This is a genomic window from Streptomyces sp. NBC_00425 (assembly GCF_036030735.1).
Lineage (GTDB): Bacteria > Actinomycetota > Actinomycetes > Streptomycetales > Streptomycetaceae > Streptomyces.
The window spans coordinates 918108-974594 of sequence record NZ_CP107928.1 but is presented as its reverse complement, the minus strand read 5'-3'; the positions used below and the strand labels follow the sequence as shown (position 1 = coordinate 974594).

General features: G+C 72.0%; 52 protein-coding genes and 2 pseudogenes (2 of these 54 running past the window's edge). 28 read left to right on the top strand and 26 right to left on the bottom strand.

The features are described from left to right. Positions 1-255, top strand: a pseudogene (locus OHS82_RS04250) (arabinofuranosidase catalytic domain-containing protein) (its annotated part extends 783 nt beyond the left edge of the window); the annotation flags it as partial. Between the two features lie 123 nt (positions 256-378). On the opposite strand, the gene OHS82_RS04245 reads toward OHS82_RS04250, so the two are convergent. After that, the gene (locus OHS82_RS04245) at positions 379-1140 is read right to left on the bottom strand and encodes an alpha/beta fold hydrolase (protein ID WP_328433304.1); all 762 of its coding nucleotides are present in this window, start codon (positions 1138-1140) and stop codon (positions 379-381) included. Between the two features lie 64 nt (positions 1141-1204). Here OHS82_RS04245 and OHS82_RS04240 point away from each other — a divergent pair, with 64 nt between their 5' ends. Continuing rightward, complete coding sequence (locus tag OHS82_RS04240) at positions 1205-1654, top strand: MarR family winged helix-turn-helix transcriptional regulator (RefSeq protein WP_057582043.1); 450 nt, start codon at positions 1205-1207, stop codon at positions 1652-1654. 343 nt (positions 1655-1997) lie between these two features. Here the strand turns inward: OHS82_RS04240 and OHS82_RS04235 are convergent. The 4 genes and pseudogenes from OHS82_RS04235 to OHS82_RS04220 all read right to left on the bottom strand — a co-directional run. Next, positions 1998-2666, bottom strand: a pseudogene (locus OHS82_RS04235) (FadR/GntR family transcriptional regulator); the annotation flags it as partial. Between the two features lie 89 nt (positions 2667-2755). After that, a complete protein-coding gene (locus OHS82_RS04230; protein WP_057582042.1) occupies positions 2756-3799 on the bottom strand; it encodes an ABC transporter permease in 1044 nt (347 codons plus the stop codon). 2 nt (positions 3800-3801) lie between these two features. Next, on the bottom strand, positions 3802-5403 hold the full coding sequence (locus OHS82_RS04225) for a sugar ABC transporter ATP-binding protein (RefSeq protein ID WP_057582041.1): 1602 nt from the start codon (positions 5401-5403) through the stop codon (positions 3802-3804). Between the two features lie 124 nt (positions 5404-5527). Further along, positions 5528-6577, bottom strand: coding sequence for a sugar ABC transporter substrate-binding protein (locus OHS82_RS04220; protein ID WP_057582040.1), 1050 nt, complete (start codon positions 6575-6577; stop codon positions 5528-5530). 883 nt (positions 6578-7460) lie between these two features. On the opposite strand from OHS82_RS04220, the gene OHS82_RS04215 reads away from it, so the two are divergent. The 5 genes from OHS82_RS04215 to OHS82_RS04195 are packed head-to-tail and all read left to right on the top strand — an operon-like array spanning position 7461 to position 11785. Next, complete coding sequence (locus OHS82_RS04215) at positions 7461-8312, top strand: fumarylacetoacetate hydrolase family protein (protein WP_057582039.1); 852 nt, start codon at positions 7461-7463, stop codon at positions 8310-8312. 11 nt (positions 8313-8323) lie between these two features. Continuing rightward, positions 8324-9661: an L-fuconate dehydratase gene (locus OHS82_RS04210; protein ID WP_057582038.1), complete on the top strand. Its 1338-nt coding sequence runs from the start codon at positions 8324-8326 to the stop codon at positions 9659-9661. Then, a complete protein-coding gene (locus OHS82_RS04205; protein ID WP_057582037.1) occupies positions 9658-10416 on the top strand; it encodes an SDR family NAD(P)-dependent oxidoreductase in 759 nt (252 codons plus the stop codon). The genes OHS82_RS04210 and OHS82_RS04205 overlap by 4 nt, the downstream gene beginning before the upstream one ends. Next, on the top strand, positions 10413-11477 hold the full coding sequence (locus OHS82_RS04200; protein WP_328433303.1) for an aldo/keto reductase: 1065 nt from the start codon (positions 10413-10415) through the stop codon (positions 11475-11477). The genes OHS82_RS04205 and OHS82_RS04200 overlap by 4 nt, the downstream gene beginning before the upstream one ends. Continuing rightward, entirely contained in the window at positions 11474-11785 is a 312-nt protein-coding gene (locus OHS82_RS04195) for an L-rhamnose mutarotase (RefSeq protein WP_057582036.1), read from the top strand. Before OHS82_RS04200 ends, OHS82_RS04195 begins: the two co-directional genes overlap by 4 nt. A gap of 18 nt (positions 11786-11803) precedes the next feature. On the opposite strand, the gene OHS82_RS04190 is transcribed toward OHS82_RS04195, so the two are convergent. After that, positions 11804-12523: a glycoside hydrolase family 75 protein gene (locus OHS82_RS04190; RefSeq protein WP_328433302.1), complete on the bottom strand. Its 720-nt coding sequence runs from the start codon at positions 12521-12523 to the stop codon at positions 11804-11806. A gap of 241 nt (positions 12524-12764) precedes the next feature. Between OHS82_RS04190 and OHS82_RS04185 the strand changes: the two genes are divergently transcribed. Beyond that, positions 12765-13553 (top strand): heparin lyase I family protein, encoded by a 789-nt coding sequence (locus OHS82_RS04185; RefSeq protein ID WP_057582034.1) that lies wholly within the window; start codon positions 12765-12767, stop codon positions 13551-13553. A 145-nt stretch (positions 13554-13698) separates the two neighbouring features. Further along, entirely contained in the window at positions 13699-14202 is a 504-nt protein-coding gene (locus OHS82_RS04180; protein WP_057582033.1) for a hypothetical protein, read from the top strand. A 42-nt stretch (positions 14203-14244) separates the two neighbouring features. Here the strand turns inward: OHS82_RS04180 and OHS82_RS04175 are convergent, their stop codons facing one another. Then, the gene (locus OHS82_RS04175) at positions 14245-15834 is read right to left on the bottom strand and encodes a DUF4139 domain-containing protein (protein ID WP_328433301.1); all 1590 of its coding nucleotides are present in this window, start codon (positions 15832-15834) and stop codon (positions 14245-14247) included. A gap of 7 nt (positions 15835-15841) precedes the next feature. Next, positions 15842-17965 (bottom strand): DUF4139 domain-containing protein, encoded by a 2124-nt coding sequence (locus OHS82_RS04170; protein WP_328433300.1) that lies wholly within the window; start codon positions 17963-17965, stop codon positions 15842-15844. Positions 17966-18155: 190 nt separating this feature from the next. On the opposite strand from OHS82_RS04170, the gene OHS82_RS04165 reads away from it, so the two are divergent. After that, positions 18156-18605: a hypothetical protein gene (locus OHS82_RS04165; protein ID WP_057582030.1), complete on the top strand. Its 450-nt coding sequence runs from the start codon at positions 18156-18158 to the stop codon at positions 18603-18605. A 1-nt stretch (position 18606) separates the two neighbouring features. Here OHS82_RS04165 and OHS82_RS04160 read toward each other — a convergent pair whose 3' ends face one another. Together OHS82_RS04160 and OHS82_RS04155 are read right to left on the bottom strand one after the other, a co-directional pair. Further along, positions 18607-19716: a VanZ family protein gene (locus tag OHS82_RS04160; protein WP_328433299.1), complete on the bottom strand. Its 1110-nt coding sequence runs from the start codon at positions 19714-19716 to the stop codon at positions 18607-18609. Between the two features lie 72 nt (positions 19717-19788). After that, on the bottom strand, positions 19789-20139 hold the full coding sequence (locus OHS82_RS04155) for a hypothetical protein (protein ID WP_057582028.1): 351 nt from the start codon (positions 20137-20139) through the stop codon (positions 19789-19791). Between the two features lie 231 nt (positions 20140-20370). Between OHS82_RS04155 and OHS82_RS04150 the strand changes: the two genes are divergently transcribed. Together OHS82_RS04150 and OHS82_RS04145 are read left to right on the top strand one after the other, a co-directional pair. Then, positions 20371-21255, top strand: coding sequence for a restriction endonuclease (locus OHS82_RS04150; protein ID WP_328433298.1), 885 nt, complete (start codon positions 20371-20373; stop codon positions 21253-21255). A 152-nt stretch (positions 21256-21407) separates the two neighbouring features. Next, positions 21408-22343: a hypothetical protein gene (locus OHS82_RS04145; RefSeq protein ID WP_079041483.1), complete on the top strand. Its 936-nt coding sequence runs from the start codon at positions 21408-21410 to the stop codon at positions 22341-22343. Positions 22344-22396: 53 nt separating this feature from the next. On the opposite strand, the gene OHS82_RS04140 is transcribed toward OHS82_RS04145, so the two are convergent. Both OHS82_RS04140 and OHS82_RS04135 read right to left on the bottom strand, forming a co-directional pair. Beyond that, positions 22397-23245, bottom strand: coding sequence for an ABC transporter permease (locus OHS82_RS04140; protein WP_328433297.1), 849 nt, complete (start codon positions 23243-23245; stop codon positions 22397-22399). Next, positions 23242-24162 (bottom strand): ATP-binding cassette domain-containing protein, encoded by a 921-nt coding sequence (locus OHS82_RS04135; RefSeq protein ID WP_328433296.1) that lies wholly within the window; start codon positions 24160-24162, stop codon positions 23242-23244. The genes OHS82_RS04140 and OHS82_RS04135 overlap by 4 nt, the downstream gene beginning before the upstream one ends. Before the next feature lie 209 nt (positions 24163-24371). Here OHS82_RS04135 and OHS82_RS04130 point away from each other — a divergent pair, with 209 nt between their 5' ends. From OHS82_RS04130 to OHS82_RS04120, 3 genes are all read left to right on the top strand, one after another. Beyond that, positions 24372-25550, top strand: a complete 1179-nt coding sequence (locus OHS82_RS04130; RefSeq protein ID WP_328433295.1) for a sensor histidine kinase — start codon at positions 24372-24374, stop codon at positions 25548-25550. Next, positions 25547-26209 (top strand): response regulator transcription factor, encoded by a 663-nt coding sequence (locus OHS82_RS04125; RefSeq protein WP_328433294.1) that lies wholly within the window; start codon positions 25547-25549, stop codon positions 26207-26209. The genes OHS82_RS04130 and OHS82_RS04125 overlap by 4 nt, the downstream gene beginning before the upstream one ends. Before the next feature lie 195 nt (positions 26210-26404). Further along, complete coding sequence (locus OHS82_RS04120; protein WP_057582022.1) at positions 26405-26884, top strand: ATP-binding protein; 480 nt, start codon at positions 26405-26407, stop codon at positions 26882-26884. Between the two features lie 99 nt (positions 26885-26983). On the opposite strand, the gene OHS82_RS04115 is transcribed toward OHS82_RS04120, so the two are convergent. Then, on the bottom strand, positions 26984-27697 hold the full coding sequence (locus tag OHS82_RS04115) for a hypothetical protein (protein WP_057582021.1): 714 nt from the start codon (positions 27695-27697) through the stop codon (positions 26984-26986). A 382-nt stretch (positions 27698-28079) separates the two neighbouring features. Here OHS82_RS04115 and msrA point away from each other — a divergent pair, with 382 nt between their 5' ends. Further along, the gene (gene msrA, locus OHS82_RS04110; protein WP_057582020.1) at positions 28080-28592 is read left to right on the top strand and encodes a peptide-methionine (S)-S-oxide reductase MsrA; all 513 of its coding nucleotides are present in this window, start codon (positions 28080-28082) and stop codon (positions 28590-28592) included. A gap of 64 nt (positions 28593-28656) precedes the next feature. Here the strand turns inward: msrA and OHS82_RS04105 are convergent, their stop codons facing one another. The 4 genes from OHS82_RS04105 to OHS82_RS04090 all read right to left on the bottom strand — a co-directional run bounded on the left by OHS82_RS04105 (position 28657) and on the right by OHS82_RS04090 (position 33894). Further along, positions 28657-29334: a response regulator gene (locus OHS82_RS04105; protein ID WP_057582019.1), complete on the bottom strand. Its 678-nt coding sequence runs from the start codon at positions 29332-29334 to the stop codon at positions 28657-28659. Between the two features lie 25 nt (positions 29335-29359). Next, entirely contained in the window at positions 29360-30541 is a 1182-nt protein-coding gene (locus tag OHS82_RS04100) for a sensor histidine kinase (protein ID WP_057582018.1), read from the bottom strand. Between the two features lie 111 nt (positions 30542-30652). Beyond that, entirely contained in the window at positions 30653-32851 is a 2199-nt protein-coding gene (locus OHS82_RS04095; protein ID WP_328433293.1) for an MMPL family transporter, read from the bottom strand. Between the two features lie 278 nt (positions 32852-33129). Continuing rightward, positions 33130-33894, bottom strand: coding sequence for an IclR family transcriptional regulator (locus tag OHS82_RS04090; RefSeq protein ID WP_328433292.1), 765 nt, complete (start codon positions 33892-33894; stop codon positions 33130-33132). A 321-nt stretch (positions 33895-34215) separates the two neighbouring features. On the opposite strand from OHS82_RS04090, the gene OHS82_RS04085 reads away from it, so the two are divergent. The 5 genes from OHS82_RS04085 to OHS82_RS04065 all read left to right on the top strand — a co-directional run bounded on the left by OHS82_RS04085 (position 34216) and on the right by OHS82_RS04065 (position 39506). Beyond that, positions 34216-34419 carry a cold-shock protein gene (locus tag OHS82_RS04085; RefSeq protein ID WP_037751662.1) on the top strand — a complete coding sequence of 68 codons (204 nt, stop codon included), beginning with the start codon at positions 34216-34218 and terminating at the stop codon, positions 34417-34419. 169 nt (positions 34420-34588) lie between these two features. Next, positions 34589-36172, top strand: a complete 1584-nt coding sequence (locus tag OHS82_RS04080) for an FMN-binding glutamate synthase family protein (protein ID WP_057582015.1) — start codon at positions 34589-34591, stop codon at positions 36170-36172. A gap of 14 nt (positions 36173-36186) precedes the next feature. Continuing rightward, positions 36187-37950: a thiamine pyrophosphate-dependent enzyme gene (locus OHS82_RS04075; protein WP_057582014.1), complete on the top strand. Its 1764-nt coding sequence runs from the start codon at positions 36187-36189 to the stop codon at positions 37948-37950. A gap of 94 nt (positions 37951-38044) precedes the next feature. Beyond that, a complete protein-coding gene (locus OHS82_RS04070) occupies positions 38045-38890 on the top strand; it encodes an RNA polymerase sigma factor SigF (protein WP_328433291.1) in 846 nt (281 codons plus the stop codon). A 94-nt stretch (positions 38891-38984) separates the two neighbouring features. Beyond that, complete coding sequence (locus OHS82_RS04065) at positions 38985-39506, top strand: hypothetical protein (protein ID WP_057582013.1); 522 nt, start codon at positions 38985-38987, stop codon at positions 39504-39506. 74 nt (positions 39507-39580) lie between these two features. Here OHS82_RS04065 and OHS82_RS04060 read toward each other — a convergent pair whose 3' ends face one another. Beyond that, positions 39581-40957 (bottom strand): penicillin-binding transpeptidase domain-containing protein, encoded by a 1377-nt coding sequence (locus tag OHS82_RS04060; RefSeq protein WP_328433290.1) that lies wholly within the window; start codon positions 40955-40957, stop codon positions 39581-39583. Positions 40958-41087: 130 nt separating this feature from the next. On the opposite strand from OHS82_RS04060, the gene OHS82_RS04055 reads away from it, so the two are divergent. Beyond that, positions 41088-41801: a hypothetical protein gene (locus OHS82_RS04055; protein WP_328433289.1), complete on the top strand. Its 714-nt coding sequence runs from the start codon at positions 41088-41090 to the stop codon at positions 41799-41801. A gap of 91 nt (positions 41802-41892) precedes the next feature. Here OHS82_RS04055 and OHS82_RS04050 read toward each other — a convergent pair whose 3' ends face one another. After that, positions 41893-42246 (bottom strand): VOC family protein, encoded by a 354-nt coding sequence (locus tag OHS82_RS04050; protein WP_057582010.1) that lies wholly within the window; start codon positions 42244-42246, stop codon positions 41893-41895. A gap of 139 nt (positions 42247-42385) precedes the next feature. Here OHS82_RS04050 and OHS82_RS04045 point away from each other — a divergent pair, with 139 nt between their 5' ends. Then, positions 42386-43576 (top strand): PP2C family protein-serine/threonine phosphatase, encoded by a 1191-nt coding sequence (locus OHS82_RS04045; RefSeq protein WP_328433288.1) that lies wholly within the window; start codon positions 42386-42388, stop codon positions 43574-43576. Between the two features lie 75 nt (positions 43577-43651). Here the strand turns inward: OHS82_RS04045 and OHS82_RS04040 are convergent, their stop codons facing one another. After that, positions 43652-43807: a DUF6131 family protein gene (locus tag OHS82_RS04040; protein WP_173985739.1), complete on the bottom strand. Its 156-nt coding sequence runs from the start codon at positions 43805-43807 to the stop codon at positions 43652-43654. 393 nt (positions 43808-44200) lie between these two features. Between OHS82_RS04040 and OHS82_RS04035 the strand changes: the two genes are divergently transcribed. Beyond that, positions 44201-44497: a hypothetical protein gene (locus OHS82_RS04035; RefSeq protein ID WP_057582009.1), complete on the top strand. Its 297-nt coding sequence runs from the start codon at positions 44201-44203 to the stop codon at positions 44495-44497. A gap of 187 nt (positions 44498-44684) precedes the next feature. Beyond that, a complete protein-coding gene (locus OHS82_RS04030) occupies positions 44685-45320 on the top strand; it encodes an RraA family protein (protein ID WP_057582008.1) in 636 nt (211 codons plus the stop codon). Between the two features lie 100 nt (positions 45321-45420). Here the strand turns inward: OHS82_RS04030 and OHS82_RS04025 are convergent, their stop codons facing one another. Continuing rightward, positions 45421-45855: a VOC family protein gene (locus OHS82_RS04025; protein ID WP_057582007.1), complete on the bottom strand. Its 435-nt coding sequence runs from the start codon at positions 45853-45855 to the stop codon at positions 45421-45423. A 143-nt stretch (positions 45856-45998) separates the two neighbouring features. On the opposite strand from OHS82_RS04025, the gene OHS82_RS04020 reads away from it, so the two are divergent. Further along, positions 45999-47276 (top strand): MFS transporter, encoded by a 1278-nt coding sequence (locus OHS82_RS04020; RefSeq protein ID WP_057582006.1) that lies wholly within the window; start codon positions 45999-46001, stop codon positions 47274-47276. 170 nt (positions 47277-47446) lie between these two features. Here OHS82_RS04020 and OHS82_RS04015 read toward each other — a convergent pair whose 3' ends face one another. After that, positions 47447-48025 (bottom strand): GNAT family N-acetyltransferase, encoded by a 579-nt coding sequence (locus tag OHS82_RS04015; protein ID WP_057582064.1) that lies wholly within the window; start codon positions 48023-48025, stop codon positions 47447-47449. A 36-nt stretch (positions 48026-48061) separates the two neighbouring features. Then, on the bottom strand, positions 48062-49036 hold the full coding sequence (locus tag OHS82_RS04010) for a GNAT family N-acetyltransferase (protein ID WP_057582005.1): 975 nt from the start codon (positions 49034-49036) through the stop codon (positions 48062-48064). 126 nt (positions 49037-49162) lie between these two features. Here OHS82_RS04010 and OHS82_RS04005 point away from each other — a divergent pair, with 126 nt between their 5' ends. Continuing rightward, complete coding sequence (locus tag OHS82_RS04005; RefSeq protein WP_057582004.1) at positions 49163-49474, top strand: NIPSNAP family protein; 312 nt, start codon at positions 49163-49165, stop codon at positions 49472-49474. 68 nt (positions 49475-49542) lie between these two features. Here the strand turns inward: OHS82_RS04005 and rph are convergent, their stop codons facing one another. Next, on the bottom strand, positions 49543-52146 hold the full coding sequence (rph, locus tag OHS82_RS04000; protein ID WP_328433287.1) for a rifamycin-inactivating phosphotransferase: 2604 nt from the start codon (positions 52144-52146) through the stop codon (positions 49543-49545). 476 nt (positions 52147-52622) lie between these two features. On the opposite strand from rph, the gene OHS82_RS03995 reads away from it, so the two are divergent. After that, positions 52623-54461, top strand: coding sequence for a glycoside hydrolase family 15 protein (locus OHS82_RS03995; protein ID WP_328433286.1), 1839 nt, complete (start codon positions 52623-52625; stop codon positions 54459-54461). A 140-nt stretch (positions 54462-54601) separates the two neighbouring features. Here OHS82_RS03995 and OHS82_RS03990 read toward each other — a convergent pair whose 3' ends face one another. Both OHS82_RS03990 and OHS82_RS03985 read right to left on the bottom strand, forming a co-directional pair. Beyond that, complete coding sequence (locus OHS82_RS03990) at positions 54602-55645, bottom strand: cytochrome d ubiquinol oxidase subunit II (RefSeq protein ID WP_328433285.1); 1044 nt, start codon at positions 55643-55645, stop codon at positions 54602-54604. Further along, on the bottom strand, positions 55642-56487 hold the 3' portion of the coding sequence (locus OHS82_RS03985; RefSeq protein WP_328433284.1) for a cytochrome ubiquinol oxidase subunit I. It continues 648 nt past the right edge of the window; 846 of the gene's 1494 nt are visible here — the last part of the coding sequence; its start codon lies off the right edge, out of view; it ends in the stop codon at positions 55642-55644. The genes OHS82_RS03990 and OHS82_RS03985 overlap by 4 nt, the downstream gene beginning before the upstream one ends.

Sequence of the window (56487 nt, the reverse complement as noted above, 5' to 3'; positions counted from 1 at the left end):
AAGGGCGAGCCGAACCACTGGTCGATCCGCGGCGGCAACGCCCAGTCGGGCGGACTGTCGACGTTCTACAACGGGCCGCGGCCCAACGTGTCGGGCTACAACCCGATGAAGAAGGAGGGCGCCATCGTCCTCGGCATCGGCGGCGACAACAGCCACGGAGCCGCCGGTACCTTCTACGAAGGCGTCATGACCTCCGGCTACCCGTCGGACGCCACCGAGAACGCCGTACAGGCCAACATCAACACGGCCGGCTACGGCAGGTCCTGACCGGCGCCGGCTTCGGCGACGCCGCCGGGTGACCCGCCGTCAGGAGGCAGGTCCGCGCCTTGCCCTCGGCGCCGCCCGGGCTGTTGCGGCGGCGTGTCCCGCCGGAGTTCCTCAGCGGCGTGCGGTCTGTGCGGCGAAGGCGTCGAGCAGGGCGAAGGTGCGTGCGGGCTGTTCGAGGTGGGGCAGGTGGCCCGCTTCGGCGACCGCTGCGAAGCGGGCGTTCCCGAACGACGCGGCGTACTCCTTGCCGTAGGCCGGCGTCGCGATGCGGTCGCTCTCGCCCCACAGGACGAGGGTCGGGACGTCGACGGCCGCGAGGCGGGGCCGCAGGCCGGGGTCGCTCATGCCGGGGCCGCCGGAGAACACCCGCAGGGCGGCCATGTTGGCCTGAGCGACGGCGAGGCGCTCGGCCGGCACGGTCGCGGGATCGACGTAGAAGCGCTCGGAGTCGTGGAACGCGTGCTCGGCCACGCCTCGCGCGTCGAGGGCGAAGAAGTCCTGGACGGGTTCGCCGGCGACCTCGATGCCGACCGCGTTCAGCATGATCAGTCCGCTGATCAGGCCTTCCGTGTCGGCCGCGGCCAGCTCGGCGCCGATCCAGCCGCCCAGCGAGGAGCCGACGACCAGGACGTCGGACAGACGTCGGTCGCGCAGCAGGCGGAGGTAGTCGGCGGCGAGGTCGGCGACGTTGCTCAGGTCGTCGGGTAGAGGGGTGCCGTTCCAGCCCGGGTGGGTGGGCAGCAGGGTGGAGGCGGTCGCGGCGAAGTGCTCGGCGATCGGGGCGACCGTGACGGGGCCTCCGCCACCGTGCAGAACGAGGACGGGGCGGCCGTCGGCGGGGCCGGATTCGATGAGTGTCAGTGGCGAAGTCATGACGGGGACTCTAAATAAAGATGTTTATATAAGCAAGTTGAGTCAGGCTGCTAGCCTGGTGTGCATGGCCGTTGAACTACAGATCCTCGGAAGGGCCGTGAAGGCCGTTCAGTACCGCCAGCACCGGGCGCTCGACAGCCGCCTCGCGTCGATCGGCAGCACCCTCGCGCAGTGGGACGCGCTGCGGGCGGTCGGTCGCCGGCCGGGCGCCAGCGCTCGGGAGCTGGCGGCCGCAACGTTCCAGAGCGAGCAGGCGTTCGGCACACTCGCCGGACGGCTGGCGGCGCAGGGGCTGGTGGACCGGCGCTCCGGGCACGGCCGGCGCATCGAGCATCACCTCACCGCCGAGGGGCGGCGACTGCTGAAGGAGGGTCACCTGGTGGCCGACGCGGTGCTCGCCGAATGCTTCGAGGGGCTGGCGGAGGCCGAGCGGGAGGCGTTGCTGGGGCTGCTGCTGAAGATCGAGGGGCGGGGCAAGGGAGAAGACGCACCCGAGGGCGTGGCCGCCGAGTAGCGGCTCGCCCGCAGAGAAAGGGCGAGCCGGCAGGGGAGGGCTCGCAGCGCCGACGGCCCTGGCTGAGCGGCCGGCGCGTGCAGGGTGCGCCGCCCGAGGCCGCGTCTCAACGGGTCGGCGTGACCCCCGTGCGCTCGTGGTGCGGGCCGGAACCCGATCGGGCGGCCGGTGCCGCCGGACCTGAGACGGCGCCCGGGACGCGGGCCGGGCCGCCGTCCGCACAGGGAGGGGCAGGGTCCGCACGGGGTGCGGCAGGGGTCGGGGGGGAGGCGAAGGGGACGGCCTCGGCGACGGGGGAAGGGCCGACGGGGTCGGGGGCCTCCGATTCGTCCGAGACGTCGGTCAGGCTGGCGGCCAGCCACTGTTCGACGGCGGTGATGTGGACGGTCGCGGCGGACGCGGCGAGCAGGGCATCGCGTGAGATGAGCGCGGCGAGGATCTGCTCGTGGTCCCGATGGGCGTGGTCCAGGGCGTGACGGGTCCGGCTGCCGCGGACGATGCGGACGCGCTGTGTGCGGGTGGAGACCACCTGCAGCAGCATCGACAGCACGGGGTTGCCGACGGCTTCGACGATCCTGAGGTGGAAGGCCGTGTCGTGGGCGACGAACTCCTCCACCGTGGCCACGGTCCGGGACCGGTCGAGGATGTCACGCAGTTCCCGGAGGTCCTTCGGCGTCAGCAGCGCCGCGGCCAGTCCGGTCGCCTGCGGTTCGAGCAGCCGGCGCACCTGCAGCAACTGCAGAGCCGCGTGGCCCTGGGAGACGTCGGCGGCGAAGGAGAGGGTCTCCAGCAGGAGATGGGGTTCCAGGCTGGAGACGTAGGTGCCGTCGCCCTGGCGGGTGATCAGGATCCGCATGGCGGCCAGCGCACGGACGGCCTCACGCAGCGAGCTCCGGGACAGCCCGAGCTGTTCGGCGAGTACCTCCTCCTTCGGCAGCCGGGAACCGGGCGCGAGCTCGCCGGCGACGATCATCGCCTTGATCTTGTCGATCGCGTCGTCCGTCAGTGCCACGCGCGTGCCTCTCGGTGCTGGGGGGGTGGGTGGTGCGGGGGCTCTGCCGGGCCCGGCGTGGCGCCGGCGGAGCCGCAGGTGGGAGGCGGTTACTCCTGCTTCTCGCCGGAGGCGAAGCGGGAGATGATCAGGGCGACGATGATGATGGCGCCGTTGAGGAACTGGTTCCACAGCGGAGGCACGCCCGCCAGCGTCATGACGTTCACGACCAGCTGCAGGGTGAGGACGCCGGTGAGGGCGCCGAACACCGAGCCCTTGCCGCCGTTGAGGCTGACCCCGCCGATGACGGTCGCCGCGAAGACCTGGAAGATCCAGCCGCTGCCCTGGGTGGCGGAGATGGAGCCGTAGTGGCCGCTGTAGAGGATGCCGGCGAACGCGGCGAGGACGCTGCCGAGGATGAGGACGACCCACACGATGCGGTCGACGCGGATGCCCGCGGTACGGGCCGCCTCCGCGTTGCCGCCGATCGCGTAGAGCGCCCGGCCGTGACGGAGCCAGGCCAGTGCACTGCCCCCGATGGCGAAGAGCAGTGCGCACACCCAGATGGCGGCGGGCATGCCCAGCCAGGACGCCTTGCCCAGGTAGGTGAAGGACGACGGCAGCTCGACGATGGACTGACCTTCGGAGAGGGCGACCTGCAGACCGCGGAGCATGGTCAGGGCGCCGAGCGTGACGATGAAGCCGTTGAGGCGCAGCTTGAGGATGAGGAAGCCGTTGACGGCGCCGATCAGCGCGCCGACCAGCAGGCAGAGCGGGACGGCCGTCCACTCGGGGAGGAGGCCGAGCCCGTTGAACCGGCCGCCGCTGGAGGGCAGTACGAGCCAGACGGCGATGACGGGAGCCACGCCGATGGTGGACTCCAGAGACAGGTCCATCCGTCCGGCGATCAGGATGAACGTGGTGGCGAGCACCAGCAGACTCAGCTCGGTGGACTGCTGGGCCACACCGATCAGGTTGTCGGCGGTGAGGAAGGCCGGCGAGACGATGAACCCGATCAGGCCGAGGACGAGGATGGCCGGGACCAGGGACAGCTCACGGAAGCGTCCGAGGTCGACCCGGCGCCGGACGGCGTCGCCGCCGGCCGGCCCGGCCTTGCTCGCGGTGGGCTCGGTGAGATCTGTGGTGGCGGACATGACTACCTTCCGTGCTCGTCTGCGCCGGATGAGGCGGACAGAGGTGACGCGATGACGTGGGTGGTGCCGTCGGAGACGCCCTCGATGGCGGCGACGACGTCCTCGTCCTTCCAACCGCGGGCGAACTCGGCGACGACCCGCCCGTGGAACATGACGACGACCCGGTCGCAGGCCTTGAGGTCGTCCAGCTCGTCGGAGACGATCAGCGCGGCCTTGTCGTCGTCCGCGACCTGCCGGATCCTGGCGAGCAGGAACTCCTTGGACTTGACGTCCACGCCGTTGGTGGGCCGGATGGCCACCAGCACGTCGGGGACGGTGGCCAGGGCGCGCGCGACGACGACCTTCTGCTGGTTGCCGCCGGAGAGGGCGGAGACCGGGGTGCCGGCTCCGGGCGTCTTGATGTCGAGGTCGCGGATCATGTTCCGGGCGAACGCCCTGGTCCGGGCGGGGAGCACGGTGCCGAACGGGCCGAGCTGGTCGGTGACGGTCAGGGTGGCGTTCTCCGCCACGCTGCGGTTGCCGACCAGTCCCTGGAGGTGGCGGTCCTCGGGGACGAATCCGACCCCGGCGGCGAGCGCGGACGGCACGCTGCCGGTGCGCACGGTCCTGCCGCGGACCGAGATCCGGCCCGTCCTGGCCCGGTGCAGCCCGGCGATCGCCTCACCCACCTGCACGTTGCCGCTGGCCGTCGCCCCGGCGAGCCCGACGACCTCGCCCGAGCGGACCGCCAGGGAGATGTCCTCGCAGGCGCCGGGCAGCGTCAGCGCCTCCAGCGTCAGCAGTTCCGCGGCGTCCGTCCGGTCGGCCCGGGGGCGGCCGGCGCCGGCGACCACGCCGGCCGACTCGCCGGTCATGGCCTCCACCAGGGCCTGGTGTCCGAGCTCCGCGACGGGCGCGGTGAGGATGTGGGCCGCGTCGCGGTAGACGGTGACCGTGGTGCAGAGGTCGTACACCTCTTGCAGATGGTGCGAGATGAAGAGGAACGCGACGCCCTGGCGCTGGAGGTCGCGGAGCTTGTCGAACAGCCGCTCGATGCCACGGGCGTCGAGTTTGGCCGTCGGCTCGTCGAGGATGATGAAGCGCGCGCCGAAGGACAGGGCCCGCGCGATCTCGACGAACTGACGCTGCTCGACGGTGAGGTCCCTGGCTCGCGCGGCGGGGTCGACGGCCACGCCGTACTCGCCGAGCAGCTCCTCGGCGCGCCGGCGCAGCTGCTTCCAGCGGATGGGCCGGACGGCGCCGCCGCTCTGCCGGTTGAGGAAGAGGTTCTCCGCGACGGTCAGCTCACCGATGATCGTGGAACGCTGGTAGACGCAGGCGACGCGGGAGCGCCAGGCGTCGATGTCGCCGACGGCGGGGGCGGCCTCGCCGGAGAATCGCAGGCTTCCGGTATCGGGCTGCTGGAGACCGGTGAGGATGGACACGAGTGTCGACTTGCCGGCGCCGTTGCGTCCGACCAGGGCGTGCGATTCGCCGGGGGCGACGGCGATACGGGCGTCGCGCAGTGCCACGGTCGCGCCGAATCGTTTGCTGATGCCGGTCGCCTCGGCCACCGGGGCCGGGGTGCCGGGGCCGGCCGCAGGGGCGGTCGCGGTGTCCGCCATGGTGGATACCGTCCTTCGTGTACGGGGGCTGGGACCGGGGGGCGGGGTGTGCACCCGTGCCGACCGGGGGCGGGCGTCGGGCGTGGTCCGTCCCCCCGGCACGGCGTGCTGGGACTGCCGGACGTCAGCCGACGTTGTTGCCCCACAGGGTCTTGTCGTCCACGTTGTCCTTGGTGACCAGCGGCGCCGGCAGCTGGTCCTCGAGGCCGTTGGGGATCTTGATGATGGTGGAGTCGTGGTCGGTGGCACCCGGCTTGAAGGTCTTCCCCTCGGCGGCGGCCTCCGCGTAGTACAGCGCGTACTTGGCGTAGAGGTCCGCGGGCTGGGAGACGGTGGCGTCGATCTGGCCCTTGCGGATCGCGTCGAACTCCTGCGGGATGCCGTCGTTGGAGACGATGGAGATGTGGCCCTTCTGGCCGACGGGCTTGAGCAGGCCCTTCTGCTCCAGCAGGGCCAGGGTCGGTTGCAGGAAGACACCGCCGGCCTGCATGTAGACGCCGTTCAGGTCGGGGTGCTGGGCGAGCAGGCTCTGCAGTTTGGCGGAGGCCACGTCGCCCTTCCAGTCGGTCGGCAGCTCGAACACCTTGATCTTCGGGAACTTCGTCTTCATGCACTCCGCGAACGCCTCGGAGCGGTCGCGCCCGTTGATCGAGTCCAGCGCCCCCTGGAATTCGGCGACCTTGCCCGTGCCGCCCAGCTGCTTGCCGAGGAACTCGCAGGCCTTGGTGCCGTACGCGCGGTTGTCCGCGCGGACGACCATGTAGACGTCGCCCTTGTCGGGTCTGGTGTCCACGCTGACCACCGGGATCTTCTTCGACGCGAGGGTGTCGAGGGTCGACGCGATCGCGCCGGTGTCCTGGGGAGCCATGACGACGGCCTTGGCTCCGGTGTTCTGGAACACCTGGACGTTGGCGACCAGCTTGGTGACGTCGTTCTGCGAATTGCTCAGGGGCAGGGCGTTGACGCCGTCCGTCTTGATGTCGCCCTTGAGGTACTGCGCGTAGGAGTTCCAGAAGTCGGAGTCGGAACGCGGCAGGTCGATGCCGAGGGCGGGCTTGTCGCCGCCCGCCGACGTCGAGCCGGTGCTCTCGCGGTTGCACGCGGTGGTTAGGGCCAGGACCGCGACGACGGCGCTGACGGCTGCGGCGGTGGAGCGGGTGTGAGCGAGCTTCATGGCCGTGTTCTCTCCTAAGCCAGGGGCGCGGGGCCGCAGGGCGACGGTGGGAGGGGAGGCGTACCCGCCTGTCGGGAGGGGGCGGAGGCGCCGGCCGGGCAGGTGCCGATCCTGGTGTCGAATGCGCGGATCGTGCCCGAGGAGGAGGGGAATGAGGGTCAGCCGGTGACCGAGACGGCGGCAGCGGGCGGCCGCACGGGTGCGGCCCGAACGGCGCACCGGACGATGCGAACCATTCCTCCGATGTATCTCGGACGACCAGGACGTTACGACGACGTTGCCGAGATTGACAAGACTCCGCGGGCCGACGATTTGCGGCACATCGTGCCGGGAGCCGCCCAGGCGTGGCTCCGGCTCCCGGCATTGCCGGTCGCCATACCGTCCGACCTGGGATTTCAAGGCTGCGCAGGGATCGGGCGACGAGTTGCGACGGGCTCACGATTCGGCAACGGCACCGTCGGTCGGGCGGCGGCGGGCCGGAGACGCCCGCGGTGAGGCCGGTGTCCTTCTTCGGGACAATCATGGGCGTGTCCGCATATCCCGCCCTCGCTGAGGCGGATCATCGAGAGCACGGCAGGGGATTCATCGGATGGTGACTCGTGTGGCGCCTCTCACTCCTGGGCATGGCCATGGCGGACAGGGACCGGAAGGTGCTGGGCCGGCAAGGGTCCGGAAATACATCCGAGGAATCCATTGTCAGCTCCGGATTCCGCATCTATGGTCGCTCTGCCGCCATACATCCGATGACTGGGTGCGCGGGCGCATGAGCACCGCGGAACGGTCCAAGCCTGGACGACCCGACCGGCCCCGCCCCACGGCCGGCCGGCCGACCCTCAGACGGAACACGCACGGCGGAAACCCGCACGGCAGAGGAGTTGCCCCAGTGAAACTGCTTCGAGTCGGCGCCCCCGGACAGGAGCGCCCCGCCGTCCGCACCGACGACGGCCGGCTGCTCGACCTGTCGTCCGTGACGCCGGACATCGACGGCGCCTTCCTGGCCTCGGGCGGAGTCGACCGGGCCCGCGTGGCCGTCACGGCGGGAGAACTGCCCGAGCTCGACCCGGCCGGCCTGCGCGTCGGCGCTCCGGTCGCCCGTCCCGGCAAGATCGTCTGTGTCGGTCTGAACTACCGCGACCACGCCGCCGAGACCGGCGCGGCGATCCCGCCGCGTCCGGTGGTGTTCATGAAGGACCCGGGCACGGTCGTCGGCCCGTACGACGAGGTGCTGATTCCGCGCGGCTCGGTGAAGACCGACTGGGAGGTCGAGCTCGCCGTCGTCATCGGTCGTCGGGCCCGCTACCTCGACGGACCGCGGGCCGCCCGGGACGTGATCGCGGGATACGCGGTCAGCCACGACGTCTCCGAGCGCGAGTTCCAGCTCGAGTACTCGTCCCAGTGGGACCTCGGCAAGTCCTGCGAGACCTTCAATCCGCTCGGGCCGTGGCTCGTCACCGCCGACGAGGTGGGCGACCCGCAGAACCTCGCCCTGCATCTGAGCGTCAACGGCGAGAAGCGACAGGACGGCCACACCGGGGACATGATCTTCGCGGTCGACCACCTCGTGTCCTACCTGAGCCGGTACCTGGTCCTGGAGCCCGGTGACGTGATCAACACCGGAACGCCCGCGGGCGTGGCCCTCGGCCTGCCCGGCACTCCCTACCTCCGCCCCGGCGACACCGTCGAGCTCTCCGTCGACGGCCTCGGCGCCCAGCGTCAGACCTTCGCCCAAGCGTGAAAGGCAGCACCTTGACTGCAACCTCCGCCCGGATCACCGCGGTCGACACCTACGACGTCCGCTTCCCCACCTCGCGGGAACTGGACGGCTCCGACGCGATGAACCCGGACCCCGACTACTCCGCCGCCTACGTCGTCCTGCGCACCGACGCCGGTGACGGACACGAGGGCCATGGCTTCACCTTCACCATCGGACGTGGCAACGACGTCCAGGTCGCGGCGATCGGCGCGCTGAGACCCCACATCGTCGGGCGGAGCGTCCAGGACCTGTGCGCCGACCCCGGTTCGCTCAGCCGTGACCTGATCGGCGACAGCCAACTGCGCTGGCTCGGCCCCGAGAAGGGCGTGATGCACATGGCGATCGGCGCCGTGCTCAACGCCGTGTGGGACCTCGCCGCCAAGCGCGAGGACAAGCCGCTGTGGCAGTTGCTCGCCCACGCCGAACCCGAGTGGCTCGTCTCCCAGGTCGACTTCCGCTACATCGCCGACGCCCTCACCCCCGAGGACGCCCTGAGGCTGCTGCGCGAGGGCCGCACCGGCATCGCGGAGCGGGAGACGTCTCTGCTGCAGGACGGCTACCCGGGCTACACCACCTCCCCGGGCTGGCTCGGCTACTCCGACGACAAGCTCACCCGGCTGGCCAAGCAGGCCGTCGCCGACGGCTTCACCCAGATCAAGCTGAAGGTCGGCGCGGACCTGGACGACGACATCCGCCGCCTGCGCACCGCCCGCGCCGCCGTCGGCAGCGGAATCCGCATCGCCATCGACGCCAACCAGCGATGGAACGTGGACGAGGCGATCGAGTGGACCAACGCGCTCGCCGAGTTCGACCCGTACTGGATCGAGGAGCCCACCAGCCCGGACGACGTTCTCGGCCACGCCGCCGTACGCCGCGCCGTGGCGCCCGTGAAGGTCGCCACCGGCGAGCACGTGCAGAACCGCATCGTCTTCAAACAGCTCCTCCAGGCCGGCGCCATCGACGTCCTGCAGATCGACGCGGCCCGGGTCGGCGGCGTCAACGAGAACCTCGCGATCCTGCTGCTCGCCGCCAAGTTCGGGGTGCCGGTCTGCCCGCACGCCGGCGGGGTGGGTCTGTGCGAGCTGGTGCAGCACCTGTCGATGTTCGACTACCTGGCGCTCTCCGGCACGACCGAGAACCGCGTCATCGAGTTCGTCGACCACCTCCACGAGCACTTCACCGCGCCCGTCGTCATGCGCGACGGCCGCTACTCCGCGCCGCTCGCGCCCGGGTTCTCCGCCACCATGCGCGAGGAGTCGATCGCCGCGTACCACTACCCGGACGGCGCGTTCTGGGCCGCCGACCGCGCAGCTCAGGGAGGGACCGCATGACCGATCTGTCAGGGCTCAGGGCGATCGTCACCGGGGGCGCGTCCGGCATCGGCCTCGCGACCGCCCGCACACTGGCGGCGCGGGGCGCGTCGGTCGCCGTCCTCGACCTCGACCCGGACGGCGTCGGCGAGCCGCTGCTCGGCTTCCGGGCCGACGTCACGCACGACGCCTCGGTGCGTACGGCCGTGCAACAGGCCGCCGAGCGGCTCGGCGGCCTGGACATCCTGGTGAACAACGCGGGCATCGGCGCGGTGGGCACCGTCGAGGACAACACGGACGACGACTGGCACCGGGTCCTGGACGTCAACGTCGTCGGCATCGTGCGCGTCACCCGCGCCGCCCTGCCGCATCTGCGTCGCTCCGCGCATGCGGCGGTCGTCAACACCTGCTCGATCGGGGCCACGGCGGGCCTTCCCCAGCGCGCCCTGTACTGCGCCAGCAAGGGGGCGGTCCTCTCGCTCACTCTCGCCATGGCCGCCGACCACGTCCGCGAGGGCATCCGGGTCAACTGCGTGAACCCGGGCACCGCCGACACACCCTGGGTCTCCCGGCTTCTCGACGCGGCGGACGACCCCGAGCGCGAGCGCGCCGCGCTCAACGCCCGACAGCCCATGGGACGCCTGGTCACCGCGGACGAAGTCGCCGCGGCCATCGTCTACCTGGCGAGTCCCGCCGCGGCCTCCGTCACCGGCACCTCGCTCGCGGTGGACGGCGGCATGCAGGGGCTGCGGCTGCGGCCCGCGGACCGGTCGTGAGGACCACCGGGCCGGGCGCGGGCGAGGTAGCGGCCCCGGAGCTGGCGCTGGGCTGCGCGGCTCTCGGCAACCTCTACCGACCGGTCTGCGACGCCGACGCCCGTGCCACCGTGGACGCCGCCTGGGACGCCGGCATCCGCACGTTCGACACCGCGCCCCACTACGGGCTCGGTCTGTCGGAACGTCGGCTGGGCGCCGCGCTGCGCGACCGCCCCCGTGACGCCTACACCCTCTCCACCAAGGTGGGCCGGCTGCTCGTCCCGCATCCGCAGGGGGGCGCCGGCGACGACCTGGCGCACGGTTTCGCCGTCCCGGCCACCCACCGCAGAGTGTGGGACTTCAGCGCGGACGGGGTGCTGCGCTCCCTGGAGGCGAGCCTCGAACGGCTCGGCGTCGACCGCGTCGACGTGGCCCTGCTGCACGACCCCGACGCCCACGCCGAGCAGGCGTTGCGGGAGGCGTACCCGGCGCTGGAGCGGCTGCGCGCCGAGGGCGTGATCGGCGCGATCGGGATCGGGACGAACCAGTCGGCGCTGCCCGCCCGGTTCGTGCGCGAGACCGACATCGACGTGGTCCTGCTGGCCGGCCGCTACACGCTCCTGGACCAGGACGGGCTCGCCGAACTGCTGCCGGAGGCAGCAGCCCGCGGCCGAGGCGTCGTCATCGGCGGGGTGTTCAACTCCGGTCTGCTCACCGCGCCCCGGCACGGCGCCACCTACGACTACGTACCGGCTCCCCGGCCGGTGCTCGACCGGGCGCTGCGGCTGCAGGCGGTCACCGAGCGCCACGGCGTGCCGCTGCGGGCCGCCGCGCTGCGCTTCCCGTTCGGCCATCCCGCGGTGACGAGCGTCCTGACCGGGGCGCGGTCGCCGCAGGAGGTGCACGACACCGTGCACCAGCTGCGACGCCCGATCCCGGACGCCCTGTGGGACGAGCTGCGCGCCGAGGGACTGCTCGACCCCCGCACCCCCGTCCCCTCGGCCACGCCGGGTGGGCGGACCGCTCCGGCCGGGCACGCCGCCCGGGCCGGGAGAGCCACGTCGTCCGAGGAGCCGTCATGAGGGTCGCCCTGCACACCAAGGTCCGCGCCGACCGTGTCGCGGAGTACGAGGCCGCGCACCGCGAGGTGCCCGAGGAGCTGACCGCCGCCATCCGCGCCGCGGGGGTGACCGAGTGGACCATCTGGCGCAGCGGCACGGACCTGTTCCACCTGCTGGACGTCGCGGACTACCCGGCGATGATCGCCGAACTCGAGAAGCTGCCCGTCAACACCGCGTGGCAGGCGCGGATGGCCGGCCTGCTCGACGTCGCCCACGACTACTCCGCGGACGGCGCGGACGCCTCGCTGCCGGTGGTGTGGGAGCTGTGACCACGCCGCAGGGGTGCGTCAGTTGTCACGGAGGAAGGCCTGGGCGAGCCGGTCTCCGAGGCTGACGGCCGCGCTGTGGCTCTCGATGGGGGACACCTTCGAGTTCTTGAACAGGATGTAGGTGACGCCGGAGTCGGTGCCGCCGTTCTCCGGGTCCGGATCGATGCCGAGCGCCTTGGCCGTCGCGTACGAGGCCTCGCCGATGATCTTCGTGGGGCCGGTGTCGCCGACGACCGCGTACTCCAACTTGTTCTGGTAGATCACCGCGACCACCCCGCCGCCCTTGATGCCGGCCGAGCCGTAGTTCCACAGCGAGCTGGAGCTGGGCACGACGACGTAGGGCAGGGTGTCGGCGCGCAGCGGCCTGCCGTCCGACTGGTGGAAGGCCGTGTCGTCCTGGTACCAGGGGTCGGTGGCCTCACTGCACTTGGAGGTCCGCTGCCCGTCGCAGTCGACGTCCATGTCGGCCTTCCAGAAGACCGCGCCGTTCTTGCCGCACACCGGGACGGTGGCCGACGTCTCCTCGTCGGTCCGGTACTTGCCGCTCGATATCTGCGAGCACGACGTCACCTTGGCCAGCAGGGCGGCGGCGCTGACCGATCCCTCCTGCGCCGCGGCGGGGCGGTCGGCGTCCGCGCCGGAACCCCGGGCGAGACCGGAGGCGTTCGAGGGCAGGAAGGCGGTGGCCAGGAGAGCGGCGCCGGCGGCCGCCGTGAGGGTCAGTGATCGAGGGCGCACGGTGGGGGACCCTTCTGTTAGGAAAGTTTCCTTACTGGGTGCCGTACAACGTGGACCCTCGCCCTCGACGCCGTCAACCCTCCTGCGGGAACCGGATATTGGCCGGAATCGAACCGGACCTCATCGGTCCGGACCATTGACCGCGCCTGATCCGACCGGGACTCTGTTGCACACCCCAGGAACTGCTGTGTGAATCTGGGTCATGTATGTGAACTTCGGACGTGAACGAGGTGAGCCAGTCTTGAGCACATCCCGCAGGACCCTGCTCGGCGCGGCGCTCGGCGGTGCGGCGACGGCCTCGGTCGTCGGCCTGCCCGGCGCCGCACACGCCGCCTCCTGGCAGCAGAAGTGGGCCCCGACGGCGCGCCGTGACGGCCTCGGCGCCTTCGAGACCGTCGAGGACGACCGCGCCGACTCCCACCCCGCCGGACAGCCGCACATCCGGACCGAGGGCGACAACTGGCGTTTCACCATGCACAGGGCCGACCGGGACACCTCGACCGACCGTCAGCGCCAGGAGGTCACGGGCCTGCGCAACGGCAGCGGCGCCGACTACCTCACCTGGGGCTCGGGTCAGACCTGGCGGGTCACCTACTCGATGTACATCCCCAGCTCGCTGAAGGCGACCACCACCTTCACGCACATCATGCAGATGAAACAGCCCGGCAACGGCACCTCCCCGATCGTCGTGCAGTCACTGCGCAGGGTGAACGGCCGGCAGACCATCGAGCTGAGACTCCCCGTCGACGACATCCTCGTCGGCCGCACCGACCTGGACCCGCTGCACGACAGGTGGACCGACGTCGACTTCCAGATCAAGGTCGGCAACGGCTCGGCGGGCTCGGTCCGATGGATCCTCAAGAGCGGCGGCGCGACCGTCGTCGACGCCTCGAAGACCGGCGTCGACACCTTCCTGGCCGACCGGGTACGCCCGAAGTGGGGCGTCTACCGCTCGCTCGGCGACACCTCCGGGTCCCTGCAGGACACGTACCTTCTGCTCACGGGCCTGCGCGGCTACCAGCTCGTGTGAGGAGCCGTCCGACTCCACCGCCTCCGCCATCGCCGCCTCCCGGCACGAGCCTGCGTAAATGCGGTCACCGTCCGACGTGATGAGCAGGCAGGATGATCCCCGTGGCCGCCGCGCCACGACACCGGAGCACCACGGGAGATCCCGCATGGCCGACTGCCATCCGTACCGCATCGCCACCACGAGAGGGGAGTCGACCCTGATCTGGCGGCCCGGCGAGGGCGACGACCCCGACGCGCTCGCTGTCGACGACCTGGGAAGGCTCCTCACGTTCCGCGACCTGGCCACCCTCGAGGACCACTGCGACCGCAACGGCTGGGAGCTGGTCCGGGAGGGCGAGGCCACTCTCGATCTCGCAGCCGTACGCCGGTGGGTGGAAACCCCCGACGACGGCCCGGTCTCGGCGGGACAGCTGCTGGAAGCCTGGAACTTCTTCGACGACCTTTCCCACAGCCTGGACGACCACCCGGCCCTGCCCTCCCGGGGGCCGCTCCAGGACCGCGCCTACGAGAAGATCTTCGGCGGCGAAGCCCTCGAGCCGACCGCCGCAGACGGAGCCTGGACGGACGAGGAGACCGCAGCGGTGCGTGAACTGCTCCGCTCGGGACTGGAGTTCTGGGAGCGGGCCGTGAACGCATCCGTCACCGCCTGACCGGTCTCGGGCCTTTCCGGAGCCCGGCTCCCGGACCGTCCGTCACAGGCCGCTGACCTTGCTGCTCGCCGTCATCTCGTAGACGAGGGTGACCGTGCGGTGGCCGCCGGGTGCGAGAGTGAGGTCCCACCGGACGATGCCGTCGGCGTCGACCGCGTCGGGCGCGGGGGAGCAGGCGTCTTCGCGCAGGCGCGTCTGCACGGCCGAGATCTCGGAGACAGGCATCCGTTCACGCACGACGATCACTCCGTCGTCGGGTGCGTCGGGTGCGTCGGATGCCTCCGGGGTGTCGTCCGGGGCGGAGAAGCGGGACAGATGCAGTCGGACCGTACGGGTCAGGACGGTTCGCTGGGTGAGGGCGGAGGTGTCGCGAACCTCCTCGGTGTCCCGGACGACGCGGTGGTCGTCGAGGCTGCCGAAGGCGAGTTCGACGCGGGCTCCTGGAGCGGTGAAGTCCAGGGTGCCGCGGCCGCTGTACCCGCTGCGGCGCACCAGGTCGACCGGGCCGGCCAGCAGGGCGTGGCCGGACCGGTTGTCGAACCGGGCCACCTGGGTGACCAGCGGGGACAACTCGGGCGCGCAGGCGTGCTCCACACTCGCGGTCGTGGTGAACGCGGAGAGCGGTACGCGGTGGCCGCGCCCGTCCCCGGGGACCCGTACCGGCGCGGGGGCGTGCAGCACCCGCGTCTCGCCGCCGTCGTCCACGCCCGGAAGGCCGACCACCGGCGCGGGGCCGAGGTCCGCGATCTCCTCCTCGCGCAGTTCTACGTCGACGCTGCGGCGCTCCGCGGGGGAGCGGTCCTGGAGGGTGAGCCGGTCCTCCCGCAGCCGCGGCGGAACGGCGGCCTGCGCCGAACGGGCCGTGGACAGGGTCAACGTCACATCGGACCAGTCCTCGCCGGTGCGCTGCCAGACCATCGCGTCGGTCTCCAGCGAAAGGGAGTCTCCCTCGAGCACGGCCCGGTAGACCGGCCGCCACAGCGCACAGGCGGTGAGGTGGCTCAGCCGCAGACCGGCCCGCCCCGCGGCCGCCGCCTCCACGGTCAGTTCGATGTGGCCGGTCAGTTCGGCCGGTTCTTCCTCGGCCACCTCCATGGCCCCGCGAGCCGACGCGAGTTCGGCGGCTCGGGCGGCGAACCGAGCCTCCACGATGCGTAGTTGCTCTCCGTGGGAATCCCGCTCGCCGTCCAGACGGTCCAGTTCGCGGTCCCAGCGGGGCCCTTCGACCTCTCCGTGACCGGTGCCCTCAGCGATCTCGCGCAACAGATCGGCGGCGAGACGGCCGAGTGCGTCGAGGCGGGTCTGCAGCCGGTCGCGCTGCCGGCCCAGGACGAGCAGCTCCTCTTCGAGGGCGTGCACGCGGTGCCGCAGGGCGCTGTCGTCGTCGGTGGGCCGGGGCCCGCGCGGGCTCCAGCCACGGACGATCCGCGCGTCGAGCACGGTCGCCGGGGCGTCGGCGGTGATCTCCGCGTGCAGTGTGCGATCGACGGCCAGCGCGCTCACCGGCCCCAGACGCAGCCGCTGGACACCGGCTTCGAGGTCGAGGACGGCGGTGCGCTCGACGTGGGCGCGGTCCTCCAGACAGGTGACGGCCGTGACGGGCAGGGGGATCGGCTCGGGTGCCGTGGACATGGGTGCGTCAGCTCCTGCGGTTGCCGCCGGCCAAGGTCTTGGCGGAGGGGATGCGGATCTCGTAGCCGCCGTCGAGGGCGGTGGTGGCGCCGGCGGGCAGCTCCACCCGCCAGACGCGGGTGCCGGGCGCGTGGTGTTCGGCGCCGGTGTCCGTGGGCGGCGCGGTCCAGTCGGCCCGTTCGTCGATCCGGACGTCCGGGTCGGAGGAGACCGGCACCCGTTCGCGGACCTCGACGGTGACGGGCTCGGCGAGCCGGTTGGCCAGCTCCACGTGGACGCGGTGGTCGAGCACGGTGGTGGAGTTGCGCAGCCCCGAGGTCGACTCGTGCAGATTCGTGCGGCGGGTCACCCGGACGCCCTCGGCCTGACCCAGCCCCACCCGGCACACACCGCCCGGCGCGAGGGTGGGCAAGGCCGCGGTCAGCAGGAAGTCGTCGCCGGCGGTGATCTCCACGGGGCCCGCCGGCAGAGCCTGGTCGGTGGCGTTGGAGAGCGCCAGCGTCGCGTACACGGTCTGCTCCACGGACGGCACACAGAGGTACTCGGTGCGCAGACCGACCGAGATCTCACCGACGGTGACGGTGTGCCAGGTGCCGTCGGACGGGATGTCGGCGCGGGCGACGGCGTCGTACCGGTGGTCGAATGAGCCCGCCGACTCGCGGGGCCGCACGGCGTGGGCGGGCAGCGGCAGCGCGGCCACGCTCTCGGCGCGGCGGCGGTACTCGGCCGCCGTCGGGTCGAAGGGGACGTCGGGGAACAGCCGGCCGCGACGAGCGTGCTGTTCGTCCGGTCCGCACAGGACGAGAGCCGTGTAGTCGAGTTCGGATCCGCTCGGCCGCGGCGGACCGGGGACCGCGGGTGCGGGTGCGGAAGACCGAGGCGGCGCGGCCCGGCCGGGGGCCGTGGGCATGGCGGCCGGCGGCATGGCGGCGGGCGCAGCGGGAGAGCGGCGTCCGTCGCCCGGGCGGGAGAACGCCGGCTGTGCGTGGCCTTCCCCTCCGCCGCCGAAAGCCTGCGGGTGGGTACCGCCGGGCGCCGGGGGCGGTGCGCCGTGACCAGGGGCCGCGGCGAGCGGCCGGCCGTAACCCTGCGGCGCCATCGGCATCATCGGCGGGGGCGGCGGAGGCGGCGGGGGGACGGGGACGGGGGTGCCGGCCGCAGCCACGGGCACGGGACGGCCCCCGACGCCGCCTGCCTTCCGTGCCACGGCGGGGCGGCGACCGGCCGCGTCGTAGCCGGCGAACAGATCGGCCAGACCCAACGGCGGCTCGCGCCACCCGGACGGCGTGGGGTCCGGCTGGCGGCGTCCGATGCGCAGCGAGCGGAGTCGGGGCAGGTCGGTACGGCGCCCGAGATCGGCGGTGGCCAGGGCGAGCCGGACGCCGGTCCAGTCCTCGCCGGTGCGCTGAGCGACGGAGGCGCGCAGCACCAGACGGCCGCTGCCCTCGCCCTGACGGTGCGTGAGCCGGTAGGCGGGAGCCCAGACCGCGCCCGGCACCGCGTACTCCAGCTCCACTTCCGCGTCCCCGGCACGGTCGAAGGTCACCAGCGCGGAGACCGTGGTCCGCACGTGGGCGGCCGGCACGTCGGTGGAGGCGCGTGCCAGCCGGTCGGCGGCGACCGCGAGGGCGTGCTCGGCCCGGCCCAGCGCCTTCTCGAGCTCCGCGAGACGGGAGTGCAGCCCGGTGAGCCGTTCGTCGACGAAGTCCGCGAGTTCCAGCCAGGCGTCCACCGGGGTGCGGCGGTGCGGGTCGTCCCGCCTGCGGGCGGGCGGCACCGGACGCAGCGCCCTGACCTCGTCGATCAGTCGCACCTGCCGGTCGTGGCGGGCCTGCGCCGCCGCGCATTCCTCGCGCAGCGCCTCCACCTCGCTGCGCAACGCGTCGGGCGCCGTGGCGCCGAGCGGCTCCGCCTCGACGTCCACGCGTGCCTCGATGACGCGCGAACCCTCGCCGCCGGTGACACGGACGCGCAGGGATCCCGCGTCCAGCGCGCGCGGGAGACCCGTCACACGGACCCGGCCGCCCGGCGGCACGCTGCCGCGGGCCAGGCGGCGGCAGACGGCGCCCTGCGCGTACACCACGACCGAATCGAGGGCCGAGCCCCACCTCGGTGCTGTCCCAGCCGTCATGCGCTCCGCCCCCGTCATGTCAGTGCTGGACGAAGCCTACGTCCGGGGCGGCCGCCCCCGTCGTGCGCCCGACTGTCACATCTGGGCAGCAGCCTGGTCACAGGCCCCCGCGAAATCCTCCCGGCGGGGCCTTCCCCCGCGTCCGCCATGGCACCATTCCTGCGCAAGCTTCACGTCCAGGGGGGACACCATGCGCATCCGCGCCACCATCGTCACCGCGGCCCTGCTTCTCGCCGCGCTCACCGCCTGCTCCTCGTCCGGCGACGACGCCCCGGCCGCGAGCGACTCGGGCACGCCCGTCGCCGAGCCCACCATCAGCGTTCCCGCGGAACACGAGGGCGACGACCTCAAGGCGGCCGTCGCCGTCTACACCGCCTCCTACTTCGCGGGCGACGCGGACACCGCGTACGGCATGTTGTCCGCGCGCTGCGCGAAGAAGATCACCAAGACCGCGTACTCCGAAGTGGTGAAGAAGGCGTCGGCCGACTACGGCGCGGACCACGCGGTGAGCGACGTGCAGGCCGAGGTGTCCGGCAAGACGGGGCGCGCCGGATACAAGGTCACCGGGCTGCCGAAGTTCGACCAGCAGGCGCAGCCGTGGGTGTTGGAGGGCGACGCCTGGAAGTACGACGCCTGCTGACTCAGGGCCGGCGCGACGCGGCGGGGTCCTCGGCCCCGCCGACGGAGAACCCGGTGACCCGGGCGTCGGCGCCGTCACGGGTGCCGTCACCGGCGGTGATGTCGACGGTGAGGGCGAGGCGCACGGGAGTGGGCCCAGCCTCCGGACGACTCCGGTAGGTCACCCGGTAGGTCCGGGCAGGGCCGTCCCCGACGGAACGGATCGTCCGCTCGCGTCCTGCGGCGTACTGCGGAACCCACCGACGCGCGAACTCGTCGGCAGCGTCCGCGACCTGCTTGTGGCTGAGGGACCCTGCGCCACCACGCCGGTTCGACGACGAGGCGCTGAGCAGTTCCTTGTCGGGCCACCAGCCCGAGACGCTGCCGCGGTTCGTGTCCACGGTGATCTTCAGCCGGCCACCGCTCTCCTCCGTGGCGGACCCGGTGACCTCGGTGCCGCTGCCGTAGATGCCCTCGGCCACGGCAGTGAGCCACTCGCCTGCCTGCACGGAGGACTCGACGAGGTCGCGTTTCTGCTCGTCAAGAGCCACGATGTTCACCCCGGTGACCCGGCTGTCGAAGACCGCCGCCACCGCCATCGCGCCGGCCGCGGCGAGGGTGACGCCTCCCAGGAGATCGCGCAGCGGCCGGCGCGGGGGAGTGTGTCGCAGCCAGAGCCACAGCGCCCCGGCCAGGGAACCGGCCACGGCCCCCGTCGCGTTCGCCGCGAGATCGGTCACGCTGCACGAGCGGCCCAACGGCACGGCCGACTGCGTCAGTTCGACCGCCGCACTCAGGGCCGCGCCCGCGACAGCCACCGTGACGGGCCGCCGGAACACCAGAACGGCCAGAAACCCGGCCGGTGCGAAAAGGGCCGTGTTCAGCAGGGAACCCTCCGACGTGAACAGGTGCGAGGGCGCTCCCGTGTCGCACTGCCACCCCTGGAGGCCGGCGTCGCCGGGGAACAGTGTCACCGCCAGGACGCCGGCCAGCTCGACGGCCAGGGCCGTGCGCACCGGCCAGGGCCTGCCGAGGGCTCTCGCCACCAGTGCGGTGGGAACCGCCACGACGACGGCGAGGACCAGGAAGGAGACGAGCAGCCCGGGCACGGCCGCGATGGACGCTTCGATCACTGGGGGACTCTCAGGACGGGATGCCCGGGGCGCCGGACATGGGCCCCGGGTACGGCCGGCACGGCGTCGGGTTCAGGCGTCGTCCCGCCGCGCGAACTGGAGGGACAGGGACCGCAGGACGTCGGCGGTCGAGGTGTCGGTGTTCCCCTCGTCGTGGACCTCGGCCAGGTGCACGAAGGCGTAGGAGAAGCAGGTGGAGAGAGTGAGGATGGCCGGTCCCAGCGCCTCCGTGATGATGGCCGTGGTCTCCTGGGCGGTGGCGTCGGCGGGCAGCTTGATCTCGGGCAGCGTCTCCGCGAGGAGCGCGGAGACGGAGCCCGTCAGCGCCGCCTTGGCGTCCGGGTTCTCGCGGACCTGTCGCCGCATCTCGATCGCCTCGGTGAGGATGCCGACGACTCGCTGCATGATCTCGGATTGCTGCATGGTCGCAGCCTACGAGCGGGCGCGGTTCGGCGAGGCGGATTGGCGCCCGGCCGCCGCGACGGCGTGTGCACGGCATCGGATTCACCGCTCCGCACAGCACCGCACGTCACGCCACCGCGGCACTGCGGGCAGGCGTGATCGCGGACGCCCGTCAGAAGCATCCGTAAACCATCCGTACCTGGGAAGACGGCTTTTGATCTTCATTGACGTCCTCGGGGAGGAAGCATCACCATGGCCGTACCCGTACGTGCTCCGCGTCCCGTGCGCCGACCCCGCCGGTTCGAACTCCGGGCGACGGCCGTGTACTTCGTCCTGCTGGCCGTGCTGCTGACCCTGGTGGGAACGGTCGCCCGAACGGCTGCGGCCGCCGCCGAACGCCGTCCCGCCTGGGCCGTCGCGCTCGCCCTCGTGGCAGCGGGCGCCGTCGTGGCGGGTCGCCGCGGCGGGCGCAGGATATCGGCGGCGAGGCTCGCGCGCCGCGCCGCGGCGGCCCTGGACGAGGCCACGATGACCGCGGTCGAAGTCCTCGACGCCCCGTCACCCGCCCCGTCCCCCGCCTCCGCACCCGCGCCCGACCCTGCGGCCGAACCCCCCGCCGGGCGCGACGGCACGGAACGGACACTTCTCCTCGTCGACCCCCGCGACCCATTCGACTCCGTGGCCCCCGTGGAGCAGGCCGTCGTCGACACCGAGGAGATCGCCTACGAGGCCCTGGACCCCGACGAGTTCGAGCAGGCGATAGCGGACCTGTGCCGACGCGACGGCTGCCGGGACGTCGACGTCGTGGGCGGGGCCGGTGACCTGGGCGCGGACGTCGTGGCGCGGACGCCGGACGGACGCCTGGTCGTCATCCAGTGCAAGCGCTACTGCGACGCCAACCGAGTCGGTTCCCAGGACATGCAGCGGTTCGGCGGCACGTGTTACACCGTTCACGGCGCCGATGTCGCCGTCGTCGTCACCACCAGCGACTTCACCGGTCCCGCGCTCGAGTACGCCGGGCAGTGCGGCATCGTCTGCATCGACGGGCGAGACCTCCTGCGCTGGCAGGAGGGCGGGGGACCCCGACCGTGGGAGCACGAGTTCCCGGCCGGCCAGGAGACCCTGAGCGAGGGGTAGAGGTCGGCCGCCGAGGGCACGGGCCTGCCCGCCGGCATCCGCTCACCGGGGCGTCGTGCCGCCGTGACACATGCCTCCTCGCCGGGTGAGAAGGAGCTCTTACCAGCCGCGATTATGATCCGCGTCCTCGATACGGAGGGGGCCTTGTGGGCATGTTCGGGCGGCGCGGACAGCGTCGTGACGGCGTGGAGCAGCCGCGCGACCGGGAGTTCACGTATCTGTCGGAGGCGGAGGCCGCGCGGTTGCGGGTCCTGGTCCGTGACGCCTTCGCGGGGCGCGGCATCGAGGTGACCGTCGAGTCGGGGCGCGTGACCACGGGCTCGGGCTGGCGGTTCGGACTCACGAACCTCGCGGCCGTCTGCCACAACGACAGACGGGGACCTCGAGGCTGGCCCGCGCTCGTGGACCAGCACGTCGACCGCGCCGTGCGTTCGATGGACGGACCGCAGGCCCTCAAGGCGCTGCCGCACGAACAGGTGCTGACCCGGCTGCACCCCCGGTTCATTCCCGGCGAACCCCGGCTCCTCAAGGCGTTCGGATACGGCCCTGTGTCCGTTCCGGGCCTGCTGGAGGTGCTCGCGCTCGACCTCCCCGAGACCGTCGACATGCTGACCGCGGACCACCTCGCCGACCTGGGTGACCTCACGGCCCTGCGCGAGCGGGCGTTGCAGAACCTGCGGGCCGTCCGCGTCGACAGGCACGAGAGGGTCAAGGACAGGAGCGGCGCCCGTTTCGACGTGCTGATGGGCGACTCGTACTTCGTCGCGAGCCTCGCCCTGGTCCTGGACGAGGTCGTACGCCGGTACGGCAAGGACGCACCGACGCCGGACGGGATCCTCGTCGCGTTGCCGCACCGCCACCAACTCGCTTTCCACGTCATCCGCGACAGCGACCTGGTCCCTTCACTCAACCTCATGGCCCGGTTCGCCGCCGCGGGTCACGAGGAGTCGCCGGGCGCGCTGAGCCCCGCGGTGTTCTGGTGGCACGACGGTGACTTCGCCCAGGTCGCCACGGCGGACGGAGCGAGTGAGTACCTCAAGCTCACCGAGGAGGGGGTCGCGCTGATGGCACGAGTCGTGGGCGGATAGTCAGGCCCTGCGCAGGAGGCTCCGCGGGCGCGGTGTGCGACTGGCGGCCGCGTTCACACGTCACGACGCCTGACGACGAGCACCGCGAGCGCGACGGTGACCAGCGGCCAGAGCATGTAGACGATCCAGGAGCCGGTGACCGTGGCGGTGTAGTCCAGCGAACCGGGACCCGGCCCCCAGTTCTGGACCAGGCGTTTCCAGGCGGACGCCACGAGCGCGTGTTTGACGTCCGCCGACCAACGACTGCTCTCCGAGAACATGATGGGCAGCATCAGCAGCACGAAGACACAGGTGACCATGGTCCCCGCGGCGTGGCGGAGCAGGACGCCGAGGCCCAGACCGACCAGGGCGCTGACCGGAGCCAGCAGCGCGGACGCCGCCAGCGCCCGGAACACCCCGGGGTGGGTGATCGGAACGCCGGCGTGGTGCCCGTCCAGAATGGCCTGTGAGACCAGGAAGGAACCGGTGGAGGCGGCCGTGCCGACCGCCGTCCACAGCGCGGCGGTGACGGCCGCCTTCGCCAGCACGACCGAGCCGCGGGCCGGGACGGCCACGGTGGTGGTGCGGATCAGCCCGCTGCTGTACTCGCTCACGACGGTGAGGGCCCCCATGCTGCCGGCGACCAGGATCAGCGTCCAGTAACCGGCCGGTGGGTAGGCGTCGAAGGGTCGGAAGGCGGCGGGTCCAAAGAGCGCGGCCGAGTCCGACCAGGTCGCCACGGCGGCGGACCCGAGGACGAACACGACGGTGAGGACGAGCGTCCACGGGGTGGAGCGCAGGGACCGCGTCTTGATCCACTCGGCGGCGACGAGGTCGTGGAAGCGGGCGGGCGGCACGTAGGGCCGCGTGGCCGAGGCCGTCGGCGGCTCGGAGGCGGGTGTGGTCATGGGGGTTGTCGTCATCGGGGTTGTCCTGCCGGGTATTCGACGCTGTCGGCGGTCAGTTCCATGAAAGCCGCCTCGAGTGAGGCGGTGCGGGTGGTCAGTTCGTCGACGCGGACCCGGTTCTCGAAGGCGAGCGCTCCGACGCGGTCGGCGGCGAGCCCCCGCACGGAGAGCCTCCCGGCGTCCGCCGGGCCTTCCGGCTCGACCGAAGCGCCCGCCGCGATGAGCACGGCCGTGAGCTCGACCGCCTGCGGGGTGACGACCACGACGCCGCGACGGGCGCCGCGAGCCGCGAAGTCCCGTAGCGGCTCGGCCGCGAGGAGGCGCCCCCGGCCGATGACGACCAGGTGGTCGGCGGTGTTCTCCATCTCGGACATCAGATGGCTGGACAGGAAGACCGTGCGGCCCTCGGCGGCCAGGCGACGGAAGAGCCGGCGCACCCAGAGCACACCTTCCGGATCCATGCCGTTGATCGGCTCGTCGAACATGAGTACGGGCGGGTCGCCGAGCAGGGCGGTCGCGATGCCCAGCCGCTGCTTCATGCCGAGGGAGAACCCGCCGATGCGGCGGTGCGCCGCCTCGGCCAGCCCCGCCTCCCGCAGCACCTCCTCGACCCGACGGCGCGGGATGCCGTTGCTGCGGGCCAGAGCGGACAGATGGGCGGCCGCGCTGCGTCCGCCGTGGACCTGCCCGGCGTCGAGTAGGGCCCCGACGTGCCGCAGTCCGCGCGGGTGACGGTGGAACGGGACGCCGTCGACCGTGGTGGCCCCGGCGGTGGGTGCGTCCAGACCCAGGATCATCCGCAGGGTCGTGGACTTGCCGGCTCCGTTGGGGCCGAGGAATCCGGTGACCCGGCCCGGACGCACGGTGAAGGAGAGCCGGTCGACAGCGGTCCTGTCGCCGTAGCGCTTGGTGAGTTCACTGACTTCGATCACGACGGCCACACTGCCGGGCCGACTCCCCTCCGGGCATGGGGCCTTGGTCGGCAATCACGAGGTCGGGGTCCGCCCCTGGGCGTACGCCCACGGGCCGATGCCCGGCGGACGGCGGCCGGTTAGTCTCGCGGCGTGAAACCCGAGACGATCACTTCGCTGCCCGTGCGCGCCGCACCCCGCGGTGCCGTCCCCGGGAGGGAGGGCCGCCGATGACGAGAACGACGGGCGCGGCCGCCTGGGCGGGCGGCGCCCTGTACCTCCTCACGGTGGCTCTGCTGGTGGGGGCCGCGCCGCAGGCGTCGGGCACGGTCCACGGCGTGGGGGCTCTGCTGGCCGCGAGCCTGCTCGTCGGCACGGTCCGCCGTGTGCCGCTGTCGGCTCTGACCATGGCGCTCATCGGATCCACCGCGGTGGTGGTGGGTCCTCCGAGCCCCGTCGACGACGACCTGTCGGCGGCGTACCAGGGGCAGTTCCTCGCGTTCGTGGCGGTCGACCTCGTGCTGGGCTTCATCGTCGCCACCCGATCACGGCGCCGCGCGACGGTCGCCGTGATCGCGTCCCTCACCGTGCAGCTCCTGGTGATCGGCGGCTTCACGCACGGGGACGGACTGGTCGGCAACCTGGTGATCGCGCTCCTGTCGACGGTCGCGTGCTGCACGGTCGGCCTGCTCGGCCGCGAGCGCCGCGAGCACGCGGCAGCGTTGCGCTCACAGGAGGTGGCCGAGGCGGTGACCACCGAACGTCTGCGGATCGCACGGGAGTTGCACGACATGGTGGCGCACAGCATCGGCATCATCGCCATTCAGGCGGGCGTCGGCAGCAGGGTCATCGAGACCCAGCCGGCACAGGCGCGCGAGGCCCTGAGCGTGATCGAGGCCACCAGCAGGGAGACGCTGTCGGGCCTTCGGCGCACCCTGGTGTCGCTGCGTCAGGCGGACCGGAGCGGACCCGCCCCGCAGCGGTCGCCGCTCTCGCCCCCGGCGGGCCTCGCGGACGTCGAACGCCTGGCGGCCGCGACCGCGGACGCGGGGGTGAGCGTCGACGTGCGCCGCGTCGGGCGGGAGCGTCACCTGCCGCCCGACGTCGACCTGTCCGCCTACCGCATCGTGCAGGAGGCGCTGACCAACGTGGTCCGCCACGCGGGCACCCGGCGCTGTCAGGTGTCCATCGACTACGGGGACGAGGAACTGCTCGTGGAGATCGTCGACGACGGACGCGGCGCCACCGGCGACGGTCCGGTCCTCGGCTTCGGGATCGTCGGGATGCGGGAACGCGTCGGCCTGCTGCACGGCCGTCTCAGCGTCGGGCCGCGCCCCGAGGGCGGCTTCCGGGTCGCCGCCCGACTGCCCCTGCCCGCGCCCGCCGGAGCTCCGGCGGCGACCCGATGACCGTCCGGGTGGTGCTCGCCGACGACCAGCCGCTGGTCCGGTCCGGCCTGCGGGTGCTCATGGCCGACCACCCCGACCTCGAGGTCGTGGGTGAGGCCGCCACCGGCGCCGAGGCCGTCCGACTGGTCGAGGACACCGACCCCGACATCGTCGTCATGGACATCCGGATGCCCGGCATGGACGGCATCGAGGCCACTCGCCTGATCACCGCCGGTCCGGCGACCACCCGCGTCGTCGTCCTCACCACCTTCGACGAGGACGACCACGTGTACGGTGCACTCCGGGCCGGCGCGAGCGGCTTCCTGGTCAAGGACATGGGGTTGGACGACATCCTCGCGGCGATCCGTGTGGTCGCGGCCGGGGACGCCCTGATCGCACCGGGTGTGACGCGCCGTCTGATAGCGGAGTTCGTCAGTCGCCCCGCGCCTGCCCCGGAGCGACCCCCGCGCCCGGTCGGGGGCATCACCGAGCGCGAACGGGAAGTGCTGACCCTGGTCGGACGCGGCCGGTCGAACACCGAGATAGCCGAGGACCTCTTCATCACGACGGCCACCGCCAAGTCCCACGTGTCACGGCTGCTCACGAAACTGGGCGCCCGGGACCGGGTGCAGCTGGTCATCACCGCCTACGAGGCGGGGCTCGTCCCCCCGCCCCGCTGACCCCTCGGCCGGACCCGGTTCAGCACGGTCCGGGCGGCCCGTCCGTCCATCCGCCTGTCTGGGGAACCCCTTTGCGGCGCCCGGGTCCGCCGGGGTCCCTTCGGGCCGCTGTGTCGGACGCCACTCCTGTGACAGGCATGTCGAGCCGCATCGCGGGTACCGGCGCACGTGAACGGGGGAGTGAGGGCGACACGAGTGGAATCGCATGCCGACGGAGACGGCTGTACCGGGCCGGGACAGCACCTCATGCGCACCGCCTACGCGATGGGCGGCGCCGACGGCTGCATCGCCGACGCCCGCCACCACGCCCTGGCGTTCCTCGACCGGGCCCGCGCCGACCATCGTCTGCGCGTGCCCGACCGGGTGCGGGACATCATCCAGCTCGTGGTCAGCGAACTGGTCACCAACGCCCGCAAGTACGCTCCCGGCCCCGTTCTGATGGAGCTGCGTCTCACCGCCGACAGCGTGGACGTCGCCGTGTGGGACAACGACCCCACCGTTCCCACGGCCCGGCCCGCCGACCCGGACAGGATCGGCCAGCACGGTCTGGAGATCGTCAAGGCCGTCACCGCGCACCTCTTCGTGGAGCAGGAACCGGTCGGCAAGCGCATCACGGCGCGTATCGCCCTGGCCGATCCGCCCGGCGACGGCACCCCCGCCCGTCGTCCGTCGTAGCGCGGCGGCGGCCTGCCGACGGGACCTGGCAGCGCGTCGCCAGGGCGTGTTTCGAAAGTCCGGTCTGCCGGGCGACGCCTGGCACACGCCCTCGCCGTCCTAGGCCTTCAGCGAGGCCAGCACGTGTTCCGCGAGCTTCTTCGCGCTCGCGGCCCCGTTGTCGGCGCCGTCCGTGGACAGCACGCTGACGACGGCCGTGCCGGAGCGGGAGGCGATCAACGTGGTGCCGGTCTCCCAGGCGCTGCTGGTCAGCGTGATGGTGTACGCCTCGTCCCCGAGTCCGGCCGTGGCGGCGCCGGTGACCTTCACCTTGCTGTGGGTGTCGGAGTCCGTGTAGCCCGGGCAGGCGGCGACGACGTCCGCCAGGTCCCTGAGCACGTCCGCGCCCGTGGTGCCGCGGTAGACGTCGATCTCCTGGTCGAGTTCGGCGGACGTGTTCCGGTTGATGTAGGAGTTCTGCGCGAACGAGACGCCCTCGACGCCGGTGAGGCTGATCCAGCTGGTGGCCGCGAGATCGGCGCAGTGCGGCTTGGCGGCGTTCTTCGTGGCCGGCGCCTGGTAGGTGTCGCCGGTGTCGCGGGCGAGACTCGCGTCGGCGGCGAAACCGGAGGGGAAGTACGAGGCGGGCGCCAGCGCCTTCTTCAGTTGCGTCCCCGTCAGCAGACCGGCGTCGGGGTCGGCGGCCTTCGACGGCGTGGTGGATACGGCCGGGCTGTCGGCGGAGTCCGCGGAGCCGGAGGAGGAACAGGCGGCCAGGGCCAGCGGGAGTGCCGCGACGGCGAGCATCTTGGCGGCATGGGACGGGAGACGCATCGAGGTCCTCAAAGTGACGTGCATGGTGCGCCAGGCCTGGGTGGGGACCGGGAACGGGTGCGCCGTGAGCGCGGAGGTGCCTTCGGCCTGGCCGGCGGGGCCGCAAGGTTGCCGGGCCCGGAGCGACCTTAGGCGGAGGCCGGCCACAGAATGATCACCGGATACTCAAGGCCAGGTCAAAGCATCGACCCCGATGAAGGTTTTGCCGTGTCTTGGGGAACCCGCGAGGCGGTCGAGCAGTGGGGCCGCGCGACGGTGCGGGCCGCGGGGGCGTGGAATTATCCGGGCTCCGCCCGTGCTGTCGTATCCACCAAGGTGGGACGCCGACGGTGTGCGAGCGAGCAGCGTGAGCGGCCGAGGCGGGCGATGGGAAGGAACCGACATGGCAGCGCAGACGCAGAGGGCCGTGCTAGCGGGCGGATGCTTCTGGGGAATGCAGGACTTGATCCGTCGGCTCCCGGGCGTGACCGCGACCCGGGTCGGCTACACCGGGGGTGACGTGCCGAACGCGACCTACCGCAACCACGGGACCCACGCGGAGGCCATCGAGATCCTCTTCGACCCGGAGAAGACCGACTTCCGGACCGTTCTCGAGCTGTTCTTCCAGATTCACGACCCGAGCACCAAGAACCGCCAGGGCAACGACATCGGGCTCAGCTACCGCTCGGCGATCTACTACGTGGACGACGAGCAGAAGCGGATCGCCGAGGACACCATCGCCGACGTCGACGCCTGCGGACTGTGGCCGGGCAAGGTCGTCACCGAAGTGGAGCCGGTCGGGCCCTTCTGGGAGGCCGAGCCCGAGCACCAGGACTACCTGGAGCGCTACCCCGACGGCTACACCTGCCACTTCCCGCGCCCGGGCTGGCGGCTGCCCGCCCGCACGGACGCCTGACCCACCGCGCCGCCGGCTCAGGGACCCTCCCCGCAGGGGTCCGTCCGGGTCGGCCGGGCCCGCGTCAGCGCTGCGCTTCGCCGGCCTGGACCAGACCGGTCTCGTAGGCGATGACGACCAGCTGGGCACGGTCACGGGCACCCAGTTTGGTCATCGCGCGGTTGGCGTGCGTCTTGGCGGTGACCGGGGTGACGAAGAGGCGTTCGGCGATCTCGTCGTTGGACAGGCCGGCGGCCACCAGGGTCATCACCTCGCGTTCGCGGGGAGTCAGCGCGGCCAGCCGCGCGGGGTCCACGAGGTCGCCGGGGGAGGGGTGGGCGAGGACCCGCGCGATGAGGCCCTTGGTGGCCGTGGGAGAGAGCAACGCCTCGCCGGCGGCGACGAGGCGGACGGCGTCGAGCAGCTGAACCGGCTCGATGCCCTTGCCGAGGAAGCCGCTGGCGCCGGCCCGCAGCGCCTCCACGACGAGTTCGTCCTCCTCGAACGTGGTCAGCACGAGGACCTTGACGCCGGCGAGGTCCTCGTCCTGGCCGATCAGCCGGGTGGCCTCGATGCCGTCGACCTCGGGCATCCGGATGTCCATCACCACGACGTCGGCGCGTTCGGCACGGGCCAGCCGTGCCGCCTCGCGGCCGTCGGACGCCTCGGCGACGACCTCCATGTCCGGCTGTGCGTCGAGGAGCAGCCGGAAGGTGCCCCGCAGGAGGGCCTGGTCGTCGGCGAGCAGAACGCGGATCGTCACGGGCGGGGTTGTCCTCACGGGTCGGTCAGACGGTTGCGGGGGCGAGGGAGAGCGGCAGGTCCGCGACGACCTGGAAGCCGCCTTCGGGCCGCGGGCCGGCGGTGACGGTCCCGCCGATGGCGGTGGCGCGCTCCCGCATGCCGATCAGGCCGTGACCGGCGCCGGGGCCCTGGGGAGCGCCGGGGCGTCCGTCGTCGGTCACGGTGACCCGGAGCGTGTGCGGGCCGTACTCCAGGGTCACGGTGGCCCGGGTGGCGGACGCGTGCTTGTGCGTGTTGGTGAGGGCTTCCTGGACGATGCGATAGGCGGTCAGCTCGGTGGCGGGGGCCTGCGGCGCGGGGTCGCCGGCGCGGGACACGTGCACGGACAGTCCGCCGGCCCGCAGTCCTCCGGCGAGGGCGTCGAGATCGGCGAGCCGGGGGATGGGGGCCCGGGCGCCGGGCGCGTCGTCGGGCTGGCGCAACAGACCTACCGTGGCGCGCAGTTCGTCCAGTGCGGCGCGGCTGTTGTCCTTGATGTGGGCCAACGCCTCGAACGCCTGGTCGGGGTTGGCGCGCATGAGGTGGTGGGCCACTCCCGCCTGGGCGTTGACCAGGGTGATGTGGTGGGCCACGACGTCGTGCAGATCGCGCGCGATACGCACCCGCTCCTCGGAGACGCGGCGCCGGGCTTCCGCCTCCTGCGCGTTCTCGGCACGGACCACGCGGGCCCTGGCCTCGGCGAGATGGTCGCGACGGTTGCGGACGGCGCGGCCCAGCGCGGTCGCGGCGATCGCGAAGTCGAGCCGCAACAGGCCGGCAGCGCCCACGACTGACTCCGCGTGGGTGGCGGCGTGGACACCCGCGATCGCCAAGGCGGCGGCCAGGCCGACGGTCCACGCGGTGCGCCGGCTGCCGAGGGCTGCGAGCGTGTACAGGGCCACGAGCCCGGCCGCAGGGGCCATGTCGGCGCTGGGAACAAGGGCCATCAAGGTGAGCCCGGTCGCCAGTGTGACGAGGGCGACGGGCAGCGGCCACCGGCTGCGGACGACCAGGGGCAGACAGGACAGCCCGGACCACACCGCCTCCTGCCAGCGCGGCTCGTGCCAGGAGGACTCGCCGACGGCGGTCGCCGACACGGCCACCACGATCAGCGGCACCGCCGGGAGCGCGTCGCGCACACGGTCATGACGGGCGATCCACCGGCGCCACACCATACTCACGTCCATTCCCTCACTCTAAGCAGCGCGGGCCGGCCGACGGACAGGTCGCCCCGCCCGGCCGGCCCGCCCGCGCGGTAGCCGGTCCGTACTGCCGTCGGTCCGCAGTGCCGGACGGTCCTAGTCGGCCACGCCCGCGGTCTGCGGCTCGCGTACCGGGAGCGGTGAGCGCGCGGGCTCGTCCGCGGGGCCTTCGACGGACACGCGGGGCAGGGCCTGGTCCAGGCGGCGGGGCAGCCACCAGTTGGCCTTTCCGCACAGGTGCATGAGCGCGGGCACGAGGACCATGCGGATCAGCAGGGCGTCGACGGCGACCGCGACCGCGAGGCTGACTCCGAACTCGGCGATGACCCGCATGCCGCCGAAGACGAAGGAGCCGAAGACGCAGACCATGATGGCGGCGGCGACGGCGATCACCTTGCCGGTCTCGGCCTGGCCCACCCGGATTGCCCTGCCGTTGTCACCGGTGTGGGCCCACTCCTCGCGCATCCGGCTGACCAGGAACACCTGGTAGTCCATGGACAGGCCGAACATGATGCCGACGACCAGGATCGGCACGAACGACTCGATCGGTCCGCCCGCACCGAGGCCGAGGGCCCCCGCGCCGAAGCCGTACTGGAAGACCACGACGACGGCGCCGAAGGCCACGCCGATGCTGAGGACGTTGAGCACCGCGCCCAGGGCCGGGATGAGCAGGCTGCGGAAGGCGATCGTCAGCAGCAGGAAGCCGAGTGCGGCGATCACCAGCACGAACAGGGGGAGTTTCGACATCAGCACCGACGCGAAGTCGTCGTTGCTCGCGGTCACACCGCCCACGTAGACCTTCATGGAGGTGCCCTGCTCGGCCGGCGGGATCACCTTGTCGCGCAGGTGGTGGATCAGGTCGGAGGTGGCGGCGGACTGGGGCGAGGTCGTCGGGACGACAGAGATCACCCCGACCGTCTGTCCCTCCTTCATCGGGGCGGCGGCGGCACTGGCGACGCCGTCGGCCTTCTCGAGCGTGGTGACCAGATTCGCCTCGGCCGCCCTGTCGGCGGCGGTGGGGGCCTGAACGGCGAGGACCAGCGGCCCGTTGAAGCCGGGTCCGAACCCTTCCGCGATCATGTCGTAGGCCTGACGGTTCGTCGAGGCGGTCGGGAGGTTGCCGTCGTCGGACGCTCCGAGGCGCAGCGAGAGAGTGGGGAGGGCGAGCGCGACCAGCACGGTGAGGGCGACGAGCGCCAGTGCCCTGGGCCGGGCCTGGACCCGCTCGGCCCACCGGGTCCACGGACCCGGCCGCCGGGAAGTCCGCCGCCGCGCCTCTCCGGTGGGTTCCCGGCGCTCCCTGCGACCGAGGACCCGCGGCCCGATCATGCCGAGCAGCGCGGGCAGCAGGGTGACGGCGGCCAGCACGGTCAGCACGACGGTGACGGCGGCGCCGACGGCCATGCCGTTGATGATGCCGACGTTCAAAGTGAGCATGCCGAGCAGCGCGACGACGACGGTGAGTCCGGCGAACAGCACGGCGCGGCCGGACGTGTCGAGCGACCTGGCGATCGACTCGGGGACGGTCATGCCCGCCGTCAGGTTGGTGCGATGCCGGTTGACGATGAACAGGGCGTAGTCGATGCCCACGCCGAGGCCGATCAGCGAGCCGAGGGTCAGTGTGGTGTCGGAGAGGGTGATGACGTGGCTGAGCAGGATCACCGCCACGGCGGAGGTGCCGACGCCGACGACGGCCGTGATGACGGGCAGCGCCGCCACCCAGACCGCCCTGAAGGCGAACAGCAGCACGACGAAGGCGAGCGCGATGCCCATGACGTCGGCGATCGGGTTCGGTTCCGGGTTGACGGTGAACGCCTGCCCGTTGAGCGCGATGTGCAGACTCCCCGAGTCCGGCCCGGTGGCGAGGTCCTTCACGTGGTCGACCTGGGCGTCCTGCACGTCCTGGTCGAAGGCGACCGTGGCGTAGGCGGTCCTGCCGTCCTCGCTGATCTGTCCCTCGCCGACCGGCGTGTAAGGGCTGCTCACGGAGGCGACGCCCGGCGCGTCGGCGATCTCCTTCAGTGTGTCGGTCATGGCCTGCTCGGTGGCGGGCTCGGTGACCCGGCCGCCGCCGCTCAGCTGCCAGACGACCCGTCCGTTCTTGCCCGCCGCGCTGTCGGCGGCCCGCTGCAGCAGGGCCGTCGCCTTGGCCGAGTCGGTGTCCTGCGAGGTCGGGCTGTTGCCGAACGCGCTGCCGGCCGCACCGACCCCCGCTCCCAGGGCGAGCAGCAGGCCCGCCCAGACCAGGACGACGGCGAGTCGGTGCCGATGGCACCAGCGGGCAAGAGAGGACATCGACGAGCCTTTCGAGGGGTGCGTCACACGATCGGGCCGGCGATTTCGGCCTGCCCTCACGCTCGCAGTCCCGCGTCCTCGCGTCGTTGGGCGTTCGTAGACACTTGCGTCTGCTGCGAGCGCAGTAGGCAGGGCACGAGACGGCGTGCGCTCCCCAGAGGTCACGCGCTCCCGAGACGGCGTGCGCTCCCCAGAGGTCACGCGCTCCCGAGAAGGCGTGCGCTCCCCGGTCGGGTGGCAGCGCAGATGCGGTTCGTGCGGCGTGAGCGGGTGGGCGATCAGGCCCCGCGCAGGGCCGTCTCCAGGTGGCGCGCCCAGCGCAGGGCCGCAGTCACGCACTCCTGGGTCCTCGGCTGGAGGCGTCGTCGCGGTCCGACGACCTGGACGGCGGCGACGACCTCGTCGCTGAAGTCGCGGACCGGCGCGGCGACGGAGTACAGGCCGGGCTCGGCCTCCTCGTCGACGATCGAGTAACCGCGTCGGCGCGTCTGCGCCAGCCGGCTGAGGAAGTCGTCCAGGCCGGTGGGCGTGTGGGGGCCGTGGCGGACGAACTCGGTGCGGGCGAAGACCGCGGCCACCTCCTCGTCGTCGGCGTCGCTCAGCAGGGCCTGGCCGCAGTCGCTGCAGTAGGCGGGGAAGGGGCGGCCGATCCACGAGCCGAGCTGTCGGCTGCCGGGCGGCACCCGCTCGGCGATGGTGACGGTGGTGTCGCCGACCAGGAGGCCGAGGTAGCAGCTCTCGCCCGTCTCGGCGGCCATGCCCTCCAGGGCGGTGAGCCCGTCCGTGCGCAGACGGTGGGCCGTGAGGTCGCGCGCCGTCGCGTAGAGCCGCCAGTGCGGTGTCACGCCGCCCGAGGCGTCGTCGCGGACGGTGAACTCCTCCGCGGTCATGGCGGTGAGCATCCGCGACAACTGGCTGCGGTCGCGGTCCATCCGACGGGCCAGCTCCGAGACGGTCACGGCGGTGCCGTGCCGTCGGCCGTCGGCCGTGGCGCGGGCCAGCGCGGACAGGGCGTCGAGCCCCTTCGTCACGCTCGAGTCCACGTGCTCCTCCGCCCTGCCGACGTGCGCCCGCGCGGCGCGCGACCCTTGATCGTCGGTCCGCACTGTACCGCCGGGGGCCACGGCGCGTGTGTCGGGCCGGCCGGGAGCCCGGCGCCCGCAGAATCGTGGAACTTGAGGACGGATCATGGCCGTTGCTCTCTGGTGGCGGCCGCTCTCACCGTGTAGCGTCGCTCTCAGATGTCGTGGTTGGCAGTACCTGCCCGCGCTGCGCGCGGGCGTTTTGCTGTGCAGTGCCGGACCAAGGCGATCACCTCCGGGGCCGCGCGGTGCGGTGCCCGACATTGACTGGGAGGCACCAGCATGGCCAGCGGAACTGTGAAGTGGTTCAACGCCGAAAAGGGCTTCGGCTTCATCGCCCAGGACGGCGGCGGACCGGACGTCTTCGCCCACTACTCCAACATCAACGCCTCCGGCTTCCGTGAGCTCCAGGAAGGCCAGGCGGTCACCTTCGACATCACCCAGGGCCAGAAGGGCCCGCAGGCGGAGAACATCACCCCCGCCTGACCCTCGCACGGCCGTCAGGTCCCGGAGCGCTTCCTGCTCCGGGACCTGATCGCATGTCCGGCCCCCGTGCATCGCCCCGCCCTTTGCGCCCGCCCTTTCGCCCGCGGCGGAGACCGTCCCGTGCGCGGCTGTCGCGCATGACGGGCGACATCCGGGCAATGCGCCTGGTGTGACTCGCGTGGGAATCGTCGTTCTGATCCTGTTGACCGCCCTCGGGGCCGTGACCGCGGCGTTCGGGGTCACGCCCGCCTGGTGGTTCGCGGCCCTTCCGCTCACCCTCGTGGGTGCGCTGGGAGCCTGGGACCTGCTGCAGCGCCGGCACTCGGTGCTGCGCAACTACCCCGTCCTCGGTCATGCCCGCTTCCTCCTGGAGCGCATACGCCCGGAGTTGCAGCAGTACTTCATCGAGCGCAACTACGACGGACGCCCCTTCGACCGGGACGTGCGCAGCATCGTCTACGAGCGCGCCAAGGGCACCGACGCGGAGGAGCCGTTCGGCACCGAACGGGACGTGTACCGGCCCGGTCACGAGTTCCTGGTCCCGTCGATGGCCCCGTGCCCGGTGCCGGAAACCCCGCCGCGCGTGCGGATCGGCGGTCCGCACTGCGGCCTGCCCTACGACATGGCCCTGCTGAACGTCTCGGCGATGAGCTTCGGCTCACTGTCCGCAGGCGCGGTCCTCGCACTCAACGGGGGCGCCGCGGCCGGGGGCTTCGCCCACGACACCGGGGAAGGGGGCCTCTCCGAACACCACCTCCGTCCGGGAGGCGACCTCGTCTGGGAGATCGGCACCGGCTACTTCGGCTGCCGCACCGACAAGGGCGACTTCGACGCCGCCGAGTTCGCCGACAAGGCCGCGCACGACCACGTCAGGTGCGTGTCCCTCAAACTGTCGCAGGGCGCCAAGCCCGGCATCGGCGGAGTCCTGCCGGGAGCCAAGGTGAACGCCGAGATCGCCCGGGTCCGGGACGTGCCCGAGGGGCGGACGGTCATCTCACCGCCGTACCACAAGGTGTTCTCCACTCCACGCGAGCTCGTCCGCTTCGTCGCCCGTATGCGTGAGTTGTCCGGCGGCAAGCCGGCCGGCTTCAAGCTGTGCGTGGGCTCGCGCCGGCAGTTCCTGGCCGTGTGCAAGGCCATGCTGGAGGAGGGCACGGCACCCGACTTCATCGTGGTGGACGGCGCCGAGGGCGGCACCGGCGCGGCGCCGCTGGAGTTCGCCGACCACGTGGGCACACCGCTCACCGAAGGCCTGCTCACCGTGCACAACGCCCTCGTCGGCGCGGGCCTGCGCGATCAGGTGCGGATCGGGGCGAGCGGCAAGATCGCCACCGGCGCCGACCTGGTCAAACGCCTGGTGCAGGGCGCCGACTACGGCAACGCCGCCCGGGCGATGATGTTCGCCGTCGGCTGCATCCAGGCGCAGCGCTGCCACACCAACACCTGCCCCACCGGCGTCACCACCCAGGACCCCCGCCGTGCCCGGGCCCTCGACGTCCCCGACAAGACGGAGCGCGTCCGGCGATTCCAGGAGGCGACCGTCGCGAGCGCCCTGCAGATCATGGCGTCCATGGGAGTCACCGACCCCGCGCACCTTCGCCCCCACATGCTCCGACGGCGCGTCGACCCCTGCACCGAGCGCTCCTTCGAGGAGCTGTACGAGTGGCTTGCGCCCGGGCAGCTGCTCGCCGAACCGCCCGCCTCCTGGGCGGCCGACTGGCAGGCCGCCGACCCCGACCGCTTCACCGTCTGAACCGGAGGACCCGCATGACCCGCACCGTTGCCCGCGTCATCGTCGACGCGTTGAGCGAACTCGGCGTGCGCCAGGTGTTCGGCGTCGTGGGAGACGCCCTCAACCCCGTCACCGACGCCATCCGCACCACTGAGGGACTCGAGTGGGTGGGTTGCCGCCACGAGGAGGCGGCGGCCTTCGCCGCGAGCGCCCAGTCGCAGCTCACCGGCACGCTCGGCGTGTGCATGGGCACGGTCGGACCCGGCTCCGTCCACCTCCTCAACGGGCTGTACGACGCGGCGAAGAGCCACGCGCCGGTCCTGGCGATCGCCGGTCAGGTACCGCTCGCCGAACTCGGCAGCGACTACTTCCAGGAAGTCGACAACGACGCCCTCTTCAGTGACGTGGCCGTCTTCCGCGCGACCATCACCTCCCCGGACCAGCTTCCCCGGATGCTGGAGACGGCGGTGCGCCACGCCCTCGGCCGCAAGGGCGTCGCCGTCCTCACCGTGCCGGGCGACCTGGGCGAGCAGCAGCTGCCCTCCGACCGGCCGGCCCGCTTCTCCCTGAACGCCCCGCTGAGCCGGCCCGACGCGGCGGGCGTGCACCGCGCCGCCGAACTCCTCGACCGCTCCGAACGGGTCACCCTCCTCGTCGGTGAGGGCGCCCGGGCCGCCCGCGCGGACGTCCTGACCCTCGCCGACCGGCTGGCCGCGCCGATGGTGCTCACCCTGAAGGCCAAGGCCGGCTTCGAGGGCGACGACAACCCCTTCCAGGTCGGCCAGACCGGACTCATCGGCAACCCTGCCGCCGCGGCGGCCCTTCAGGACGCGGACACCCTCCTGCTGCTCGGCACGGACTTCCCCTACCGGGACTGGTATCCCGAGGACCGGACCGTCATCCAGATCGACACCGAGCCCGCGCACATCGGACGCCGGGTACCGGTCGACGTCGGACTCGTGGGGGACACCGGAGCCGCCGTGCGCGACCTCCTGGACGAGCTCACCGCGGCGCCCGCCGGGTCCCGGGGAGCACGTGGGCGTTCCCATCTGGAAAAGGCGCGTGAGCGCTTCGACCAGTGGCGCACAGGGCAGGCCCGGCTCGCCGACCCGTCCCACGACAAGGGTGTCGTGGGCCGCATCCGGTCCGCGCTGGACAACCGTTCCCACGACATCCGCCCAGAGGCGCTGGCCGCCGCCGTCGACCGGATCGCGGCCGACGACGCCGTCTTCACCTCCGACACCGGCATGGCCACGGTGTGGCTTTCGCGCTTCGTCGAGATGCGCGGCGGGCGACGCCTCATCGGCTCGTACAACCTCGGCTCGATGGCCAACGCCATGCCCCAGGCGCTCGGCGCCCAGTGCCTGGACCGCGAGCGCCAGGTCGTGGCGTTCTGCGGCGACGGCGGACTCAGCATGTTGCTCGGCGATCTGATGACCCTGAAGACGTATCGCCTCCCCGTCAAACTCGTCGTGTTCGACAACCGTCGGCTCGGCATGGTGAAACTCGAACAGGAGCAGGCCGGTCTGCCCGAGTTCGGCACCGTGCTCGACAACCCCGACTTCGCCGCCGTGGCGCAGGCCATGGGCATCACCGGTATCCGGGTGACCGACCCGGCCGACGTGGAGGACGCCGTGCGGCGTGCCTTCCGCAGTCCGGGACCGGTCCTGCTGGACGTCCTCACGAACCCGGACGAGATCGCCGTCCCGGCCAAGCCGACGGTCGAACAGGGCTGGGGATTCGCGGTCGCCAAGGTGAAGGAAGTCGTACGAAGTCACGGGGAGCCGGACGGCAACTGACGGAAGTTCCAGGAATGCCTGTCGACGACCGGGGTACACGCGTGATTGCCGGACGACGGACCGGCGACAGGAAACCGATCGATGGGGAGGGCACATGCCGGCGACGACGACCGTGCAGACCGCTGGACAGACGGTGGACGTACCGGAGATCGCAGACCCCTCCAAGGTCGCGCCGAGGGACGCGCGGAAGTTGTCGAAGCTGTTCTTCGACCAGCTCGCGGTGCTGGAGGAGGGGACGGCGCAGTACCAGTACGCGCGGAACACGCTGATCGAGATGAACATGTCGCTGGTGCGGTTCGCGGCCGGCCGGTTCCGCAGTCGTGGGCCGGAGGAGATGGAGGACATCGTCCAGGTCGGCATGATCGGTCTGATCAAGGCGATCGACCGGTTCGAGCTGACGCGTGAGGTGGAGTTCACCTCGTTCGCGGTGCCGTACATCGTGGGTGAGATCAAGCGGTTCTTCCGGGACACCACCTGGGCGGTCCACGTGCCCCGGCGGCTGCAGGAGGCCCGCGTGCAGCTCGCCCGCGCGAAGGAGGAGCTGCGCAGCCGCCTCGGCCGTACGCCCACCACCAAGGAGCTCGCCGAGCTGATGAGCCTGCCGGAGGACGAGGTCGTCGAGGCCCAGCTGGCCTCCAACGGCTACACGTCGGCCTCCCTGGACGCGGCGATCAGCGGCAGCGAGGACGGCGAGGCGGCGCTGGCGGACTTCATCGGTGACGAGGACGCCGCCCTGGGCCTGATCGAGGACTTCCACGCGCTCGCTCCGATGATCGCCGAACTCGACGAACGCGACCGCAAGATCATCCACTGGCGCTTCGTCGAGGAGCTCACCCAGGCCCAGATCGGCGAACGCCTCGGCGTCTCGCAGATGCACGTCTCCCGGCTGATCTCCCGTCTCCTGACCCGTCTGCGTGAGGGCATGCTCAGCACCGCCTGACGGACCGGGACCTCGCAGCGGGACGGCTCGGCAGCGGTGCGCTGTCGTATCGTCGACCCATGACGTATGTCAGGGGATCCGGTCCGGTGGCCCGATGAGCGGTTGGTGGGTCTATCTGGAGGAACGGACCCGTCAAGAGGTCGACGCCGAGGTGCTGTGCGACCGCCGGTTGACGGCGCTCAAGGTCGTGTGGGAGGCCCTGCGACCGCTGGAGCTGGGTCTGCGGGAGGCGGAGCAGGTCGTTCAGGCGCGCTACGCCGCCCTCGGCGACCGTGTGCGGCGCCGGCCACCCGATCCGCTCGACACGCCCTCGCTCGCGGCCCGCGCAGCAGCGCTGCCGGGCCGCGTGGTGGCGGTCGAGGCCCTGTGGGACGGCGACACCGTCCACGACTGGTTCGTGGTGCTGGTCGCGGTCCTGGACGATCCGGGCGGGGAAGCAGACCTGGCCATCGTCCACGAACGCCGTGGTGGGCCCGCCCCTGGCGTGGCGGCCGCCGCCGCGGGCCGGGCCCTGGCCGGCTTCCTCGGCGTGCCGTTCCACTTCCCCTCCCCGGACGTCCCCGACGACGAGGCCCCACGCTGGCGAACCGTCCGGCCGCTGCCCGGCACGCCGTGATCACCGGCGGTCGTCGCCGGTACGGGACGGACCGTCAGGTGGGCCGGCCCGCGCGTGCCGGCGAATCGGCCGGCTCAACCACCGGCGCCGGCGAGGATCTTCTCCGCCACCCTGGCCGCCGCACGCCCGCCGCCGTCCTCGTCCGCGCCTGCCGAGGCGGGCAGACCTTCCACACGGACGGCCACGGCGATACGCCGTCCGCCGGACGTCTGCGTGTGACCGATGAACCACGAGGCCGCCGAGTCGCCCCCGCCGCCGGGGACCCACCCCGTCTGTCCGCCGCTCCCGAGTGCCGCCCGCAACGCCTGTGCCGTGCCACGCGAGACGGCCTGCACCGGGGAACCGGAGCCGGCCTCGGGCTTGCGGGCGGTGCCGTCCGCCGTCGTCACCCGCTCCACCAACCGCGGGGGAACCAGCCGCCCGTCGTTCGCGACCGCTGCCGCGACCCGGGCCATCTGCAGCACGGTCGCCCGTACGTCCCCGGCTCCCATCCCCGTCAGAGCCGCCGCCGGGGCCGACGTGCCGGCCTGGGGATAGCTGCTCTCGGCGACCCGGAGAGGCACGTCGAGCCTGTCGTCGTCGAAGCCGAACTTCTCCGCCACGGAACGCAGCCGGTCCTGCCCGAGCTCGGCGGCCAACTTGGTGAACACGTTGGCGCAGGAGAGCCGCAGCGCCACTCTGATCGAGGCGTTCACGCACGCTGACGACGCGCCGGTGACCCGTGTCGTCGAAAGAGGCAGGACATAGGCGAGAGGGCTGACGGTTGCGTCGTCCACCGTCGTGTAGAGCCCTTGCTCCAGCGCGGCGGCCGCGACGACGACGCTGAACGTCGCCCCCGGCGCATCGGCCTGCCGCAGGGCCCGGTTCAGCATCGGCGAACGGCTGTCGCCGAGGACCGACTTCCACGCCTGCGCGTCCTTCGCCGATCGGCCGCTGAACATCGCCGGGTCGTAGGACGGGGTGCTCACGAGGGCGAGCAGTTTCCCGGACTCCGCGTCGAGCGCCACCGCGGCGCCCCGCCGGTCGCCCAGCGCGTCGAACGCGGCCTTCTGGACGGCGGGTTCGATGGTCGTCGCGACGTCGCCCTGGGCGGCGCCGGACGCTCCGGCGCCCAGGACGTCGTCATACACGCGCTCGAGGCCCGAGGCGCCGAACGCCATCGACCGGTAACCCGTGACCGGAGCGTAGAGAGCGCCGTCGGTGTAGGTGCGTCGGTAGGGGACCTTCGCGAGGCCGGAGGGCTGTGAACCGGTGACGGCCTTCCCGCCGACGAGGATGTCGCCCAGCCCTTGCTTCGCCGGGGACGAGGAGGGGGACTTCGCCGAGGGCCTGCCCGAGGACCTGCCCGAGGCGCCGTCGGCGGGCGCGTCCGGCCCGCAGCCGCTCGTCGCGGCGGCGAGAGCGACGAGGATCCCCGAGACGCGCAGCGCCCCACGAGTAGTCGTGTGCATGGTCGCATCCTAGAGAACGAGCCGCGGTGGCAGGGAAGTTGCGCACAGAAGGTCCGCTCCGTCCGCCTTCGTGTCACCATCTACCCAGTGCGCCCCGTGCGATGGGGGCGGGGGGCGAGGAGCCACGCTCGTGGACGCGTTCGTGCAGGGCATTCCACAGCCCGAAGACCTGTGGAAGTTCGCGGTCAACGGTGTGTTCGGACCGGGCGTCGCCGTCACCGCCTATCTGTTGTACGTCCTGGTGACGGCGTGGCTGGGCACCATCAGGTCGACCGTGGCACTGGCCCGCCGGCTGGGCGGGGTGGCCCGGGACGCCCAGGTCCGACTGGTGGAGATGTCCGCGACGCAGATCACCGCGGCCGTGGGACTGTCGCTGCTGCTCCTGCTGGTGGTGTGCGGCTGGCTGGTCGGCGTCCTGGTGATCGGAAACCTGATCGCCTTCGCCTATCAGAAGTCCGGGCACTCGTTCCTCGAGCTCCAGACGCGGGACGCCGCGTCACTCGTGGAATGGCTGCAGTGGAACGCCTTCACCGAGGGTTACCTGATCGCGGCGCTGGCCGTGCTGCTGATCGCCGTCGTCCGGCGGGAGAGTACGAACCTGCGCTTCCTCGCCTTCGTGATCGGTGTGCCGACGATGCCGTGGGGTCTGTCCCTCGCCGTCCTGACGGTGTTCGAGATCATTCTGGGCTGCTTCGCGTGGCTGGGGACGGGGGACTACTCGGTCGGAGTCGGTTTCACCTGGCATGTGGTCTTCGCGGGCATCGTGGCCGCGTACCTCGGTGCGTGCGTCGTCGCCCTGCGCGCGGCCGGGAGCCTGGGCCGCCTGTGGCTCTCCCGGACGTAGACCGCTCATGTCCGGGGCGACCGCGCCCCGTCGCCCCGGCTGCCGTCGGCCTTCAGGGCCTCCACCCGCCTCGGCCGGCCTCGCGGCCCGGTCAGGCGGGCTGCCACAGCTCGACCCGGTTGCCCTCGGGATCGACCACCCAGCCGAACCGGCCGACGCCCTCCATGTCCTGCGTCTCCTCGGCCGCCTCCGCTCCCAGGGCGCGCAGCTGCGCGAGCATCGCGTCGAGGTCGCGAACCCGGAAGTTGAGCATGGTCTGCTGGGTGCGGGACCCGAAGTAGTCGGTCCCGGACTCGAACGTCGCGAACACCGTCGGACCGCTCTCCTGACGCCACAGGCCGTGGTCGTCGGCGTCCAGACCCAGGCATTCGCGGTACCACGCGATCAGGGTCGCGGGGTCGGCGGCCCGCAGGAAATATCCACCGATTCCAAGCACACGTTCCATGCCCGCATCCTGCCAGGACCTGGGGGACGGAGGCCGCCGCACCGGCCTGACCCGCCGTCTTGACCAGGCGGAAACGCACCCATCAGGTGACGTTGCGGAGATCCGGGGAAGAAGATGCGGCAGCCGACGGGAGGTTGCTGTGAAGGGTGGAGATCTTGAACTGGGCGAATTGCTGACCGCTGCGGAGGCGGCGCCGCCCGGTGAGTCAGTCGACGTCGTGGCGCACGACCTGCAGAAGCGGTTCGGCGCGCAACGTGTGTCGTTCCTGTTCGTCGACCTCGTAGGGCAGCGGCTGGTGCGCCTCGTCGCGGCCGGCGGCGACGTCGAGGACGACGACGAGCCGATCGACCTGCAGGGCAGCGTGTACGACAGTGTTCTGCGCAGCCAACGCCAGCATGTGGAACCCGACGGGCAGGACGGACGACGTGTGATCACGCCCGTCACCAACCGCGGCGACTGCATCGGCGTCCTGGAGGTGACCTTGCAGACCGTCGACGACACCGTGCTGCAGCAGGTCCGCGACGCGGCACACGCGCTGGCCTACATCATCGTCACGGACCGCCGCTTCACGGATCTCTACCACCTGGGCCGGCGCACCACCGAGACGAGCCTGGCCGCGGAGATCCAGCACCAGCTGCTTCCGTCCGCCGCCTGCTGCGAGGCGGCCCAGTTCACTCTCGCCGCCGGGCTCGTCCCGGCCGACGACATCGGTGGCGACACCTACGACTACACCCTCGACCGCGACACCCTGCACCTGTCCATCACGGACGCCATGGGCCACGACACGAACTCGGCTCTGCTGGCCACGTTGCTGGTCGGTGCGCTGCGACGGGCCCGCCGCAGCGGCTGCGACGCGCTGAAACAGGCCAACCACGCGCACCAGGCCCTGCTGACCCACAGCCGCGGTCTGGCCACCGGACAGCTGCTCTGCGTCGCACTGGACACCGGTGTGTGCGAGCTGGTCAACGCCGGCCATCCCCGGCCGCTGCGGCTGCGCGACGGAATCGTCGAGGAGGTCAGACTCGACGTCAACCTGCCGTTCGGGGTGGTGGCGCCCACCTCGTACCGCGTACAGGAGCTGCACCTGCGTCCCGGAGACCGCCTGGTCCTGCTCACCGACGGTATGCAGGAGCGCGGCGCCGCGGCGGCCGACCTGGCCGCGATCGTTCACGAGACCCGCGAGCTGCACCCACGGGAGGCCGTCCGGAGCCTGACCTCCGCGGTGCTCGAGGCGTGCCACGGAAAACTCAGGGACGACGCCACGGTGCTGATACTGGACTGGCACGGCGACCGGCCAGGACCGGCGGAGGAGAGACCCGGCCCGCGGTGATGCCGCAGCAGGCCTCTCCTCGTGTGCGGTGGACCGAGGGAGCGACGTGACACGGCGGGTCCCCGAGGTCCCCGGTCACCAGTAATGACGCCGTCCGGCGACGGCGTGTCCCATCGCGCCGAGAACCCACAGCACCGCTCCCACGGCGACCAGGATGACTCCGATGGTCCACAGGAACGCGATGCCGGCGACGAGGCCGATGACGAGCAGAATGACACCCAGGATGATCATGGCTTCCCCCTTGGGGAGCGGTTGGCTGCCACGCCATGGGCGGCGGGGCTTCTGACGGTGACGAACGGGGCTTCCGACGGGTGACCGAGGGGAGGAGGGGGGTGCCGGCTCCGAGTACCCGGTTTCTCCGCGACGCGAACGGGATCGGCACCGTCGAAATGACCGGGGACTCGGCTCTTCGCCGAGGCCGGCCGACGGGCGTCGGGTGAGGGACCCTGTGCCTGGCGGACCGGACGTCTCGTGCGGACCGGCCGTCGCGGACCGGCCGTCCCCCGCCTGCGCCGGCCGCTCCTCGTAGCCTGTCCGGCCCAGCCCACGGGCGGGCGGTCCGACCGGCTGGTCAACTGGGCAGAGGACTCCGCACCTCGTCACCTCATCGCAAGGGAAGTCAGCATGGCCATCGTCGTGATTCTCGAAATGCCGGGGATGACCCAGGCCCAGTACGAGCAGAGCGCGGACAAGGTGGCAGGTCGCCCCGGTCCGGTGAAGAGCCCCGCCGACTGGCCCGTGGCCGGTCTCATCTCGCACACGTCCGCGCCCATGGACGGCGGCTGGCTCGTCGTCGACGTCTGGGAGTCGGAGGAGGCGTTCCGCGAGTTCGGCAAGACGCTCCTCCCGATCCTGCAGGAACTCGGTCTCCCGGACGTGCGTCCGCGGACCTACCCGGTGTTCAACGTCGTCACCCGGTAGCCGGTCCACCGCACCGGGGTCCGGGGCGGCGACGCACCCACCGTGACGGCCGCTCGGCGACCGAAGCCTCGGCACAGGCCTGAAGAGAGATCTCCCGGGTCCCCCGTCCGCGCGGACGGGGCACCCCTCGTGTAGAAACGAACAGGCCCGGGACAGCGCGGGCCGGTCCATCACGAGGGGGAGACAGATGGCAGGCACGACCGAAGCGGCCGCCGCGTTCGCGGAGATACCGACCACGACCCTTGCGGACGTCCTCGGCCGGGCGCAGGTCATGGGCATGGGCATCCGCCCGCTGTGGTCGCCGGTGCCCCGCGTGGCCGGGCCGGCGTTCACCGTGCGTTGCCCTCCCGGCGACAACCTCATGCTCCACGCGGCCATCCACCGTGCGCACCAGGGCGCCGTCATCGTCGTCGAGTCGGGCGACCTCGACTACGCGCTGGCCGGCGGCAACGTGTGCGCCGTCGCGCAGCGCCGGGGCGTGGCGGCCTTCGTCGCCGACGGGCTCATCCGCGATCTGACCGAGGTCAGGGAGATGGGCTTCCCCGTGTTCGCCCGCGGGGTGATCCCCTTCCCCGGAAGCAAGAAGGCGGTCGAGCCGCTCAACGCCCCGGTGCGCTGCGGGGGAGTCGTGGTGCACCCCGGTGACATCGTCGTCGCCGACGAGGAAGGCATCGTGATCGTCCCCTCCGCCCGCACGCAGGACGCGCTGACCGCGGCCACGGCCAAGCTCGCCAAGGAGGCCGACGAGACCCTCGACACATGGGAGGGGGCCCACCGCGCCCGTATCGACGAGATCCTGCGCGCCGAGGGCTTCGAGGGCTGACGCCCTGGCGCCCCGATCACGAGCCGGGCGCAGGGTGGCTTCCTCGGCACGATGTCGTCCACAGCTCCGCGCTCCGCCGTCCCGCAGGACGCTCAGACGCTCAGTCGAGACAGAACTCGTTGCCCTCGACGTCCTGCATGTGGAGGCATGACTCGTTGTCCTCGTCGGCGGGCAGGAGTCGTACGCGTACCCCGCCGAGCGCGACCAGTCGTGCGCATTCGGCCTCCAGCCTGGCCACGCGCTCCTCACCCACGAGTCCGGTGCCGACGCGCACGTCGAGATGCACCCGGTTCTTCACGACCTTGCCTTCGGGAACACGCTGGAAGTACAGCCGCGGTCCCACACCCGAGGGGTCCTTGCACACGGACCACGCGCCCCGGTCCTCGGGCGGCAGTGAGCGGTTGAAGTCGTCCCACGTGCCGAACTCCTTCGGCGGCGGGGGCAGGACGTACCCCAGGACCTCGCACCAGAAGCGGGCGACGCGCTCGGGATCCGCGCAGTCGAAGGTGACCTGGAACTCCTTGACCGATGCCATCGCCCCACCGTAGCAGCGGGCCTCTCCGTAGCAGGGGCCCCAACTGCCCTCTGGCGGACGCTCGTCGGCCAATCCCCGGCGGGACTTCGCCGTGGCGCACGGACGGGACTAGGGTGCTCGCTGCGCCTGATGCAGGGGAGATCATGGAGTCCGCCGAGAAGTCGCCGACGACCGTCGGCACGCCGTGGGGGATCGCGCCGTTCCGGCGGTTCCTTGCGGCCCACCTCATCTCGGTGACGGGCTCCGCGATGGCGCCCCTGGCACTGGCCTACTCCGTCATCGAGCAGGGCGGGGGAGCGGGTTCCCTCGGCCTCGTGCTCGCCACGAACACCGTCCCCATGATCGTGTTCCTGCTGGCCGGGGGCGTCTTCGCGGACCGCGTGTCCCGGAGCCGGCTGCTGTTCCTCGGCAATCTGCTGGCCGCCGGCGCCCAGGGAGCGCTGGCCGTCTCGGTCGCCACGGGACACGCGACGACGGCTTCCATCGCGGCGTGCGGCTTCGTGTCGGGCACCGCGGCGTCGTTCACCGGGCCAGCCGCGCAGGGCGCCGTCGCGCAGATCGTTCCCGCCGAACATCTGCAACAGGCCAACGCGTTGCTCAGACTGCCGACCAACGCGGTCAAGGTGCTGGCTCCGGTCGTCGGCGGGTTCGTCGTCGCCGCGAGCGGCGCGGCATGGGCCCTGGCCTGGGACGCGTTCTCGTTCGCCGCTGCGGCCGTCCTGCTCCTCGGCCTGCGCCTGGAGGCTCCGCTCACCGCATCCGGCGGCGTGATGGCGGATCTGCGGGCCGGCTGGACGAGTTTCTGGTCGCGTACCTGGTTGTGGACCTACACGGCCGCCGGCACCGTCCTCGTCGCGGCGTGGCTGGCCGGTTTCCAGCTTCTCGGTCCACTCGTCGCCGCGTCGCAGTACGCAGGTGCCCGCGACTGGGGCCTGGTCCAGGCGGCCTTCGCCTCCGGACTGCTGGCGGGAACGGTCGTATGCCTGCGCTGGAAGCCGTACCGACTGCTCATGGTCGCGATCGCCGCCGGCGGTGCCCTCGTGCTCCCCTTGGCGGCCATGGCCCGGGGGCTGCCGTTGCCGCTCGTGCTGGTGGCTGCCCTGCTGGCCGGGGTCGGACTCGACGTCGCCGTCGTCGCGTGGACCACCGCCTTCCAGCAGCATGTGCCTCAGGCGGAACAGGGCCGGATGATCGCGTTCAACGGGATCGGGGAGCGCCTGGCCATCCCCGCCGGCTACCTCGTCACCGCCCTCGCGGCCCACTCCTGGGACGGTCGGACGGTGCTGCTGGCATGCGCCGCGATGATCGCCGCCGCGACCGTGCTCAACCTCTGTGTCCCGGCCGTTCACCGCGTCAACCGCGTGACTCCCGTCGATCCGCCGAGGACGACGCACGACCGTCGCGAGGTGGAGCAGACGTAACGGCCCCGGCGGCGGCGTCGGTCCGGCGGCGGCGCCCTCCGCGGGACCTGCGGCTCCGGGCCCAAAGTGCCGGATCGCCCCGGTGCCCGCGTACCGGAGGGCCACTCGTGGAAGGGGCGGCCCCCCGTGCCCCGTCGGGATGGAGCACGCCCCGGGTTCTTCGCGCAGCCTCACTCCCGAGCCGGCGTCGGCGTCCTGAACGCACCGAGGCGAACGACGGCGAGGGTCTGCTCCACGTCGTACGCCTCGAAGGTGCCCACGCGCTGGAATCCGAGACGGGCGGCGAGCCGCAGGGAACGCGCGTTGGCGGTCTGCGTCACGATCAGGACCGGCTGGTCGGGCAGTTCGCCGGCCGCGGCCCGCAACGCCGCCGTGGCCGCCTCGAAAGCCAGTCCCGCGCCCCAACTGCCGCGCCGGAGCAGGTAGCTCAGCTCCAGCTCCGCGCCTTCCTCGGTGACGTGCCCGGGAAGGTCGGGGGAGCGGCGGTCGAGCACGAGCGTCCCGACGCAGCGGTCGGACTCCCTGTCGGCGACGACGTAGGTGCCGGGCCTGGCGGCGACGGCGCCGGTCCCGTTCTCGTGGAAGTACTGCTCGACGGCGCTCCGGGGCCGCGGACCGCCGAGGTGGGCACGGACCTGCGGATCGGTCTGCAGCTCGATGAGGCCGTCGATGTCGGCGTCATGCGCTGTGCGCAGCCTGAGGCGGTCCGTGCCGATCTCCGTGGCGGACAGTGTGGGCAACGGGTTCATGCCGGCCATTCTCCGGGCTTCCCCCGCCGGGCGGACTCACTCCGGCGGCACCGCCGGGACGTGCGAGGCGTCGACTTCGTCTCCGTCGCTCCCGGCGGCGAGCTCCTTGCTGTAGACCGTGGAACTGCGCCGGACCGTCATGCCGATCCGTTCGTACAGCGACAGCGCTCCGGTGTCCGAATGCGTCCACAGCGTGCAGGTCCGCTTGCCGTGGGTGTGGAAGGTGCGGAACGCCTCCCGCAGGAGCATGCGCGCGATTCCCCGGTTGCGGTGGTCGTGCCGTACCGCGACCCGCTCGACGTACCCCTCGTCCGTGCCCGGGCCGTTCAACGACAGCACCGCGCCGACCATCTGGTCGCCCGCGAAGGCGATCGGCGACGCCGCCGGTTCGAACGTCGCCCGTTCTACGGTGTGCCGGGCCCACTCCTCGTAGGACTGCCGCCGCTGCTGCCACTCGTCGAACGCGTCCTCGGCGAGCTGGTGCACCGCCGGGCCGGCGCCGGGCCGAAACGGCCGGACCACGATCCCCTCGGGCGGCTCGGGCACGTCCGGTTCGTCGGCCATCGCGAACTCCAGGAGCCACTCCGTGACGAGTGGGGAGTACCCGCGGGACCGCAGCAGCCCGGCAGCCGCCCGGTCACTGTCCGAGACGGTCTGGGCAAGCCGATCGCCGCCCTTCTGCCGGGCCCGTGCCTCGGCCCAGGCGAGCAGCGACCGGCCGAGCCCGCGCCCTCGGTGCCCGGGGTGGACGTCGACCGTGGACCGTCGCCCCCGCACCCACGCCCAGCCGGCCAACTGTCCGGCGTGGTCGTGGACGAGGACCGTGTCGCACGCGGGGTCCAGACCCGGCTGACCGAGGTCGGCGGCGATGCTGTCGGCGTCGGTCGTGGCACGGTCGTGCAGCTGGTGTTCGCACGCGGCGACCAAGCGGTGGATCTCCTGGACGTCGGCGACGGCGGCCGGGCGACTCCGGTAGCCGATCGGCGAGCGGAGGAGGGGAGAGTCGGGCATACGGCGAACCCTGCGTGGTCCGCGGCTCTCTGTCGACCCGATATTTCCCCGCAGGCGCCACGCGGGGTGTCTCGGAGCCGTGATCCGGTGTTCCGGCCGCGGCGGCCCCCGCTGCATCATGGGGACATGATCACTGTTCACCTGACCTACGAGATCGACGCCGACAAGCTGGAGGACTTCGAGGAATACGGCCGCCGCTGGGTCGGGCTGGTCAACCGCTTCGGCGGGACCCACCACGGTTACTTCCTGCCCAGTGAGGGCGACAGCGACATCGCCTACGCACTCTTCTCGTTTCCCGGCCTCGCCGCGTACGAGCAGTACCGCACGGACAGCATGACCGATCCGGAATGCCAGGAGGCCTTCGAACTGGCTCGCCGCACGCGCTGCATCCGGCGGTACCAACGCCGCTTCCTCCGCCCGCTCGACGCGGTGTCCTAGGCCGTCGACGGCGCGTCCCCAGGGGTCCCGCGGCCGCCGGTCGCGGGACCCCTGGCACGTGACATCGGTCAGGACAGGATCTCGACGTATCCGTCGGTCGCGTGCACACGGATCAGCTGCCCGTCGCGGATCAGCCGAGTGGCCTGCTCCACGCCCACGACGGCCGGCAGGCCGTACTCCCGGGCGATCACCGCGCCGTGCGTCATCAGTCCGCCCACCTCCGTCACGAGGCCCGTGATCCCGACGAACAGCGGCGACCAGCTGGGATCGGTGTAGGCGGTGACCAGGATGTCGCCCGGTTCGAGATCGGCCTGCGCCATGTCGAGGATGACGCGGGCCCTTCCCTCGACGATCCCGTCCGAGACCGGCAGGCCGGCCAGGGCGCCGGCCGGCACGTCGTCACGTCGGTACGCCCCGGTGAGGGCCTCACCGTCCGAGGTGAGGACCCGGGGCGGCGTCAGCGCGAGGTACGACCGGAACGCGTCCTTGCGCTGCTGGATGAGCCGGCCGTCCACCTGGTTCGAGCGCGCGACCTCGTGGAACTCCTGGAACGTGAGGTAGAAGACGTCCTCCGCCGCGGCGAGCACACCCGCCCGGACAAGGCGTTCGGCCTCCCTCGACAGGGCCTGCTTGTAGAGGAAGTAGCGGCTGATGATGCCGTACTTGGGGTACTCCCGGTACCCGATGAAGGCTCGGACCTGGTCGATCATCCGCTGCGTCTCGTCGGCCTTGCGGTCACCGTCCGGCAGGGCCCGCAAACGTGCCAGCACCTCCGCCGCCTTCTTCCGCGCCTTCTGCCGGCCCTCTTCGAAGCGCCGCTCGGCGGCGCCGGGTTCGATGTTCCTGACGTTGTCGAGGATCACGGGCACGAGCGTGCCGGGCCGCTCGCGCCAACGCGGTCGCGTGATGTCGATCTCCCCGACGCAGCGCATGCCGTACCGGTCGAGGTACGCCTCGATGGCGTCGCGCGCCTCGGCCCCGCCCGCGACCTCGGCCAGCTCGTCGAGGAAGTCGTCGTCCTGGACGCCCTGCAGGAACGCCACCACGTCCGGATGCGGGCGGACGACGTCCGCGACGTCGAGCAGCGCCAGTCCCATCTCCGACGTCACGTTGTCGGGGGCGGACAGGGTGAGCGTGTCGGCCGCGTTCTTCTCGCCCAGCCACTCCTGCAGCCTGTCGTTGAGCCACCACGTGCCCTCCATCGCCACCATGATCGCCCGGATGTTCAGGGGATCGCTGAGGACGCGCTTGTGTTCCTCGAAGGCCTCCGCCAGGAAGTCGAACAGCGCCGGTCCGCTCTTCGTGCGGATGTCGCGCTCCAGGGCGGCGACGGACGCCTCGCTGCGGGCGATCAGCTCCGCGACGACGGCCGGATCGGTCTCGGTCGGGTCGAACTCACCGCCGACCGGCGGTCCGCCGGGTGCCGCGTCCGGGAGCGTCGGCACGAAGTCGTCGCGCTCGAGGACGGTCTCCAGCGCGTCCCTGGTCAGCGGATCGCCCCTCCCGATGACGTCCAGGAGACCGGCGCGGCTGGCGGGGGCGGCCAGACGCGGGGTGACGTCGACGAACAGCCGCCCGCCCGCCTCGTGCATCGGCACCATGGCCGTCAGCCGCCACATGGACAGCCCCAGGGGTTTCATGGCGTCGGTCATCATCTGCCCATGACCGACGGAGACGTAGACGTGGTTCTCCCGGTCGCCGGTCTCCCGGACGGGGATGGGGAACAGCGTCGTGATCGGCCGGCTCTGGACGATCCGGAAGTCACCGTCGACCAGGCACCATTCGATGTCCTGCGGGCGGCCGAAGTGCGCTTCGATCCGCCGCCCGATCCCTGCGAGCCGCACCGCCTGCGCATCCGTCAGCGCCGGCTGCTCCCGCTGCTGCGACTCGATCGCCACCTCCCGCGTGCCACCGGCCGGGAGCGCGTGCAGGGCCCGGTGCTTGACGGCGATCGTCCTGGCGACGACCTCGCCGTCCCGCACCCTGAAGACGTCCGGGTTCACCAGGCCGGAGACCAGCGCCTCGCCGAGGCCGAAGCCGGCGTCCACGGTGGCGACCTTCCGGTTGCCGGTGACGGGGTCGGCCGTGAACAGGATGCCGGACGACTGGGGGAAGACCATCTGCTGCACGACCACCGCCATGTGGACCGTGCGGTGGTCGACGCCGTTCCGCCGGCGGTACACCACGGCGCGCTCGGTGAACAGCGAGGCCCAGCACCGGCTGACGTGCCGCAGGACCGCAGCCGGACCCACGACGTTCAGATACGTGTCCTGCTGGCCGGCGAAGGACGCCGTCGGAAGGTCCTCCGCGGTAGCGCTGGAACGAACGGCGCAGGCGGTGTGCTCGCCCAGCTCTGCGAGCGCACCGACGATCGCACCCGCCAACTCGTCCGGGACGACGATTCCTTCGATGGTTCGCCGGATCTGCGCACTCAGCGCGCGGATCGCCTCCCCGTCCTCCGGCTCCAGACGCGACAGCTGATCGAGCCGATCGTCCAGCGACGGCGCCTCCGCCATGATCCGCCGGAAGGCATCCGTCGTCACGCAGAAGCCGGCCGGCACACGGATACCCTCGATCCGCGACAGCCCGCCGAGGTTCGCGCCCTTGCCCCCGACGGCAGGGATGTGCGTCTCGTCGACGTGGTGCAGATCCCGCACGTACGGCCCGTTCATCGCCGCGCCTCCGAAGCAGTCGTGTTCCGTCGCACTGCACCGGCCGACCGGATCATCGGCGCGGACGCCTTCTCCGGCCACGCCGCTCCCACCGCCGGTCCGACGTCATCGCGTCCCCTGTACGTCGACAACACACGCACTCGTGCCCTCATTTCCGCAGGTTGTGGCCTTGGCCGACGATTTTGCGGCATCACGGGGGCCTTGCCGCAAGCCCCCCGGTGCGCTATACGTTGAGTAGGGAAGGAGCGCAGGCTCCTTCCCCTTGTCTTTGGCCGACGTCGTCCGGTGTCCCGGTCGGGCGTCGAGCCGGCCTCCCGCTCGCGGCGCACCCAGGCGGCGCCGAGGCGGTGGACACGCGGCGTCACCGCATGGGGGAGCGCAGGACCGGCCGACGGCCCGCGCGCCGAATCCAGGGGCTCGGCTTAGTCTGTTGCAAGGGGGCGATCGGGTGAATCGCGCACCGAGAGGCGCCCCTGATGGACGACTACCCACTGATCGAGAACCACGGCCTCATCGGTGACCTGCAGACCGCGGCGCTGGTCACGACCGACGGCAGCATCGACTGGTTCTGCGTGCCGAGATTCGACTCGCCCAGCGTGTTCGGCGCGCTGCTGGACAAGGACAAGGGCGGACGCTGCACGATCCGGCCGCAGCGCCAGGCCTACGCGACCAAGCAGCTGTACCTCCCCGACACGGCGATCCTGGTCACCAGGTTCATGACCGAGGCGGGCGCCGGCGAGGTGATCGACTTCATGCCGGTGACGGGCACGTCGGTCACGGAGAGCCACCGAATCGCGCGGATGGTGCGCTGCGTGCGCGGCAGGATGACGTTCGACGTCGAGGTCGAGCCGCGGTTCGACTACGGACGCAAGAGCCACCGGCTGCATCTCAGCGAGCACGGGGCGGTGTTCGCCTCCGAGGACGGCGCGGAGCTCACCGTGCACCCCGTCCGTGAGCCGGACGACGAGCGGCTGCTCGACCTGCTCGTCGACCGGCGGGACTCCCTGCACTTCACCCTCACTCTGGAGGCCGGCCAGGAGCGTGGACTGGTCCTGGAGCGGTCGGCGGGCGGCCCGCCGAGGGAGATGCGCCTCGACGAGTACAACCGGCTCTTCGACGCGACGGTCGCGTTCTGGCGGACCTGGCTGCGTCAGTCGCGCTACACGGGCCGCTGGCGCGAGACCGTGGAGCGTTCCGCGATCACGCTGAAACTGATGACTTTCGCGCCGACGGGCGCGGTGGTGGCCGCACCGACGGCCGCGCTTCCGGAGCAACTGGGGGGCGAGCGTAACTGGGACTACCGGTTCACCTGGATCCGCGACGCCTCGTTCTCGGTGTACGCCCTGCTCGGGCTCGGATTCACCGACGAGGCCCGGGCGTTCATCCAGTGGCTCTCCGACCGGGTCGGGGAACGCGCGGGCAGGGACGGCGACACCGGCCCGCTGAACATCATGTACGCCGTGGACGGTTCCTCCGACCTGGCTGAGGTGACGCTCGACCACTGGGCGGGCTATGCGGGTTCCGCGCCGGTGCGCATCGGCAACGGCGCCGCCACGCAACTCCAGCTGGACATCTACGGGGAGGCGCTCGACAGCATCTACTTCGCGCACCGGCACGGTCTGCAGGTGGGGCACCACGGATGGCGGGCGCTGCTCACCGATCTCGACTGGCTGGTCGACCACTGGGACCAGGCGGAGGAAGGACTGTGGGAGACCCGCGGCGGGCGCGAGAACTTCACCTACGGCCGTGTGATGTCCTGGGTGGCCTTCGACCGTGCGCTGCGGCTCGCCGAGTCCAACGGCCGGCCGGCCGACGTCGAACGCTGGCGCGGCGCACGGGACGACTGCTACGAGCAGGTCATGGCCAAGGGGTGGAACGAGGGGCGTCGGGCCTTCGTCCAGCACTACGGCAGTGACGTGCTCGACTCCTCGCTGCTGCGCATGTCGACGGTCGGGTTCATCACCCCCGACGACCCCTTGTGGTCCTCGACCCTCGACGCCGTGGAGGAGGAACTGGTCAGCGACAGCCTGGTCTACCGCTACAACCCCGAAGCCTCACCCGACGGTCTGCGCGGCTCCGAGGGCACGTTCTCGCTGTGCACCTTCATGTACGTCGACGCCCTGGCGCGGGCGGGACGCACCGAGAAGGCGCGGCTCGTGTTCGAGAAGATGATGGGGTACGCGAACCATCTGGGCCTGTACTCGGAGGAGATCGACCCGACGGGCCGTCAACTGGGCAACTTCCCGCAGGCGTTCACCCATCTCGCCCTCATCGACGCGGCCATCACGCTGGACGCCGCGCTCAACCGCACGTAGCTCAACCGCACCTGGCTCATCCGTACCTGGCCCCTGCGCACGCAGCCCGTCCGCCCGCCCGGCCACGGCACTGCGATCCTCGCTCACCGCGTCCCGCCGTGGCTGCGCACGCGCGGCGGCCCGGGTGCCGCTTGCGCGCTTCAGCCCTCGTCGCCGGCGCCGCCGCGGCGCAGGTCGGCGTCGGTGAGGCTCTCCAGCTCGCCACGGGTGTCGAGCCGGTAGAGGAGCGCCACGGCGGGCACGACCAGCACCAAGGCGACGAGGGTGACCAGGCCGAGCCAGCGCAGCGTGGTGTCCGCGCCGGCCCCCTCGGAGACGGTCAGGGTGGTCGGGACGAGGTACGGGCGCTGCGCCATGCCCCAGGCGATGACCGCGGACGCCACCACGACGACCGCCGCGACCCGCGACCAGGCGTCGGTGGCGCCGCGCGCGAGCAGCAGGCCGGTGGCCAGGGTGCCCACGGCCGCCGCCACCACGAAGCCGAGCCCGGCACCGTGCGTCAGCCCGTGCCATACGTGCGGGGCGTCGTCACGGGTGACCGCGAGGGTGCTCACGGCGAGGACGGCGACACAGCCCAGCGCCGCCAGAGCCCGCCGCCGGAAGTATCCGGCCAGGTCGGGCGCGTCGAAGCGGCGGGCGTCCGCGGCGAGGAACACCGCGCCGAGCAGCGCGGTGGTCGCCACGGCCAGCAGACCGAACAGCACCGGCGTGGGATGGGCCCAGGCGTGCGTGGAAGGGTCTGCGTCCGCCGTCACCCGGCCCGACGCGACCCCGCCCGCCGTGACGCCGAGGAAGAACGGCGTCACGAGGGAGGAGACGGCGAACACCGTGCCGTACAGGCGCCGTCCGGCCTGCCGCTGTGCGGGCTTGCGCAGCGCGAACCCGGCGCCGCGCAGCACGATGCCGACGGCCGCCAGCGCCAGCGGCAGCCACATCGACTGGAAGAGGCGCTGGAACAGGACGGGGAAGCCCGTCCACATGATCACGAGGACGAAGACCAGCCACACGTTGTTGACCTCCCACACGGGGGCCATCGCATGGTCGATCAGCCATCGGGGTCGCCTGCCGCGGCGCGCTCCCCCCGCGACGAGGTCCCAGAACCCGGCCCCGTAGTCGGTCCCGCCGGCGCAGGCGTAGGCGGCCACCGCGAGGAGCAGGACGACGGCGACGACGTCCGCGGTCACGGCCGGTCCTCCGCGGGCGGGGAGGCGGCGTCGCCGGTCCCGAGCGGAGCACCGGACGGTACCGCGGGGCGCGGCCCGTACGGGAGGCCCGACTCCGGCGTCTCCCGCCGCGAGTGGGCTCCGCCGCTTCGACGGTCCTCCTCGTCGGCGAGCCGCCAGCGGGTGCGCATTTTCAGCAGGACGACGAGAAAGGACCCGAAGACGAACACGTACACCACGACGACCAGGGCGAACATGGTCCACAGGCCGGGGGAGCCGGTCGACGTGACGGCTTCGGCGACCCGCATGTTCTCGTAGACGATCCACGGCTGGCGCCCCACCTCGGTGGTGATCCAGCCGCTCTCGACCGCGACGACGGAGGCGACGCCCGCCACCGCCGCGCACCGGTAGAACCATGCCGAGACGGGCAGCCGGCGCCGGCGCAGCCAGATCAGGGCGTACCACAGGGCGAGGACGAGGAGCAGGGAGCCGATGCCCACCATGATGTCGAAAGCCCAGTGGGCGATGGTCGCCTGAGTGGCCGTCGGCCGTGCGTCCTCGGGCACGGAGGTCAGTCCGGTGACCCGGGTGTCGGGGCTGAAGCCGGCGAGGACGGAGTCCAGCTGCGGGATCCTGACGCCGCCGGAGACGGCTCCGTCCGGGTGGAGGCGGCCGAAGAGGTACTCCGGTACGTGGGTGTCGGTCTTCCAGACCAACTCCATGGCGGCGAACTTCACCGGCTGTTCGTGGAAGACCTTCCGGGCGATCGAGTCGCCCAGCACGAACTGGACCGGCGTCAGCACCGCGGCGACCGTGAAGGGGACGGCGAAGCCGAGCCGGTGGTACCGGTCCCGGCGGCCGCG

Coding starts and splice junctions, on each gene's coding strand:
- OHS82_RS04245 (WP_328433304.1), bottom strand. CDS start 1,140: ATGACTTCGCCACTGACACTCATCGAATCCGGCCCCGCCGACGGCCGC.
- OHS82_RS04240 (WP_057582043.1), top strand. CDS start 1,205: ATGGCCGTTGAACTACAGATCCTCGGAAGGGCCGTGAAGGCCGTTCAG.
- OHS82_RS04230 (WP_057582042.1), bottom strand. CDS start 3,799: ATGTCCGCCACCACAGATCTCACCGAGCCCACCGCGAGCAAGGCCGGG.
- OHS82_RS04225 (WP_057582041.1), bottom strand. CDS start 5,403: ATGGCGGACACCGCGACCGCCCCTGCGGCCGGCCCCGGCACCCCGGCC.
- OHS82_RS04220 (WP_057582040.1), bottom strand. CDS start 6,577: ATGAAGCTCGCTCACACCCGCTCCACCGCCGCAGCCGTCAGCGCCGTC.
- OHS82_RS04205 (WP_057582037.1), top strand. CDS start 9,658: ATGACCGATCTGTCAGGGCTCAGGGCGATCGTCACCGGGGGCGCGTCC.
- OHS82_RS04195 (WP_057582036.1), top strand. CDS start 11,474: ATGAGGGTCGCCCTGCACACCAAGGTCCGCGCCGACCGTGTCGCGGAG.
- OHS82_RS04180 (WP_057582033.1), top strand. CDS start 13,699: ATGGCCGACTGCCATCCGTACCGCATCGCCACCACGAGAGGGGAGTCG.
- OHS82_RS04175 (WP_328433301.1), bottom strand. CDS start 15,834: ATGTCCACGGCACCCGAGCCGATCCCCCTGCCCGTCACGGCCGTCACC.
- OHS82_RS04170 (WP_328433300.1), bottom strand. CDS start 17,965: ATGACGGCTGGGACAGCACCGAGGTGGGGCTCGGCCCTCGATTCGGTC.
- OHS82_RS04165 (WP_057582030.1), top strand. CDS start 18,156: ATGCGCATCCGCGCCACCATCGTCACCGCGGCCCTGCTTCTCGCCGCG.
- OHS82_RS04155 (WP_057582028.1), bottom strand. CDS start 20,139: ATGCAGCAATCCGAGATCATGCAGCGAGTCGTCGGCATCCTCACCGAG.
- OHS82_RS04150 (WP_328433298.1), top strand. CDS start 20,371: ATGGCCGTACCCGTACGTGCTCCGCGTCCCGTGCGCCGACCCCGCCGG.
- OHS82_RS04145 (WP_079041483.1), top strand. CDS start 21,408: ATGTTCGGGCGGCGCGGACAGCGTCGTGACGGCGTGGAGCAGCCGCGC.
- OHS82_RS04140 (WP_328433297.1), bottom strand. CDS start 23,245: ATGACGACAACCCCCATGACCACACCCGCCTCCGAGCCGCCGACGGCC.
- OHS82_RS04130 (WP_328433295.1), top strand. CDS start 24,372: ATGACGAGAACGACGGGCGCGGCCGCCTGGGCGGGCGGCGCCCTGTAC.
- OHS82_RS04125 (WP_328433294.1), top strand. CDS start 25,547: ATGACCGTCCGGGTGGTGCTCGCCGACGACCAGCCGCTGGTCCGGTCC.
- OHS82_RS04115 (WP_057582021.1), bottom strand. CDS start 27,697: ATGCGTCTCCCGTCCCATGCCGCCAAGATGCTCGCCGTCGCGGCACTC.
- msrA (WP_057582020.1), top strand. CDS start 28,080: ATGGCAGCGCAGACGCAGAGGGCCGTGCTAGCGGGCGGATGCTTCTGG.
- OHS82_RS04100 (WP_057582018.1), bottom strand. CDS start 30,541: ATGGACGTGAGTATGGTGTGGCGCCGGTGGATCGCCCGTCATGACCGT.
- OHS82_RS04095 (WP_328433293.1), bottom strand. CDS start 32,851: ATGTCCTCTCTTGCCCGCTGGTGCCATCGGCACCGACTCGCCGTCGTC.
- OHS82_RS04085 (WP_037751662.1), top strand. CDS start 34,216: ATGGCCAGCGGAACTGTGAAGTGGTTCAACGCCGAAAAGGGCTTCGGC.
- OHS82_RS04075 (WP_057582014.1), top strand. CDS start 36,187: ATGACCCGCACCGTTGCCCGCGTCATCGTCGACGCGTTGAGCGAACTC.
- OHS82_RS04070 (WP_328433291.1), top strand. CDS start 38,045: ATGCCGGCGACGACGACCGTGCAGACCGCTGGACAGACGGTGGACGTA.
- OHS82_RS04065 (WP_057582013.1), top strand. CDS start 38,985: ATGAGCGGTTGGTGGGTCTATCTGGAGGAACGGACCCGTCAAGAGGTC.
- OHS82_RS04060 (WP_328433290.1), bottom strand. CDS start 40,957: ATGCACACGACTACTCGTGGGGCGCTGCGCGTCTCGGGGATCCTCGTC.
- OHS82_RS04050 (WP_057582010.1), bottom strand. CDS start 42,246: ATGGAACGTGTGCTTGGAATCGGTGGATATTTCCTGCGGGCCGCCGAC.
- OHS82_RS04040 (WP_173985739.1), bottom strand. CDS start 43,807: ATGATCATCCTGGGTGTCATTCTGCTCGTCATCGGCCTCGTCGCCGGC.
- OHS82_RS04035 (WP_057582009.1), top strand. CDS start 44,201: ATGGCCATCGTCGTGATTCTCGAAATGCCGGGGATGACCCAGGCCCAG.
- OHS82_RS04030 (WP_057582008.1), top strand. CDS start 44,685: ATGGCAGGCACGACCGAAGCGGCCGCCGCGTTCGCGGAGATACCGACC.
- OHS82_RS04025 (WP_057582007.1), bottom strand. CDS start 45,855: ATGGCATCGGTCAAGGAGTTCCAGGTCACCTTCGACTGCGCGGATCCC.
- OHS82_RS04020 (WP_057582006.1), top strand. CDS start 45,999: ATGGAGTCCGCCGAGAAGTCGCCGACGACCGTCGGCACGCCGTGGGGG.
- OHS82_RS04015 (WP_057582064.1), bottom strand. CDS start 48,025: ATGAACCCGTTGCCCACACTGTCCGCCACGGAGATCGGCACGGACCGC.
- OHS82_RS04010 (WP_057582005.1), bottom strand. CDS start 49,036: ATGCCCGACTCTCCCCTCCTCCGCTCGCCGATCGGCTACCGGAGTCGC.
- OHS82_RS04005 (WP_057582004.1), top strand. CDS start 49,163: ATGATCACTGTTCACCTGACCTACGAGATCGACGCCGACAAGCTGGAG.
- rph (WP_328433287.1), bottom strand. CDS start 52,146: ATGAACGGGCCGTACGTGCGGGATCTGCACCACGTCGACGAGACGCAC.
- OHS82_RS03995 (WP_328433286.1), top strand. CDS start 52,623: ATGGACGACTACCCACTGATCGAGAACCACGGCCTCATCGGTGACCTG.